The organism is Marivivens marinus, from assembly GCF_035969385.1.
Lineage (GTDB): Bacteria > Pseudomonadota > Alphaproteobacteria > Rhodobacterales > Rhodobacteraceae > SELP01.
On record NZ_JAYKKJ010000006.1, the window covers coordinates 1 to 56642 of the forward strand.

The 56642-nt window shown below is 62.2% G+C and carries 54 protein-coding genes and 2 tRNA genes (1 of these 56 running past the window's edge); 32 read left to right on the forward strand and 24 right to left on the reverse strand.

Annotated elements, in window-relative coordinates; genetic code table 11:
- The first annotated feature begins 283 nt into the window (after positions 1–283).
- Entirely contained in the window at positions 284–604 is a 321-nt protein-coding gene (locus U3648_RS10635) for an OsmC family protein (RefSeq protein ID WP_420859391.1), read from the forward strand.
- A 106-nt stretch (positions 605–710) separates the two neighbouring features.
- Here the strand turns inward: U3648_RS10635 and U3648_RS10640 are convergent, their stop codons facing one another.
- From U3648_RS10640 to U3648_RS10655, 4 genes are all read right to left on the reverse strand, one after another.
- A complete protein-coding gene (locus tag U3648_RS10640; RefSeq protein ID WP_420859213.1) occupies positions 711–1667 on the reverse strand; it encodes a HAMP domain-containing sensor histidine kinase in 957 nt (318 codons plus the stop codon).
- Complete coding sequence (locus U3648_RS10645; protein WP_420859214.1) at positions 1652–2341, reverse strand: response regulator transcription factor; 690 nt, start codon at positions 2339–2341, stop codon at positions 1652–1654. The genes U3648_RS10640 and U3648_RS10645 overlap by 16 nt, the downstream gene beginning before the upstream one ends.
- The gene (locus tag U3648_RS10650; protein WP_420859215.1) at positions 2338–3861 is read right to left on the reverse strand and encodes a DUF4153 domain-containing protein; all 1524 of its coding nucleotides are present in this window, start codon (positions 3859–3861) and stop codon (positions 2338–2340) included. Before U3648_RS10650 ends, U3648_RS10645 begins: the two co-directional genes overlap by 4 nt.
- 196 nt (positions 3862–4057) lie before the next feature.
- Positions 4058–4134, reverse strand: a tRNA-Arg gene (locus U3648_RS10655).
- A gap of 129 nt (positions 4135–4263) precedes the next feature.
- On the opposite strand from U3648_RS10655, the gene U3648_RS10660 reads away from it, so the two are divergent.
- The gene (locus tag U3648_RS10660; RefSeq protein ID WP_420859216.1) at positions 4264–5775 is read left to right on the forward strand and encodes a fused MFS/spermidine synthase; all 1512 of its coding nucleotides are present in this window, start codon (positions 4264–4266) and stop codon (positions 5773–5775) included.
- Between the two features lie 216 nt (positions 5776–5991).
- On the opposite strand, the gene U3648_RS10665 is transcribed toward U3648_RS10660, so the two are convergent.
- From U3648_RS10665 to iscR, 11 genes are all read right to left on the reverse strand, one after another.
- Positions 5992–7212, reverse strand: coding sequence for a cysteine desulfurase (locus U3648_RS10665; RefSeq protein WP_420859217.1), 1221 nt, complete (start codon positions 7210–7212; stop codon positions 5992–5994).
- A 9-nt stretch (positions 7213–7221) separates the two neighbouring features.
- Positions 7222–7701 carry a hypothetical protein gene (locus tag U3648_RS10670; RefSeq protein WP_420859218.1) on the reverse strand — a complete coding sequence of 160 codons (480 nt, stop codon included), beginning with the start codon at positions 7699–7701 and terminating at the stop codon, positions 7222–7224.
- Between the two features lies 1 nt (position 7702).
- Complete coding sequence (locus U3648_RS10675) at positions 7703–9001, reverse strand: SufB/SufD family protein (RefSeq protein ID WP_420859219.1); 1299 nt, start codon at positions 8999–9001, stop codon at positions 7703–7705.
- Positions 9001–9756 carry a Fe-S cluster assembly ATPase SufC gene (sufC, locus tag U3648_RS10680; RefSeq protein WP_420859220.1) on the reverse strand — a complete coding sequence of 252 codons (756 nt, stop codon included), beginning with the start codon at positions 9754–9756 and terminating at the stop codon, positions 9001–9003. The genes U3648_RS10675 and sufC overlap by 1 nt, the downstream gene beginning before the upstream one ends.
- A 123-nt stretch (positions 9757–9879) precedes the next feature.
- Positions 9880–10401, reverse strand: a complete 522-nt coding sequence (locus tag U3648_RS10685) for a hypothetical protein (RefSeq protein WP_420859221.1) — start codon at positions 10399–10401, stop codon at positions 9880–9882.
- A gap of 140 nt (positions 10402–10541) precedes the next feature.
- The gene (locus U3648_RS10690) at positions 10542–10853 is read right to left on the reverse strand and encodes a heavy metal-binding domain-containing protein (protein ID WP_420859222.1); all 312 of its coding nucleotides are present in this window, start codon (positions 10851–10853) and stop codon (positions 10542–10544) included.
- Positions 10850–11665 carry an FkbM family methyltransferase gene (locus U3648_RS10695; RefSeq protein ID WP_420859223.1) on the reverse strand — a complete coding sequence of 272 codons (816 nt, stop codon included), beginning with the start codon at positions 11663–11665 and terminating at the stop codon, positions 10850–10852. Before U3648_RS10695 ends, U3648_RS10690 begins: the two co-directional genes overlap by 4 nt.
- 4 nt (positions 11666–11669) lie before the next feature.
- Entirely contained in the window at positions 11670–11888 is a 219-nt protein-coding gene (locus tag U3648_RS10700) for a hypothetical protein (protein ID WP_420859224.1), read from the reverse strand.
- A gap of 4 nt (positions 11889–11892) precedes the next feature.
- Entirely contained in the window at positions 11893–13416 is a 1524-nt protein-coding gene (sufB, locus tag U3648_RS10705; protein ID WP_420859225.1) for a Fe-S cluster assembly protein SufB, read from the reverse strand.
- A gap of 12 nt (positions 13417–13428) precedes the next feature.
- Complete coding sequence (locus U3648_RS10710; protein ID WP_420859226.1) at positions 13429–14472, reverse strand: cysteine desulfurase family protein; 1044 nt, start codon at positions 14470–14472, stop codon at positions 13429–13431.
- On the reverse strand, positions 14469–14927 hold the full coding sequence (gene iscR, locus U3648_RS10715) for a Fe-S cluster assembly transcriptional regulator IscR (RefSeq protein WP_129683630.1): 459 nt from the start codon (positions 14925–14927) through the stop codon (positions 14469–14471). Before iscR ends, U3648_RS10710 begins: the two co-directional genes overlap by 4 nt.
- A gap of 212 nt (positions 14928–15139) precedes the next feature.
- Between iscR and U3648_RS10720 the strand changes: the two genes are divergently transcribed.
- From U3648_RS10720 to U3648_RS10750, 7 genes are read left to right on the forward strand one after another with little or no spacing between them, the layout of a single operon-like run.
- Complete coding sequence (locus tag U3648_RS10720; RefSeq protein WP_420859227.1) at positions 15140–15793, forward strand: alpha/beta hydrolase; 654 nt, start codon at positions 15140–15142, stop codon at positions 15791–15793.
- A gap of 9 nt (positions 15794–15802) precedes the next feature.
- On the forward strand, positions 15803–16042 hold the full coding sequence (locus U3648_RS10725; RefSeq protein WP_420859228.1) for a hypothetical protein: 240 nt from the start codon (positions 15803–15805) through the stop codon (positions 16040–16042).
- Entirely contained in the window at positions 16035–17216 is a 1182-nt protein-coding gene (locus tag U3648_RS10730; protein WP_420859229.1) for an HD domain-containing protein, read from the forward strand. Before U3648_RS10725 ends, U3648_RS10730 begins: the two co-directional genes overlap by 8 nt.
- 2 nt (positions 17217–17218) lie before the next feature.
- On the forward strand, positions 17219–18025 hold the full coding sequence (locus U3648_RS10735; RefSeq protein ID WP_420859230.1) for a class I SAM-dependent methyltransferase: 807 nt from the start codon (positions 17219–17221) through the stop codon (positions 18023–18025).
- A 43-nt stretch (positions 18026–18068) separates the two neighbouring features.
- A complete protein-coding gene (locus U3648_RS10740) occupies positions 18069–18809 on the forward strand; it encodes a glucose 1-dehydrogenase (protein ID WP_420859231.1) in 741 nt (246 codons plus the stop codon).
- Positions 18806–19225, forward strand: a complete 420-nt coding sequence (locus tag U3648_RS10745; RefSeq protein ID WP_420859232.1) for a hypothetical protein — start codon at positions 18806–18808, stop codon at positions 19223–19225. Before U3648_RS10740 ends, U3648_RS10745 begins: the two co-directional genes overlap by 4 nt.
- Positions 19222–20217, forward strand: coding sequence for a P1 family peptidase (locus U3648_RS10750; protein ID WP_420859233.1), 996 nt, complete (start codon positions 19222–19224; stop codon positions 20215–20217). Before U3648_RS10745 ends, U3648_RS10750 begins: the two co-directional genes overlap by 4 nt.
- 78 nt (positions 20218–20295) lie before the next feature.
- Here the strand turns inward: U3648_RS10750 and U3648_RS10755 are convergent, their stop codons facing one another.
- Positions 20296–21069 carry an alpha/beta hydrolase gene (locus U3648_RS10755; RefSeq protein WP_420859234.1) on the reverse strand — a complete coding sequence of 258 codons (774 nt, stop codon included), beginning with the start codon at positions 21067–21069 and terminating at the stop codon, positions 20296–20298.
- A 95-nt stretch (positions 21070–21164) separates the two neighbouring features.
- Between U3648_RS10755 and U3648_RS10760 the strand changes: the two genes are divergently transcribed.
- The 6 genes from U3648_RS10760 (at position 21165) to U3648_RS10785 (ending at position 29847) form a co-directional block, all read left to right on the forward strand.
- Positions 21165–22643: an NAD-dependent succinate-semialdehyde dehydrogenase gene (locus U3648_RS10760; RefSeq protein WP_420859235.1), complete on the forward strand. Its 1479-nt coding sequence runs from the start codon at positions 21165–21167 to the stop codon at positions 22641–22643.
- Positions 22644–22799: 156 nt separating this feature from the next.
- Entirely contained in the window at positions 22800–23627 is an 828-nt protein-coding gene (locus U3648_RS10765; protein WP_420859236.1) for an arginyltransferase, read from the forward strand.
- An 821-nt stretch (positions 23628–24448) separates the two neighbouring features.
- Complete coding sequence (locus tag U3648_RS10770; RefSeq protein ID WP_420859237.1) at positions 24449–26893, forward strand: Hint domain-containing protein; 2445 nt, start codon at positions 24449–24451, stop codon at positions 26891–26893.
- Positions 26894–26922: 29 nt separating this feature from the next.
- The gene (locus U3648_RS10775) at positions 26923–27363 is read left to right on the forward strand and encodes a hypothetical protein (RefSeq protein WP_420859238.1); all 441 of its coding nucleotides are present in this window, start codon (positions 26923–26925) and stop codon (positions 27361–27363) included.
- Positions 27364–27411: 48 nt separating this feature from the next.
- Positions 27412–27936, forward strand: a complete 525-nt coding sequence (locus U3648_RS10780) for a Hint domain-containing protein (protein WP_420859239.1) — start codon at positions 27412–27414, stop codon at positions 27934–27936.
- A gap of 159 nt (positions 27937–28095) precedes the next feature.
- Positions 28096–29847 (forward strand): LytTR family DNA-binding domain-containing protein, encoded by a 1752-nt coding sequence (locus U3648_RS10785; protein WP_420859240.1) that lies wholly within the window; start codon positions 28096–28098, stop codon positions 29845–29847.
- 141 nt (positions 29848–29988) lie between these two features.
- Here the strand turns inward: U3648_RS10785 and U3648_RS10790 are convergent, their stop codons facing one another.
- From U3648_RS10790 to U3648_RS10800, 3 genes are all read right to left on the reverse strand, one after another.
- Positions 29989–32040 (reverse strand): Ig-like domain-containing protein, encoded by a 2052-nt coding sequence (locus U3648_RS10790; protein WP_420859241.1) that lies wholly within the window; start codon positions 32038–32040, stop codon positions 29989–29991.
- Positions 32041–32121: 81 nt separating this feature from the next.
- On the reverse strand, positions 32122–33837 hold the full coding sequence (locus tag U3648_RS10795; protein ID WP_420859242.1) for a bifunctional helix-turn-helix transcriptional regulator/alpha/beta hydrolase: 1716 nt from the start codon (positions 33835–33837) through the stop codon (positions 32122–32124).
- A gap of 323 nt (positions 33838–34160) precedes the next feature.
- A complete protein-coding gene (locus U3648_RS10800; protein ID WP_420859243.1) occupies positions 34161–34802 on the reverse strand; it encodes a TetR/AcrR family transcriptional regulator in 642 nt (213 codons plus the stop codon).
- A gap of 137 nt (positions 34803–34939) precedes the next feature.
- On the opposite strand from U3648_RS10800, the gene dctP reads away from it, so the two are divergent.
- From dctP to U3648_RS10830, 6 genes are all read left to right on the forward strand, one after another.
- Complete coding sequence (gene dctP, locus U3648_RS10805; protein ID WP_420859244.1) at positions 34940–35926, forward strand: TRAP transporter substrate-binding protein DctP; 987 nt, start codon at positions 34940–34942, stop codon at positions 35924–35926.
- A gap of 74 nt (positions 35927–36000) precedes the next feature.
- Positions 36001–36519, forward strand: a complete 519-nt coding sequence (locus U3648_RS10810) for a TRAP transporter small permease (protein ID WP_420859245.1) — start codon at positions 36001–36003, stop codon at positions 36517–36519.
- Between the two features lie 3 nt (positions 36520–36522).
- Entirely contained in the window at positions 36523–37827 is a 1305-nt protein-coding gene (locus U3648_RS10815) for a TRAP transporter large permease (protein WP_420859246.1), read from the forward strand.
- A gap of 15 nt (positions 37828–37842) precedes the next feature.
- Positions 37843–38652 (forward strand): nitrilase-related carbon-nitrogen hydrolase, encoded by an 810-nt coding sequence (locus U3648_RS10820; protein WP_420859247.1) that lies wholly within the window; start codon positions 37843–37845, stop codon positions 38650–38652.
- Positions 38653–38679: 27 nt separating this feature from the next.
- On the forward strand, positions 38680–40023 hold the full coding sequence (locus U3648_RS10825) for an NAD(P)/FAD-dependent oxidoreductase (protein ID WP_420859248.1): 1344 nt from the start codon (positions 38680–38682) through the stop codon (positions 40021–40023).
- Between the two features lie 22 nt (positions 40024–40045).
- Entirely contained in the window at positions 40046–40399 is a 354-nt protein-coding gene (locus U3648_RS10830) for a RidA family protein (protein ID WP_420859249.1), read from the forward strand.
- On the opposite strand, the gene U3648_RS10835 is transcribed toward U3648_RS10830, so the two are convergent.
- Together U3648_RS10835 and U3648_RS10840 are read right to left on the reverse strand one after the other, a co-directional pair.
- Positions 40390–40545 (reverse strand): hypothetical protein, encoded by a 156-nt coding sequence (locus U3648_RS10835; protein WP_420859250.1) that lies wholly within the window; start codon positions 40543–40545, stop codon positions 40390–40392. The two genes, U3648_RS10830 and U3648_RS10835, sit on opposite strands and share 10 nt — an antisense overlap.
- Positions 40546–40617: 72 nt before the next feature.
- Positions 40618–40707: transfer RNA gene (locus U3648_RS10840), tRNA-Ser, on the reverse strand.
- A 124-nt stretch (positions 40708–40831) separates the two neighbouring features.
- Between U3648_RS10840 and U3648_RS10845 the strand changes: the two genes are divergently transcribed.
- Positions 40832–41971 (forward strand): AI-2E family transporter, encoded by a 1140-nt coding sequence (locus tag U3648_RS10845; RefSeq protein ID WP_420859251.1) that lies wholly within the window; start codon positions 40832–40834, stop codon positions 41969–41971.
- Here the strand turns inward: U3648_RS10845 and U3648_RS10850 are convergent.
- Positions 41968–42672, reverse strand: a complete 705-nt coding sequence (locus U3648_RS10850) for a response regulator transcription factor (protein WP_420859252.1) — start codon at positions 42670–42672, stop codon at positions 41968–41970. The genes U3648_RS10845 and U3648_RS10850 overlap by 4 nt on opposite strands.
- The gene (locus U3648_RS10855; protein ID WP_420859253.1) at positions 42669–44606 is read right to left on the reverse strand and encodes a PAS-domain containing protein; all 1938 of its coding nucleotides are present in this window, start codon (positions 44604–44606) and stop codon (positions 42669–42671) included. The genes U3648_RS10850 and U3648_RS10855 overlap by 4 nt, the downstream gene beginning before the upstream one ends.
- 187 nt (positions 44607–44793) lie before the next feature.
- Between U3648_RS10855 and U3648_RS10860 the strand changes: the two genes are divergently transcribed.
- The 10 genes from U3648_RS10860 to U3648_RS10905 all read left to right on the forward strand — a co-directional run bounded on the left by U3648_RS10860 (position 44794) and on the right by U3648_RS10905 (position 54861).
- Entirely contained in the window at positions 44794–46764 is a 1971-nt protein-coding gene (locus tag U3648_RS10860) for an AMP-binding protein (RefSeq protein WP_420859254.1), read from the forward strand.
- A 522-nt stretch (positions 46765–47286) separates the two neighbouring features.
- Positions 47287–48042 carry an ABC transporter ATP-binding protein gene (locus U3648_RS10865; RefSeq protein WP_420859392.1) on the forward strand — a complete coding sequence of 252 codons (756 nt, stop codon included), beginning with the start codon at positions 47287–47289 and terminating at the stop codon, positions 48040–48042.
- Between the two features lie 10 nt (positions 48043–48052).
- The gene (locus tag U3648_RS10870) at positions 48053–49012 is read left to right on the forward strand and encodes a branched-chain amino acid ABC transporter permease (protein WP_420859255.1); all 960 of its coding nucleotides are present in this window, start codon (positions 48053–48055) and stop codon (positions 49010–49012) included.
- A gap of 4 nt (positions 49013–49016) precedes the next feature.
- Positions 49017–49268 (forward strand): hypothetical protein, encoded by a 252-nt coding sequence (locus tag U3648_RS10875; RefSeq protein WP_420859256.1) that lies wholly within the window; start codon positions 49017–49019, stop codon positions 49266–49268.
- Positions 49268–50344, forward strand: coding sequence for a branched-chain amino acid ABC transporter permease (locus U3648_RS10880; RefSeq protein WP_420859257.1), 1077 nt, complete (start codon positions 49268–49270; stop codon positions 50342–50344). Before U3648_RS10875 ends, U3648_RS10880 begins: the two co-directional genes overlap by 1 nt.
- 68 nt (positions 50345–50412) lie before the next feature.
- Positions 50413–51711, forward strand: coding sequence for an ABC transporter substrate-binding protein (locus U3648_RS10885; RefSeq protein WP_129681371.1), 1299 nt, complete (start codon positions 50413–50415; stop codon positions 51709–51711).
- 76 nt (positions 51712–51787) lie between these two features.
- On the forward strand, positions 51788–52618 hold the full coding sequence (locus U3648_RS10890; RefSeq protein WP_420859258.1) for an ABC transporter ATP-binding protein: 831 nt from the start codon (positions 51788–51790) through the stop codon (positions 52616–52618).
- A complete protein-coding gene (locus tag U3648_RS10895; RefSeq protein ID WP_420859259.1) occupies positions 52618–53802 on the forward strand; it encodes a phenylacetate--CoA ligase family protein in 1185 nt (394 codons plus the stop codon). Before U3648_RS10890 ends, U3648_RS10895 begins: the two co-directional genes overlap by 1 nt.
- A gap of 12 nt (positions 53803–53814) precedes the next feature.
- Positions 53815–54543 (forward strand): SDR family oxidoreductase, encoded by a 729-nt coding sequence (locus U3648_RS10900; protein ID WP_420859260.1) that lies wholly within the window; start codon positions 53815–53817, stop codon positions 54541–54543.
- Positions 54544–54690: 147 nt separating this feature from the next.
- The gene (locus U3648_RS10905; protein ID WP_420859261.1) at positions 54691–54861 is read left to right on the forward strand and encodes a hypothetical protein; all 171 of its coding nucleotides are present in this window, start codon (positions 54691–54693) and stop codon (positions 54859–54861) included.
- On the opposite strand, the gene U3648_RS10910 is transcribed toward U3648_RS10905, so the two are convergent.
- On the reverse strand, positions 54862–56642 hold the 3' portion of the coding sequence (locus tag U3648_RS10910) for an ABC-F family ATP-binding cassette domain-containing protein (RefSeq protein ID WP_420859262.1). Its footprint extends 31 nt past the window's final position; 1781 of the gene's 1812 nt are visible here — the last part of the coding sequence; its start codon lies beyond the right edge, outside the window; it ends in the stop codon at positions 54862–54864.

The following is a 56642-nucleotide window of genomic DNA, read 5'->3' on the forward strand; positions in this document are numbered from 1 at the left end:
AGAAAGCATCGTTCCGATGGACCAGAGGCCCACGATGCACTAACAATCAAACCGGACCACCCGATGGGGGCACGCCAAGACCGCTTGGGGCCTTTTCGCAAACATGGGCGAAGACACTGGAAAGACAGGGATAATCGCAATGCCACTTCACGAAGCCACCGTATCGTGGCGCCAGACCTCGGGCGACTTCGCCAAAGGCACCTACAACCGCGCCCACCAATGGGCCTTCGATGGGGGCGCAACATGCCCGGCGTCCGCCTCTCCGCATGTGGTCCCGCCGCCAATGTCAGACCCGTTGGGCATTGACCCGGAAGAGGCATTCATCGCCGCAATCGCCGCGTGCCATATGTTATGGTTTCTGGATATCGCGCGGCGTTCTGGGTATGCGGCCGCGACCTACCACGACCGCGCCCAAGGGCAACTGACCGCAAACGACGCTGGCAAGCTTTGGCTGTCGCACGTCGATCTGAGACCCCGCACAACCTGGGCCGACAAGGTCCCATCTCGGCAGGTCTTGGAAAGACTCCATCACGAGGCGCACGAGAATTGCTATATCGCGAATTCGGTCACAACGAGGATAGACGTCTGGCCAGAGTCAAAGTGATGTCGGCCATGGATGCAGCAGGTTTCCACCCAACACAAAGCAGATTCCGCGCAACGAACAGATCCTTTTCCGACGACCGTTCAATTGCACGGCCCGCCCCCGCCGGTCAGAACCGGATTTCAAACGCGGCGCCGCCGGGTTGATCAAGCAGGCGAATGGTGCCGCCCTGCGCTGCGACCAGCCGCTGAACAATCGCCAGCCCCATCCCGGTGCCCCCGTGATCTCGCCGGGTCGTGAAGAACGGATCGAAGATCCGAACCCGGTTTCCCGGCGAAACTCCGGGCCCGTCATCAAGGATCGTGATCCCGCCTGCGGTCGCGGCAAGCCGGACACACCCGGCCCCCTGTTCGGCAGCGTTGGCCAATAGCTGGTCGAGAATAAGTTGAATGCAATCCTGTGGCATCGGGAGCGTTGAATCGGCATCGAGCACGATCTCCAGGTCCGGGAACCGCTCTTGCAGCCGGGGCAGCGCCGGGGCCAGCTGGCCGGTTCCCTGTCCAATCTGACGCTCGGCCATGGCATGACGGCGGAGCGCATCCAGAAGAGTCGTCATTCGTTCTGTTGCGGTGTTGATCTGGTCGATCAGGGTATCGCGTTCGTCCTGCCGCAGGCCGTCGTCCTGCAACAACTCTGCCGCGCCGCGCAGGGTGGTCAGGGGCGATTTCAATTCATGAGTGACATGGTCGGCATAGGCGCGAAGCATATCGGCCCGCCGTTGCAAGCTGTCGCCCATGTCGAAAACGCTTTGCCCAAGGGTCGAAAACTCAGGCGTACCAAAGTGGGTTGGCGGGGCCGCGTCCAGTCCCTTTGCGACGGACCGGGCATAGTCGGTCAGGTCACGGGCCGGGCGGAGGACAAGCCGCCAGAGCAGGTAGCCAAGGATACTGGTCGCGATCACCGCGAGCCAACCGATCATCCAGGATGTTTCACCCCAGCCAAGCACCGACCCCGCGACCCGGAAATAGGCAATCCCGGCCAGCGGCACTGCCAGCACCGCCGTCAGCGTTCCGCCCAATACCAGCGCCAGCGGTGGCCGCCATTTGCGTGTCACGCGCCCCTGCATTGCCCCATCCGGATACCAACCCCATGAACCGTTTCAATCGCGTCTTCGCACCCGGCCTTGGCCAGCTTTGCCCGCAGGTTGCGCAAATGGCTGTCCAGCGTCCGGTCGGACACATCCACATTCACCCCATAGACCTTATCCACCAACCTAGGCCGAGGCGTCACCCTGTCCGGGCTGGACATCAAGAGCGCCAAAAGCTCCATCTCGCGCGCGGTCAATGGAACCGAGGCATCGCCCACAAGGGCAAGGTGGCGATCCGGATCGACGGCCAGAACCCCGTGCCGCAGGCCCGAAGTTCCGGACTGTGCCGGACCGCTGCGTTTCAGGATCGCCTTGATCCGCGCAACCAGTTCGCGGGGCGAAAACGGTTTGGCGACATAATCGTCCGCCCCCATTTCCAGCCCGACGATCCTGTCCACCTCATCGGCATGGGCCGTCAGAAACAGCACCGGGACATCGGAGGTCTTTCGCAGGGCCCGGCACAGGTCCAGACCGTCCATCTCGGGCAGGCCGATATCAAGCACGACAAGATCGGGACCGCGCGTCAGGGCCAGGTCCAGCCCGGTCCGGCCATCTGATGCTTCCTCCACCGCCATCCCGGCCTTGGTCAACGCGATCCGGACAATGTCGCGGATTTGTTTGTCATCTTCGACGATCAGGATCGTACTGGTCATCTTTCGCCCTGCCCCCGCGTTTCGATCCCTGCCAAGGTAGTCCGCAACCTCCAGTTCCGGTAGCCCCATTCCCGCCAGTCCTGCGGGACCGGGGCCGTCTCCCGGATCATCCGATCGCCGTAACAAAAGGCGCGCCCGGTCGTCGCCTCCCACCGACGAATGGCCGGGAGCGCATCGGGGCCAAGGCCGCAAACATAATAGCGGTCGATCTTGTGGGCGGGCTGATGGCGCAGGTTGTGATCCGCCACGACGCCGGCAAAGCTGACAAAACAGCAGGCGTAAAGCGTACCCAGCGATGCTGCGCCCGACCAGCCCACAAGCCACCCCGCCGAATACCCTTTCCACAGCTGCCAGAACATCAGAGACAACCCGACGACAACCAGCGCCATCCAGATCGCCGCCGCGACTCGCCACAGGGTCAGCCCATAGGCGTCAACGTAGAGATCCAGCCGAAGAAGCGACGACACGACAAGCACCACCGTTTGGCCCAGCCAAAGGTAGAGCAAGGGACGCAACCCCCGCCGCCCGTCAAGGTGCCGCTGCGCAAGCAACGCGAACCCGCCGGCCAGAAGGGCAACCCCCAGCAGCGGATAGGCCCCGCGATGCGCATAGGCGGCATAGCTGATCCCGTCGGGCAAACCGACCCCGCCCCACAGGTAGGCGCTATCGGTCAGGGTTTGCGCCGCGAAAAGGATGTTGAACACAACCAGCCCCCGCAAAAGCGACCGGCTGTTCAGGCCCGGAACGCGTAGGATCGGCCAATCCTTCCCCGGAAGGGTCAGGCGTTCGCGAAAAACGGCGATGCGCAACGCGGGCCACATGATCCAGAACAGGCCAAGCCACAAGAACACCCGCTCTGCGCCGATGGCCGGTAGGCTCCAATCCGTCACCCGGATGACCCAGCCGTCAATCAAGGGATTGGCGAGGGCGAACAGAGCAAGGAAAACCGCCCCCAATCCCAACGGGATCAACCAATCCCCCATGACGCCCCTGATCCGCGCTGACAGACCCCTTTTTCGGTCCAGCACGTTTGGTAATTTGATGATGTCGTCGACATTCCGATCAAGTCCCAGATAGGGCAGCCGTAGCCCGGACCGCAAAAGGGCTGGAATATCGGGGTGTCGGGTCCCAAAGGCCAATCGGACAATGAAATGGACGCACCCGAAGATCAGGAAACTGATGGACAGGGCATTTGCCTGAACGATCACCGGCAGGATCGCGACCAAAAGCAAGCCCCATCCCCAGATCAGGTTTTGAGCAGAGACAGGACGCCGGAAGGAGAATTGCGCCGCCGCCGCGATGGAGAGTGCCAGCGGAACAAGCGAAAGCCCCGGCAGGATACCCCAGACCAACCGGTCGGCCAGGATGATCAGCCCGCACAGGATCGCAACTTGCATGCCCCCGTCGGATTGCCGGTCTTCATCCCGCGGCGCCCCGCCTCCGCGCGACACATCGGCAGCCATCCACCAAGCATCCTTTGCCAACCCCGGAGGCAGGCCGCGAACCAGAAAAATCTTCATCGTCAACTCCATATCATTCCTGCCCCGATGTTTAGGACCAGGACGTGCATCTATTGGTGCTGGAGTTGTGCAGATCCCGTGCAAGAGCCTTCTGTCACCACGCTCAGAAGGTGTAACCGCTGGACAGACCTGGAATCCCCGGCTCCCCGGGAAGGGGACGGATCTCAAGCCGACCTTCTACAGATTTCTTTGGAGATGGCGGACCCAAGAGGATTCGAACCTCTGGCCTCTGCCTTCGGAGGGCAGCGCTCTATCCAGCTGAGCTATGGGTCCGCGTGGGCTGTCGTATAGGACAAGCCGCGGCAGGCCGCAATCGCAAAAACAAGGACGAGGCGCGGCAAATTCCTGTTGCCTGTTTCAGCGCCTGCCCCACTATATCCCTAACTCTGCAATGAGGTTTCAATGTCGTTATCGTCTACGGCCCGGCCCGTGCCCCTGTGGCTTCTGGTGGGCCTCCAAACAGCGGTCTCCGCCGCCTCTCTTACGGTCGAGATCGTGGCGGGCCGAGTCCTCGCCCCGCATGTGGGCATGTCGCTCTATACCTGGACAAGTGTGATCGCGGTGGTCCTGGCCGGGTTTTCGGCCGGTCACTGGTGGGGCGGACGGCTGGCGGAACGCCCCGCGCCGGATGCGCTGCGGGCGACGGGCTGGGCGCTCATCTGGGCAGCGCTGACGACGGCCGTGTCGATCAGCCTGCTGCACCTTGTGGCTACCCCGGTTCTTGATGCGGTGGGGCACCCGGTCTGGGGGATTGCGATCCTTTGCGCCCTGGTGTTCTTCCTCCCGTCCTATTTCGCCGGGGTCCCTGCCCCGGTGCTGGCGCAGATTGCCGTGACCGATAACGCCCGGTCCGGTCAGGCGCTTGGGGCGATCTTCGCGGCGGGCGCGATCGGGGCCATCGCCGGCACGCTGCTGGCCGGGTTCCTGTTCATCAGCTGGCTGGGGTCCGCCGGAACGCTGGCTGCCGTCACCGTCACCTATCTTGTCACGGCAGCCCTATGTTTCCGGCTGGCCGGGCGCGGGGCATGGACCTTACCCGCGCTGGCGGGCATCGGCGCGGTGGTGCTGGCCGGAGTTGCGCTGGCGGCCCCTGCCCCCTGCGACCGGGAAAGCCGGTATTTCTGCATTCGGGTTCTGGACATGTCGGCCAGCCCGGACCACCCCGTGAACCTGATGGTGATCGACCATCTGGGGCACGGAATGGGCGCGCGTGATCTGCCGCAGGTGATGTTCACCGAACACGCCGCCATGCTGAAGGCGCTTGCCACCCTGCGCGCCCCACATGATGCCTTCACCAGCTACCACATTGGCGGGGGCAGCTATTCCGTCCCCCGTGCCCTGGCCGACATGGGCACCGGAGAGATCACCGTGGCCGAGATCGACCCCGAGGTGACCGAGGTCGCCGCCGAGGACTTCTGGTTCGATCCCGCCAGCGCCACCATCTTTCACGAAGACGCCCGACGCGCGCTTCTGACCCGGCCGGACCGGCACTACGACGTGATCCTTGGCGATGCCTTCACCGATGTGGCCGTCCCGGCCCATCTGGTTACGCGCGAATTCTTTGAACTGGTGCGGGACCGGCTGACCCCGGACGGGACCTACTTGATGAATGTCATAGACTACGAGGACCGGCTGGATGCGCTCGCCAGTATCGTCGCCACCCTTCGGGAGGTGTTCCCGGTGGTCGAGGTTTGGACCCATGCCGCCCAACCCGATCCCGGCGCCCGGATGGTCTTTGTGGTCGTGGCGGGCCAAACCCCGACCGAGGCTGGCAGCCTCCGCGCCCCGGCCCCGGACCAGATGGTTTTCGCTGCGCTTGATCCCGCGTTCCTGACCGAGATTCTGTCCGGCAAGGGGTTGGTCCTTACCGATGACTACGCGCCGATAGATCGCCTAGTTGGCCGGCCCGACTGATCCGGAATGGGGGTCAAGTCCCACCTTACCCGGGGGCGCTTCGCCCCCCCACCAGATAGTTCATGGCCCCCAGAGGATATTTGAGATCCAAAGAAGGATGGACGCTCAGTCCAGCCCCCTTCTTTGGGTCGATAAATATCCCGGGGTGAATGGCCCGGAACGGGCCAGAGGGGCCGCGCCCCTGTAACGTAAGGTGGGTTTTAACCCACCACCCCCTTAGCCGAACAGCTCGTGGCACAGCTCCAGCGCATCGATCAGCGCATCCACCTCGGCCCGCGTGTTATAGAGCCCGAAGGACGCCCGGCAGGTCGCCCCGACCCCAAGGTGATCCATCAGCGGCATGGCGCAATGGGTTCCGGCCCGGACCGCGACCCCCTTCTTGTCCAGCACGGTCGAGATGTCATGCGCATGCGCCGCCCCTTCCAGCGTAAAGGAAAAGATCGCGGCCTTGTCTTCGGCCTGCCCCTGTATGTTCAGCCAGTTCAGCCCCTTGAAGCGCTCTTCGGCATAGGCGCGCAGATCGGCCTCGTGCCGGGCGATGTTGTCCATCCCCAGCCCCATCAGGTAATCCAGCGCCACGCCAAAGCCGATCTGGTTGACGATCGACGGGGTCCCGGCCTCGAACTTCATCGGCGGATCGTTGTAGCTGACCGCATCGCGGCTGACCTCGCGGATCATGTCGCCGCCGCCAAGGAAGGGGCGCATTTCGGCCATCCGGTCGGGATGGACCCAGATCGCGCCGGAGCCAGAGGGGCCATAGAGCTTGTGCCCGGTGATCGGGTAGAAATCGCAGCCGATATCCTGCACATCCACCGGCCCGTGCACCGCGCCCTGCGACCCGTCCACCAGAACCGGCACGCCCTTGGCCCGCGCGCCCGCGCAAATGCTCTTCACATCGACGATGGTGCCCAGAACGTTGGAGCACTGGGTCACCGCGATCAGTCGGGTTTTCGGCCCGATCGCGTCCAGCACCTTTTGCGGGTCAAGGCTCCCGTCAGGCTCGGTCTCGACCCACTTGAGAACCACCCCCTGCCGTTCCCGCAGGAAATGCCAGGGCACGATATTGGCGTGGTGTTCCATCACCGACAGGATGATCTCGTCCCCGGCCTGAAGGCGCGGCGCGGCCCAGCTGTAGGCCACCATGTTGATGCCTTCGGTGGTGCCGGAGTTGAGGATGATCTCGTCCTCGGACCGCGCGTTCAGGAATTTGGCGATCACCCCCCGGACACTTTCGTATTTGTCGGTCGCAAGGTTCGACAGGAAATGCAGGCCCCGGTGGACGTTGGAATATTCCGCCTCGTAGGCATGGCGCACCGCGTCGATCACCACCTGCGGTTTCTGGGCCGAGGCGCCGTTGTCGAGGTAGACAAGCGGCTTGCCGTTCACCTGCCGCGACAGGATCGGAAAATCGGCGCGGATCTTTGCGACGTCATACATGGGAAGTGCCTATTGGGTCGCCGCTTCGCGCAGAGACTGGATGAGAATGAAAAGAAAGCCCACGGCCCAAACGACGCCGACCAACGTGGCCTCGGGCCCCTGCCCGATAAACCCGCGCGTCAACCCGTAAAGCAGCATCGCGGGCGCGCTGGCCAGGATCGCCCAGAACAGTGCCAACCGGACCCGGTATGCCGCGATTTGCGACCCGAATACCCGCAGTCCGCCCCAGACCACGATCGACACAAGGTAATAGAACAACGGCCCGACGATCATTGTGCCCACCAGCAGCGGCCCAACCGCTTCGCCCATGTCGGTGCCTGCCAGATGGGCCTCGCGCGACAGGCGCGGCCATTGCGACACGAAGGCGATGAACGACCCGGCCATCAGGAAGGCCAGCGCCCGGTCTTCCCGCTGCCCCATATCCAGAAGCCGGCGCATGACCACGCGGGGTCTGCGCCAGCTTTGGAAGATGTCGGTGGAAACCGCCATCCTAACGCCGCCGCGACAGCCAGCCGGACAGCCGGTCCAGCATGTCTTCGGCCAGCCGTTCGTCCTCGATCTCCTCCAGCGCCTCGCCAAGGAACGAAAGGGTCAGAAGGTCAGTCGCCTCGTCCACCGGCACCCCGCGCGACCGCAGGTAGAACAGCGCCTCTTCGTCGATCGCACCGCTGGTGGACCCGTGCGAACAGGCCACGTCATCGGCATAGATTTCCAGCTCCGGCTTGGCGAGGAACTGGCTGTCCTCGTCCAGAAGCAGGGATTGCGAAATCTGGTAGCCGTCGGTCTTCTGCGCGCCGGGCTGGACAAGAATCTTGCCCTGGAACACGCCGGTCGCACCGTTGCGCAGCACCTTCTTGAAAACCTGGCGGCTTTCGCAGTTCACCGCGTCGTGGGTGATGAACACCGTGTCGTCGTGATGGAAATCGCGCCCGTCGCCGACGCAGGCCCCGGCCACATGGGCCACGGCATCATCGCCAGTCAATTCAACGATGGTTTCGTTGCGGGTCAGGACGCCGTTGAAGGTCATGGTGAAGGACTTGAACGTGCTTTCCGCGCCCAGCCGGGCATATGTGCCGGTCACGGCGCGGCGTTCATGGTCCCGCCCCTGTGCGCGGACGTGGTGGAAGGCGCCGCCGTCGGCCACATCGACCTCCATCACCTTGGAAAACCGTGCCGCTGCCGGGCCGGTTTCCAGCAGGGTCAGATCGGCCCCTGCCTCGACGCGGACCAGATGGTGCAGCATCGCGTCCGAGGTCTCGGACTGATGCAGGTAGATCAGGTTGATCGGTTTTGACGCCTTGCCGGTGGCCCGGATCACCACGCCATCCGCCGCAAAGGCCGTGTTCAGCGCGGCCAGCGGACGGTCGACCTTGGATTGGGCATTGCGGGCTTCCAGCACGCCGTAGATATCCTTGGCCCAGTGAATGTCCTTGGTGCAGGCATCCGACAGACGTTCAATCTCGACCCCGGCCAGCGACAGATCATCCGAGGCGGCGGGGTCGAACACGCCATCGACAAAGACAATCTTCACCCGGTCGATCGCATCGAACAGCGGGCCTTCGTCGTTGTGAAACAGCGCGGCCTTGGGGGCCTCGGCCGCGACCAGCGATGCCGGGTCGGTGTATTTCCAGTATTCGTCACGCCGATGCGGCAGGCCCATGGCGGTGACGCGGGACAGCGCGGCCTTGCGCGCCTCGGTCGCCCAGCCTGCCCCCTCGGGCAGGGTCAGGGCGGCCAGCCGTGCCTCGGCCGCTTCGACCTTCAGCGGTTGCAGCTTGGTGGCGGCCATCACGCCACCTCCGACAGGATATCGGCATAACCGTTGTTTTCGACCTCAAGCGCCAGCTCGGGCCCGCCGGTTTTCACGATCCGGCCATTGGCCATGATGTGCACCACATCCGGTTTGATGTGGTCCAGAAGACGCTGGTAGTGGGTGATGACAAGGAACCCCCGGCCTTCGTCCCGCAGCGCGTTGACGCCATCGGCCACCAGTTTCATCGCGTCCACGTCAAGGCCCGAGTCGGTTTCGTCCAGAATGCACATCTTCGGCTGAAGCATGGCCATTTGAAGGATCTCGTTGCGCTTCTTCTCGCCGCCCGAAAAGCCGACGTTGACCGGACGCTTCAGCATCTCGGCGTCGATCTTCAGGGTCTTGGCGGTTTCGCGCACGAGCTTGAGGAAGTCAGCGGCGCTGATCTCGTCCTCGCCACGGGCCTTGCGCTGCGCGTTCACGGCGGTGCGCAGGAAGGTCATGTTACCGACGCCGGGGATTTCGACAGGATACTGGAAGGCCAGGAACAGGCCAGCGGCGGCGCGTTCTTCTGGTTCCTGTTCCAGCAGGTCTTCGCCGTCGAGCGTGGCCGATCCTTCGGTCACCTCATAGCCGTCCTTGCCGGACAGGACGTAGGACAGGGTCGATTTGCCCGACCCGTTCGGCCCCATGATCGCGTGCACCTTGCCCGCCTCGACGGTCAGGTCCACACCCTTGAGGATCTGCTTGTCCTCTTCCTCAAGCTTGACGTGCAGGTTCTTGATTTGCAGCATTTTATTCTCCAGCAACTGGACGAAGGGCCGCGGCGCGGCCCGGGGTTTCGGAAAACGCCAAAAGGCCCGCCCGGGCGATCCGGGCAGGCGCAGAAGGCAAAGGACGAGTGGCGACGGGTGCCGTCAGAAGACGAAGTAGTCGCCGCGATAGTGGAAGGAATTCGGTTCGGCCGTGGCCCAGATCTGGCGCACGTAGTCCTTGTCGAACAGGATTTCCAGCTGGTCCGGGAACCAGAAGAAGAAATTGTGATAGAAGGTGTACATCGCGAAGATGCCGATGCCCTGCGCGATGGTGAGTTCCTTGCTGTCGAGGCTGAACAGCATCCGCAGCGCAAAGACCACGACCCCGGCGATCAAGAGGTCGTAGATGACGCTGGTCAGGTCCATGTCGGTAAAGCCCATGGTCCCGATTTGAAAGGTGGCGTAGCGGGCGAAGGCATAGGCGAAGACGCCAAGCGCGAAGGCCCAGACAAAGCTCATCGGATAGGCGAGCCGTTCGCCGAAGCTGTCCTTCGGGATCGCGCTCGTGACCTGCTTGCGCGCCTGTTTCGGTGTCGCAAGCCCGCCGCCGGGAATGGTCATGGTGCTGGTCTTGCCGGAATTGATCCGCGCCAGCCGGTCGTTGAAGGTGTCCTGCCCAGCCATTGGCATACCCCGCATGTTGTTCGCTACTACTCGCCCATAGCGGTAGCGGTCGAACCGGGCGGGAATGCGGCGAGAACCGGGAGATTTCCGGTGCAGCCCGTTCCGGCCCAAGGGGATATGCGGCGGCGCGGGTCACGAGATCAGGACAGGCGCACGGCGGTGCCCGAGGCGGACACCATCAGCATGTTGTTGATCACCTCATAGTCGAGGTCCACACCGACAACGGCATCAGCCCCAAGGCGGCGGGCTTCTTCCTCCATTTCGGCCAACGCGGTTTTCCGGGCCTTGCCCAGTTCCTGTTCATAGGCGGCAGAACGTCCACCGACGATGTCGCGCACCTGCGCAAAGAGATCGCGGAAGATGTTCGCGCCCAGAATGGCCTCGCCCGTGACGATGCCAAGGTATTCACGGGCCGGGCGGCCTTCGACGGTGGATGTGGTGGTGATGATCATCGTGGGTCTCCTTCCGAGAGGATCAGGAACGTCTCATTACGCGGATTGCGGCGCCAGCTGCCCGCCTCGCGGTAGGTCCGTGCCCTGCACCAGTCCTGAAACGCCGGCAGGTGTTCGTTGTCCACCTCGATCATCAGGGCCGGACGGCAGCGCGCGATGGTGCGGTCCAGACCGGCAAGCACCTTCATCTCCATCCCTTCCACGTCGATCTTGATCAGGTCAAAATCGGTGTCGGGGAAAAGATCATCCCCTGCGCGGACCTCAAGGTCGCCGGTGCCCTCTTCCATCTTGGTGCCCCCAAGGTTGCGGACGTGGCGACGCATGCCCAGACCACCATGGGCGCGGTCGGACAGCCCTATACCAAGGAACCCGGTATCCAGTTTGTCGGCCATCCGGTTCAATTCGATGTTTCCGATCAGCGGGGCCAGTGCAAGCGGGTTGGGTTCAATCAGGATCACACGGGCCGCGCCGCACTGGTCCGCGAAAAAGATCGCGTGATTACCAACATTTGCGCCCACATCCAGAACCGTAGCCCCCGCCGGAACATGGGGCGCGACGGCCTCAAGCTCGGCGGTTTCGAAGAACCGGCCAAGACGGTGCCGCCGCTGAACCGCATCCTTTTCGAAGTTGCAGCAGAAGAAATAGGCCTTGCCGTTGATGACACTGCGGGCAATTTCGAACGGCGGAAAGGTAAAGGGCTTTCCGTCCCTGAACGCCGCCAGCGCCGCATCAAGGTCGAAATAGTCCTCTTTGGTCCGTTCGGGCCGGGGCACAGTGACCATTCCCGCGGCTTGTTCTGCAGTCGCGTTCATGGTGTCACTCCAGCCAATAATAGAAGATGCCGGCCGCGATCCCGGCCCAGACGATGCAAAACCCCAGCCCGTAGACCTCGATCTCGCCCGGCGCGTAGCGGTCCCTTGGCGCATTCGGAAAGAACACGCGCAAGACGACGATCCGGCCCATATAGAACAGGGCAATGAACGGGGCCAAGATCATGCCCAGAACGAAGAGGATGATGCCGCCCTCGCTGTCCATCAGATCACCCGACGGAGCCTTCCAGCGAAATCGCCACCAGTTGCTGTGCCTCCAGCGCGAATTCCATGGGCAGCGCCTGCAGCACTTCCTTGGCGAAGCCGTTGACGATCAGGGCCACGGCCTCTTCCTCGTCCATGCCCCGCTGGCGGCAATAGAACATCTGTTCGTCATCCACCTTGGACGTGGTCGCCTCGTGTTCGACGCGGGAGGAGTTGTTCTTGACCTCGATATAGGGGACCGTATGCGCCCCGCACTTGTCGCCGATCAGCAGGCTGTCGCATTGGGTATAGTTGCGGCTGTTCTTGGCCTTCGGGTGCATCGACACGAGGCCCCGATAGGTGTTCTGCGCCACGCCCGCGCTGATCCCCTTGGACACGATCCGCGACTTGGTGTTGCGGCCCAGGTGGATCATCTTGGTGCCGGTATCGGCCTGCTGGTGGTTGTTGGCGATGGCGATCGAGTAGAATTCGCCCTGGCTGTCATTGCCGCGCAGGATGCAGGAGGGGTATTTCCACGTCACGGCAGAGCCGGTTTCAACCTGCGTCCACATCACCTTGGCCCGGTCGCCCCGGCAATCGGCGCGCTTGGTGACGAAGTTGTAGATCCCGCCCTTGCCGTTTTCATCCCCGGGGAACCAGTTCTGAACGGTGGAATATTTCACCTCGGCGTCTTCTTCGACGATGATCTCGACCACAGCGGCGTGCAGTTGGGCCGTGTCGCGCTGCGGCGCAGTGCAGCCTTCAAGGTAGGACACATAGGACCCCTTGTCGGCGATGATCAGCGTACGTTCGAACTGGCCGGTGTTTTCCGCATTGATCCGGAAATAGGTGGACAGTTCCATCGGGCATCGGACGCCCGGCGGAACATAGACGAACGACCCGTCCGAAAACACAGCGCTGTTCAGCGTGGCATAGAAGTTGTCCGACGGCGGCACGACCGAGCCGAGGTATTTCTTCACCAGTTCGGGATGTTCGCGGATCGCCTCGGAGATCGAACAGAAGATCACCCCGGCCTTCTTCAGTTCGGCCTGAAAGGTGGTGCCGACCGACACAGAGTCGAACACCGCATCAACAGCGACCTTGCGGCCCTCGACCGGCGCGTTTTCGGCCCCTTCGACGCCTGCTAGGATCATCTGCTCCTTCAGCGGGATACCCAGCTTTTCATAGGTGGCCAAGAGCTTGGGATCGACCTCGTCCAGCGACTTCGGCTTTTCGGCCATGCTTTTCGGACGGGCGTAGTAATACTGTTCCTGAAAGTCGATCTCGGGATAGTTGACCATCGCCCATATGGGCTCTTCCATGCCGGTCCAGCGTTCAAAGGCCGACAGCCGCCATTCGGTCATCCATTCGGGCTCTTCGTTTTTGCCCGAAATCAGCCGGACGATATCGGGGTTCACGCCCTTGGGGGCGTAGTCCATCTCGATCTCGGTTTCCCAGCCGTACTTGTATTTGCCGGATAGTTTGGCAACCGCATCGACCGTTTCCTGATCGACGCCTTCCTTGACCTGGGTTTCGTCCATTGCAGCCATGTCGTCCCCTATTCACGCGGCGCGGGCGCGCCACTTTCCATATGCTTTTGTCCAAGCGTCGGCGAAACGCAGGACGTCTTCCTGTTTCGTGTCGATCCCAAGCGACAGGCGCAGGGCGCTGGCCGCTTCGGTCTCATCGTATCCGAGGGTGCGCAACACCCGGCTTTCCTTCACCTTGCCGCTGGAACAGGCCGACCCCGCCGAAACGGCAAAGCCCGCAAGGTCCATCGACATGACCTGCGTTTCGCCCTTCCAACCCGGGGTGATCGCACAAGTCGTGTTGGGAAGGCGGCTCGCGCCTTTCCCGACAAAAATAGTCTGTTTCGCGGCAGCCTCAATGGCCAATTCTAGAATATTTCTAAGTTCGGCGATTTCATCCCAGCGTCCCGCCGCCAGATCGGCTTGCGCAGCTTTAGCTGCGGCGGCCATCCCGATGATTCCAATCAGGTTTTCGGTTCCGGCCCGGCGGCCCATTTCCTGCCCGCCCCCCTTCAGATGGGCGGCAAGATCGTGCCCGCGCGGAATAACCAACGCACCCACACCCTTTGGGCCACCGAATTTATGGGCCGAAAGGAACACCATCTGCACCCCGGCCCAGCTGTAGGAAAACGGCACACGGCCAAAGCCCTGGGTGATGTCGGACACCGCCAGCCCCTGCGGCAAGTCCTGCAAGACCCCAGTTTCGGAATTCGCCAGTTGCAACGCCGCGCCACCGGGGTCGGCCACGTCCACCTTGCCGCTGCGCTCCACCTTCAGCGTCGGGTCGATCCAGCTATAGACCGCGTCATGTTCGACGCCCGCGCCCTTCAGCCCCCGGCCCGCGCAGGCCAGTGCCGCCGCCTCGGTCGCGCCCGAGGTAAAGACGATATCAGCCTCTCCTGCCCCCAACGCCTCGGCCAGATCGCCGCGCGCCTTTTCCAGCGCGCCCTTGGCAGCCCGGCCTTCGGCATGGACGGACGACGGGTTCCCGACGATATCCATCGCCGCGATCATCGCTGTCCGCGCCTCCGTCCGCAGAGGGGCCGTTGCATTATGGTCCAGATAGACCCGGGTCATTCGTCCACCACTTCGAACAGGGCGGGCACGGCGGGACAGGGGGCCAGCTGATTGCTGATCACGTCAGACAGGCGGGCCTGATGCAGGAACACATAGACATGGGCCGACAGCCCTTCCCACAGGCGGTTAGTCAGCGACTGCGCCCGGCTTCCGGATGCCGCCCCGGACGCGCCCGCGCCCTTGTGCATGGCGCTGACGGTTTCATCGACCGCGCCCAGAATTTCGGACACGCGGATGTCAGAGGCAGGCCGCGCCAGTTTGTAGCCACCACCCGGACCGCGCACGCTGTCAACCAGCCCTTCCCGGCGCAGTTTGACGAACAACTGCTCCAGATAAGGCAGCGAAATGTCCTGCCGCTTTGAAATTTCGGCAAGGGTGACAAGCGACCCATCCGGCTGCAACGCAAGATCGGCCAGCGCAACCATGGCATAGCGCCCCTTGGTACTTAGCTTCATTCCGACATCCCCCAGAGGGCCGAACCGGGCCCAAACCTTTGCAAAACGGCCCAAACCGGGCCAATTCCATTGACCTTCGGGCCGGGGCTGATTAACTCCGGTCGCAGACAGGGCGAGCTTCCGCCCACGCCATAAATTAGAATCTTTCTAAGGTATCCGAGGATTTCCGTCAAGAATTCCCGGCCACCTGGAACCGCAAAGCAGGGACGCCCATGCCCGAAGTTATCTTCCCCGGCCCCGAAGGCCGGCTTGAAGGCCGCTACCATCCGCGAAAAGACCGCGACGCCCCAATCGCCATCGTGCTGCACCCGCACCCACAATTCGGCGGCACGATGAACAACCGCGTGGTCTACAACCTGCATTACGCCTTTCACAAAATGGGCTTTACCGTGCTGCGGTTCAACTTCCGTGGGGTCGGGCGCAGCCAGGGCGAATACGATCAGGGGATCGGCGAATTGTCCGATGCGGCCTCGGCGCTCGACTACCTGCAGTCGATGAACACCAATTCCAAGCATTGCTGGGTAGCGGGATTCTCGTTCGGGGCATGGATCGGGATGCAGCTTCTGATGCGCCGCCCCGAGATCACCGGCTTCATTTCGGTCGCACCGCCGGCCAACATGTATGACTTCAGCTTCCTTGCCCCCTGCCCGGCGTCCGGCCTGATCATCAACGGAACCGCCGACCGGGTCGCGCCGCCTGCCGACACCGAAAGCCTTGTCAGCAAGCTGCACGAACAGAAGGGCATCACCATCACCCATGAACAGATCGATGGGGCGGGCCATTTCTTTGAAGACCCGCACATGGACACCATGATCGATCACGTTCAGGGCTACGTGCGCCGCCGCCTGACCGAAAACACACGCTAGGGGGCCGCGATGGGGCTTCTTGACGATATGGCCGACGACATCGCCCAGCTTGCGCTGGCCGATGAGGCAAAGACCGGCGACGACAAGATCGTTGACGAAATCGCGGCGATCCTCGGCACCTCGTCCCAGACCCTGGAAGAGGCCTACAAGACAGCAATCCGGGTGCGCCGCGCCGAAAAACGTGCGCGGGCACTGCTTGCGGACCGGGCCCGCAAACGCAAGGCCGCGGAGCCAAAGGCCGATGGCTGACCGGGGCCGGATCGACGCACAGCTGGCCTTCCTGACCGAGGCGGACCTGCTGAAAAGCGTCGACCGGGCCAATATGCTGACCTGCGGCACGCGGTTGGAAAACACTGCCGAACACAGCTGGCATCTGGCACTTTGGGCGCTGGTCTTTGGGGCCGATGCCCCGGCCGGCGTCGACGTGACCCGTTCGATCCTCATGCTCTTGCTGCACGATCTGGTCGAGATCGACGCGGGCGACCATCCGATCAACATCGCCTTCGACCCGGCAGAGGTCGCCGCAAAGGAACAGGCCGCCGCCGACAGGCTGTTCGGCCTTCTGCCCGCCGATCAGGGCGCTGACCTGCGCGGCGCATGGGACGAATTCGAGGCGGCCCAGACCCCGACGGCCCAATTCGCCAAGGCGCTGGACCTGTCACAACCGATCTTCCAGATCATCCACGGCGTCAACGCCCCCGCCGACCACCCGCAGATCGCGCGGGACAACCTTGCCACCGGTCGTGCCGCGATCCTGCGCGATCGCTGGCCCGAGATGTACGCCCATGCCAGCGGCCTTCTGTCCGGCGCGGGCAGCCCGCTGCCGGACGACCACCCCCTGCCCGCCCGCCTGCGCTTTCTGATCGAGGCGGACCGGCTGAAAACCGTCATCCGCGCGACCCGAAACTATCGCGGCGGACGGCACGAGAATTCCGGCGAACACAGCTGGCATGTGGCGCTGTTCGCGCATGTGCTGGCCGAACATGCCGCCCACCCCGTCGATCCGGGCCGGGTGGTGGCGATGATGCTGATCCACGATCTGGTCGAGATCGACACGGGCGACGTCCCGATCCATTCGGCAAACGGCAATGCCCACGGCGGGGCGGATGTGCTGGCCGCCGAACAGGCCGCCGCCGACCGTATCTTCGGCCTCCTGCCCGAGAGGGAAGGCGCGGCCCTGCGCGCGCTTTGGGATGAATTCGAAGCGGCAGAGAGCCCCGACGCCATCTTTGCCAAGGCCATCGACCGGGTGCAGCCCGTCATCGCCAACCTTGAAACCGGCGGCGGCACCTGGCCCGAATACAACGTCACCCCGGCGCAGTTGCAGTCCCGCGTCGGAGTCAAGGTGGACCGGGGCGCGCCCGCCATCTGGGCCGCCCTGCGCGACCGGATCGACGCGTGGTTTTCCATGGCGGCGGAATAGACATGTCCCCCAGTTCCTTTGATCGTGCGGTCACGGCCCAGCTTCGCGCCCTTTTGGAGGGCGCGCCGGACAAGGATCACCTGAATGCGGCGCTGCGTCTTCTGGCGAAGTGGCGGGCGCAGCTTGTGTCGAACACGATCATCGGGCGCGATGGGCGCACCGTCCAGACCGGCCCGTTCAAGGGGATGGATTATGCCGTTGCCGCCTCAGAGGGCGGATTGGCCCCCCGGATGATCGGTTGCTACGAGGCCGGGATCGCCCCGGTTCTGGAACAGATCATCGCCGCCGCACCCGCCCGGATCATCGACGTCGGCAGCGCCGAAGGCTATTACGCCGTGGGCCTTGCCCGCCGCCTGCCCGACACCGAAATCTGGGCCCGCGATGCCGACCCGAAAGCACGCGAGAAATGCGCTGCACTGGCACAGGCGAACGGGGTGGCCGACAGGGTTCTGATCGGCGCGGAAATCGGCGGTGCAGAGTTCGACATCTGCGCCATGGCCCCCACGGTCGTCATCTGCGATATCGAAGGGGCCGAGGATCAGGTGCTCGACCCCACCAAGGCCCCGGGCCTTCTGGGCGCCGATATTCTGGTCGAAGTGCACGAGGGCATGAAACCGGGCCTTCTGGACCGGATCGCCGCCCGGTTCCGGGAGACCCATTCGATCACCCGGCTGGACCGGGCCGAAGATGCCGCCGCCCTGCCCGACTGGATGCAGGCCCTGTCCGATATGGACCGGCTGATCGCGCTGTGGGAATGGCGGGCTGGGCCGACCCCCTGGCTTTGGATGCAGGCGAAGGCCCGCGCCTGAAACAGGCTTGCCAAAGTCGCCCCGCTGGCCGACCCTGCGGGGCATGAGACTTCAGGGAAAAACAGCGATTGTTACCGGGGGCGGGTCGGGCTTTGGCGCCGGGATCGCCCGGAAATTCGCCGCCGAAGGCGCGCGGGTCATGGTGGCCGACATCAACCTGGATGCGGCCCGCGCCGTCGCCACTGAGATCGGCGGGCTGGCACAGGCGGCGGACGTGGCCGACAATGCCTCGGTCGCGATGTTGGCCTATGCGGCGGCGGACCATCTGGGCGATCTCGATATCCTTGTGAACAATGCAGGCGTTACCCATCTGCCGCAGCCGATGGAGGCGGTCAGCGAGGCAGAGTTTGACCGGGTGCTGGCCGTGAACGCCAAATCAGTCTACCTGACCGCCCGCCATTTTGTTCCGGCAATGAAGGCGCGCAATGCCGGGGCGATCCTGAACGTCGCCTCGACCGCCGGGGTCAGCCCCCGGCCCAACCTGAACTGGTACAACGCCTCCAAGGGCTGGATGATCACCGCGACCAAGGCGATGGCCGTGGAACTTGCCCCCCATGGGGTGCGGGTCAACGCGATCAATCCGGTGGCGGGCGAAACCCCGCTGCTGCCCTCCTTCATGGGGGGCGACACGCCCGAGCTGCGGGCCAAATTCCTGTCGACCATTCCGCTGGGCCGGTTTTCCACGCCCGAGGATATGGGCAGCGCCGCCGCCTTCCTGTGTTCGGACGAGGCCAGCATGATCACCGGCGTCGCGCTCGAGGTGGACGGGGGCCGCTGCATATGAGCCTTTGGTCTCGGCTGCGTGATATCTTTGCCCCGATTGGCGACGACCCCGAACTGCCCCCGGCCCCGGCGCCGGGCATGACCCGGCTGCACCTGTTCGCGGGCGATTTCGAAAGCGGCGATGCCGCCCGTGCCTATTGCTTCATGGCCCCCGACAAGGATCATCCCGAACCGCTGACCAATGACTTGCCGGGCGCCTTCGTCGATATCCGCTTCGTGACTGTTGCCCATGGCCCGGCGGCGCGGGACTTCATCCGGCACAAGTGCCCGACCGACACAGCTGCCGAGGTGCGCGACAGGCTGGGCGCGGCGCGGACGTTGGTGGTTCTGGAAGAGGCGGCCTTTGGCGGCTTCCCCTATACGCTGAACGACACGCCCAAACTGGCCTATCTCGGTGCGTGGGAGGTGCCGGAATGATCCCCGGCCCCCGCAACCTGATCACCGATGTGGCGGGCCTGCGGGTCGGCAATGCGCAGGACATGGACCTGCGATCCGGGGTCACGGTCCTGACATCAGATGCGCCCTTCACCGCCGGGGTCTGTATCATGGGGGGCGCGCCGGGCACCCGCGAAACGGATCTTCTGGCCCCGGACAAGACTGTCGAACAGGTGGATGCGCTGGTCCTGTCGGGCGGGTCCGCCTTTGGGCTGGCCGCCGCCGACGGGGTGATGGGTGCGCTCAAGGCGCAGGGGCGCGGCTTTGCCGTCGGGCCGCACCGGGTGCCCATCGTTCCCGCGGCGATCCTGTTCGACCTGATGGGCGGCGGCGACCATGGCTGGTCAACATCGCCCTACCCCGCATTGGGGGCCACGGCCCTTGCCAATGCCGGGTCGGAGTTCGGCCTGGGCACCGAGGGCGCGGGCACGGGCTGTACCACCGCGACTCTCAAAGGGGGGCTTGGGTCCGCCTCGGCCATCGGCCCCGGCGGGGTTATGGTCGGAGCACTTGTGGCCGTCAATGCGCTGGGGTCAGCCACCGTGGGCGACGGGCGGCATTTCTGGGCCGCGCCCTTCGAACAAGGGGGTGAATTCGGCGGGCTTGGTCCGGCGGCAACCTATCCGGACGAGGTGCGCACCAAACTGGGCAGCCACCGCAACACCACCATCGCCATCGTCGCGACCGATGCGGCGCTGACACAGGCGCAATGCACCCGGATGGCGACCGCCGCCCATGATGGGATGGCGCGGGCGCTGGTGCCCAGTCACACGCCGATGGACGGCGACCTTGTCTTCGCGGTCTCCACCGGGGCGCAGGAGTTGTCCGACCCGGTGACTGATCCGCTGATGCTCGGGCACCTCGCCGCGACCTGCCTTGCGCGGGCCATTGCGCGCGGGGTGCATGCGGCCCGGCCCCTGCCCGGCGATCCGCTGCCCACTTGGTCCAGCCTGTCCCCTTCTTTGGGTCAATAAATATCCCGGGGTGAATGGCCCGGAACGGGCCAGAGGGGCAGCGCCCCTTGACCCGTCACCATGGGTCTTGACCCATGGCTACCCGAGGATTGCCCGGGTCAAGGGGCTGTCGGGGTCGGCCAAAGGTTCGATCACGTCGAAATGATGCCGTCCGGGGTCGATCACACAGTCGCAGCCCCAGTGCGCCGCCAACCCTTGGGCCTGTTCGATGAACACCGGGCGTTCGTCCGCGCCGACCCAGACCGTCGCCCGGACATCTACCCGACCATGTCGGGTCAGGCTTTCGGGGTCCGCCGGTTCAATCCGCAGCTCCGCGTTCATCGAGGTCCGCCGCAGCGGGTCAAGGTCCGCCACCGGCGAAATCGGAACCACCTGTTCCACCCGGTCGCGCCAGACCGGCGCGCGGTCATCGCAGATCATCCGACCGACAAGGTGCCCGCCCGCCGAATGCCCGGCCAGTCGGATCGGGCCGTCCACCCGCGCGGCCACCACCCCGATCCCCGCCTCGACATCCTGTGTGATCTGTCCGATGCGCACCTCGGGCGCCAGCCGGTAGGACGGCATCGCCACGACCCAGCCCCGTGCCAGCGCCCCCACCGCCAGATGCGACCAGAAACTCTTGTCGAACCGCAGCCAGTAGCCACCGTGGACAAAGACCATCAGCCCCTTTGCCGGGCCATCCGGATGGAAGAGATCAACCCGCTGGCGCGGATGATCGCCATATGTCAGGTCCAGTTCGGACCGCGCATGGCTGGCCCGGAACTCCGCTGCCAGTCCCGCCCATTTGTCGGGATAGTCCATGCCGCCCGGAATATAGGTCGCGTTTGCATATGCATCGTCCAGCTCTGCCATTAGTCTTCGTCCCCGTAATCCTCTGCGCGCCCGAATCTCTGGACCTCGGCCCAGCGACGTGCAAGAGATATGATCAAATTTTCCCGGAGGACAGAATGCTTGACCAGAAGACCGACCTCTCGTCGCTATTGAAGAACCCCGGCCTCCTGCGTGACAAGGCCTATTTGGGCGGTGAATGGGTTTCCGCTGCATCCGGCAAGACCTTTGGCGTCACCAACCCGGCCCGTGGCGATGTGATCGCCGAGGTGGCCGACCTGTCGCGGGACGAGGTGGCGCAGGCTATCGACGCGGCCTATGTCGCGCAAAAGGACTGGGCCAAGCGGACGGGCAAGGAACGTGCCCAGATCCTGCGCCGCTGGTTCGACCTGATGATGGCCAATCAGGACGACCTTGCCACGATCATGACCGCCGAACAGGGCAAGCCGCTGGCCGAAGCCAAGGGCGAGATCGCCTATGCCGCGTCTTTCGTGGAATGGTTCGGGGAAGAGGCAAAACGGATCTACGGCGAAACCATCCCCGGCCATATGGCCGACAAGCGGATCACCGTCATCAAGCAGCCCATTGGGGTTGCCGCCGGGATCACGCCGTGGAACTTCCCCTCGGCCATGATCACCCGCAAGGCGGCGCCCGCGCTGGCCGCCGGCTGCGCCTTCGTGCTGCGCCCCGCGTCCCAGACACCGCTGTCGGCGCTGGCGCTGGCGGTTCTGGCCGAGGAAGCGGGCCTGCCGAAGGGCCTCTTGTCCATCGTCACCTCGAACGACGCTTCGGGCACCGGCAAGGAATTCTGCGAAAACCACAAGGTGCGCAAGCTGACCTTCACCGGGTCCACCGAAGTGGGCCGCATCCTGCTGCGTCAGGCCGCCGATCAGGTGATGAAATGTTCGATGGAACTGGGCGGCAACGCGCCGTTCATCGTGTTTGACGATGCCGACATCGACGAAGCGGTGGCCGGGGCCATCGCCTGCAAGTTCCGCAACAACGGCCAGACCTGCGTCTGCGCCAACCGGATCTACGTGCAGAAGGGCGTCTATGACGCATTCGCGGCCAAGCTGAAGGTCGCGGTCGAGGCGCTGAAGGTTGGCGACGGCCTGACAGAGGGCACCGCCCTTGGCCCGCTGATCGAAGCCGCGGCCGTGGAAAAGGTGCGCCAGCACCTGAAGGACGCGCTGGACAAGGGCGGCCAGATCCTGACCGGCGGCAAGGAACACGAACTGGGCGGGCAATTCTTTGAACCGACCATCGTGACCAACGCCACCAAGGACATGATGGTTGCCAATGACGAAACCTTTGGCCCCTTCGCGCCCTTGTTCATGTTCGAGGACGAAGATGACGTGATCGCGCAGGCCAATGACACGATCTTTGGCCTTGCGTCCTATTTCTACGCCAAGGACATCAGCCGTGTGACCAAGGTGTCCGAGGCGCTGGAATACGGGATTGTCGGCGTCAATACCGGCATCATCTCGACCGAGGTCGCGCCCTTTGGCGGCGTCAAACAATCCGGTCTTGGCCGCGAAGGCAGCCACCACGGGATCGAGGATTACCTTGAAATGAAATACATCTGCACAGGCATCTAGGCCCAGGCAGACCGATCCACGCGGGCGCGCCTTCGGGGGCGCCCGTTTTCGTTTCAGGCGGCGGGCCGTTGCCCCTGTTTACCGAATAGTAACCAAGTGCTTGGCCTGTGGCAGATGCGTTGCTAACCTGCCCCCTGGAACACCTGTCGGAAGCCGATGCGCCATACCCTGCCTCTTGCGCCCCAGTTCTATGTGACGGCGCCGCAGCCCTGCCCCTACCTTGAGGGCCGGATGGAGCGGAAGTTGTTTACCGCGTTGCAGGGAGAACAGGCCGAACGGCTGAACGATCATTTGTCGAAACAGGGGTTTCGCCGGTCGCAGAACGTTCTGTATCGCCCGTCCTGCGCGGATTGCGCCGCTTGCATGTCGGCCCGGATCAGGGTCGCGGATTTTGCGCCCTCCAAGGGGCAGCGACGGGTCATGCGCCGCAACGCCAACCTGACGCGGCAGGCCCGGTCGCCATGGGCCTCGGACGAACAATATGACCTGTTCCGCCGCTATCTGGACAGCCGCCACGCAGAAGGCGGGATGGCCGATATGGACATGTTCGAATTCGCCGCGATGGTCGAAGAAACCCCGATCCGGTCCCGGTTGATCGAATATTCGGACCCTAACGCCCCCCGCCGCGATGACCTAACGGCCGTGTGCCTGACCGATATACTCGATGACGGGCTAAGCATGGTCTATTCCTTCTTCGATCCCGAGAAGGACAAGGACAGCCTTGGAACCTTCGTGATCCTTGATCACGTCCAGATCGCGCACGACCTGGGCCTGCCCTACGTCTACCTTGGCTACTGGGTGCCGGGCAGCCCCAAGATGGGTTACAAGGCAAACTTCTCGGCGCTTGAGGTGTTCCAGCGCGGAGAGTGGCGGCGGATGACCGACCCGGCGGAATTCGCCGATGAAACCCACCCGCTTTCGGTCGATCCCATCGCGGAACAGGTGGCAAAGATCACCCTGCCCGACACGCGAACCGTCCGCTAACTGCACCACGGTTCTGTCTCGCGCGTTCCGGCGTCTGGCCGGGAGTGAAGGCGTCCAATGTGAACAGCGCCCGGATCATGCGGCGGTTTACGCAGTCTGCTCCAACCTTGACCTAGACCGATTGCCGACACGGTTGCACCGCTGTCCTCACACTTGGCGAGGACGCAACATCGCGCGACGGTGTCAAAGCACCGCCCGGCAGCAATTCGAATGTCGAGAAAGCGATTCCACTACCGCTGCATTTGTTTGCTTCGACCCTCCTGATCGGGATTTTCGTGCCCCCGCACAACGGCAGCAACACATCGACAGAAGCCGGCACAACGCTTGATAGTATCCGGCCCTTGTCGCGGACGACCGGGACATAAACCCCGCTCAAACCAAAGGTATACGCCCCCTTTCGGCGACATCCGGAATTGCCCCCTTACAGAACCGGGCCGGAAATTCATGTCCCTTTTTCGAGTTTCACGAATATTTGGTGCAGCATCAGGCGTTCTTAAGACTCTCCCAAATCTACTCACTCTCGGCGGTGTTATCGTTGCCGCTGTCGCATCTGATCCGTTCGGTCTGGTTGACGCGGCACGTTGGGTTCGGGGGTGAACCAGGCGAAAGCCAAGAGCATGGGGATGCTTGAAGATGAGATTTGTAATGTTGACCGACCGTCGGGTGGGTGACCCGAGAGTTACGTCTGTTGCTGCCCGCAATATGACGGCCGCCACGGCCACGATGCCTGTGCCGACCTCCGTCTGGTCGTCCGATGACGGCTTGGAAAAGTGGTCGGTGTGGGCCTTTCAACCCCTAATCGACGCGTTGGAGAGATAACAATGGCTACCTACAACGTTGTCCTCGACGCCAGCAACAGCAATAACTTCACGTTCAGCACGCTGGGAAATGGGACCGCTGACACCATCAATATCTATATCACTGAAGGATATGCTGGCGAGGGTGGGATCGCCGCAAACTTTCTGGCCGATGATATTGATACAATCAATTTCATCATCGATCCAGCCTATCGCCCCGCAGGCAACGCCAGCTTGTTCTATTCGGGTTCCAGCGATCCCGCTTATCTGGTGCTCAGCGGATCGCCCACGTACTATGTGGAATTGAACTCGGGGAACACTGGCCCTTATGGAGGGTATTTTACCGGGACGACTAACATCTCGTCAGGACCGCCGCCGTCTTGGTACGTGCCGCCGAAAGACTACACCGTCGAAGGCACGGGGGGGTATGATGTCATCACGACGTCCTACACAGGTGACCCTGAAGGGGATCGGGTTGACAACTCGGACGCCGCAAACGGGTCGCAGGACGATCTAATCTACGCCTACGGTGGCAACGACTACATCGACTCCCAGCTTGGCAGAGACACTGTCTATGGCGGCACCGGAAACGACATTATCCATTCGGGAGCCGGAAGTGACAGGGTCTTTGGCGACTCCGGCAACGACACTATCTATTCCGGGGCCGATAGCGATACCGTCTATGGCGGCACCGGAAACGACACGATGGACGGCGGTACCGGCACTGACCGGCTGTATGGCGACAGCGGGGATGACCGGTTTCTGCTGAACAACAGTTTTGGTGCGGATACCATCGTCGGTGGCGAAACTTCGGAGAGCACGGGCGATGTGCTGGACATGTCCGGCCTGACCGTTGGTGTCACCGTTGATCTGACGTCCAGCAACCCGGAATCAGGGACGATCAGTGACGGGGCGTCCACGGCAACATTCTCTCAGATTGAGAACATCATTCTGGGCGGCGGACGTGATACAGTCGTGTTGGCAGACGGATCGGGGGCGGATTCCGTCCTGTCCTTTGACATGACCGACAGTGGCGATGGCACCACCAACGACCAGTTGGATGTGTCCGGCTTGACGTCGGATGGTGGCACGACGCCCGTGAACACCAGTGACGTGGTCGTGACCGACACCAATGGAGACGGCACCGGCGACGCGATCCTGACCTTCCCTGGCGGCGAAAGCATAACCTTGGTCGGCGTGAGCCCCTCTCAGCTTGACACTACGGAAAGCCTGGTAGCCATCGGCATTCCGGCCGGGCAAGACTATACGGTTTCCGGCACTGCAGGCGACGATCTTATCGACGGCGCCTATACCGGTGACCCCGAAGGCGACATGGTCGATGCCAATGATGCCGCTGACGGATCGAATAACGATGTGATCGAAGCAGGCGCCGGGAACGACACGGTTCTTGCGGGTGCGGGCGACGATACCATCGACGGCGGCGCGGGCAACGACACGCTGACCGGCGGTGCTGGCGATGATGTGTTCGTCTATCAGCCCGGCGATGGGGCGGATGTCATCACGGACTTCGGTGCTGGTAACACCGGCGCGATCAATGATGGGGATCAGCAGAACAACGATCTCGTCGACCTGTCGGCCTTCTACAATTCCACGACGCTTGCCGATGTGAACGCGAATGGGGGCAACTTCGCGACCGAATTGGGAATGCTGCGTGCGGATGCTGCAGACGGAACCCTTGACGGGATCATCGACGGCGTCGACTATTCTGCCCAGATCGGCGACATCAATCTGACGCTCGAAAATGCCGGGGTTGCCTTCACCGGAACGGATCTGACGTTCGACAATACGAATGTGGTCTGCTTCACCAGCGGCACCTTGATCGAAACCGACCGCGGGCCGGTCCCGATCGAGGATATCAGCGTTGGCGATCTGGTTCTGACAAAGGACGATGGGTTGCAGCCGGTCCGCTGGATCGGATCAAGAAAAGTTGGGGAGGACGTGCTCTGCCAACACCCCAACCTGCGCCCGATCCGCATTGCCGCGCGGTCACTGGGCTGCGGGCTACCAAAGCGCGACCTGCTTGTGTCGCCACAGCACCGGATGCTGATCCGATCCCAAATTGCAGACAGGATGTTCGGCGAAAACGAAGTCCTGGTCGCAGCGAAACATCTCACCGCATTTGACGGCATCGAAATCGCCGAAGACCAACCCACGGTCACCTACTGGCATTTCATGTTCGATCGACATCAGGTCGTCTTTGCCGAAGGTGCGGAATCTGAGAGCCTCTATGCCGGCAAGGAAGCCTTGTCCTCCATCCCCATCGAGTCGCTTCGGGAGATTCACACACTCTTTCCCGAAGTCTCGGAGGGCAAGGTCCCTTCACCAGCCCGCAAACTGGTGAAGGGTCGGCAAGGACGTCGGTTGGCAGAACGTCACCACACCAACCGACGTCCGCTTTTTCAATCAACCTTGCCCAAACCAGGCGACAGTCACGAGGTCCGGATATGATCACCTCATGCCTGTTTGGGGTTGGAGCGATGATTGGAACCATCGCCCCGGCCAATCAGACCCGGATCGAAGATCTGTCTGTTGGTGACCATATCTATGATCATCTGTCCGGTCGGGACTCTCCGATCCTGGACATGACGGTGCGCACCTACAGCGCAGAAGAATTCGCAGAGCACGGTTCTTATCAGGTCTGGGATTGCCCAAATCCCGATGGCAGCTGGTTCTTGATGGCCGTTCCAAGGTTTCCCGACGGACCCAGCCGTGGCCCCGATGGTGCACTTCCCGTGCCCGCCGGGTCGCCACGGCTGGCCGATGGGCTGATCTTCTATCGATTCAGCACTCACCGGACGCTCACCTGTGCGGTTGGAACAGGTTATCAGATCGTTCCGTTCCATCGCCCCAACACATGGGGAGACTACCCGACGGCGCGTTCGGACGTGGCAATGCAGGCCGGATCAGGGCGACGCTAAGACAGCCTGGCCGAGACGAAGCCGGCGGATCACATCAACGAGGATGGCATGTTTGTAAAGGGATCCTTCGTTCAGACGAAGTCTGACGGAACCAGAAAGCCTGTCGAATTGCTAAGGGCCGGAGACACTGTCTTTGATCCGATCTCATGGCAGTCAACCCGTGTTGTCAGGGTCTTGTCACGGGCAATTGCGCTTTCGCGATCCGAGAAATGGCGCGGCGGCGAGCTGTTTCCCGTCGAATTCGAAGTCGGCGACCTGGGTCCGGGATTGCCGGACCGCAGAATGCTTGTATCTCCTCAACAGCCAATCGTTGGCCGTGTCGATGTGACGCCCAAAGGCAGGCAGCTGGTTTGCAGGAGGGCAGCCGACATCACGAACCGACGGGCGACGAAAGAGGGGACCGTCACCTACTATGCTATCTTTCTTGCCGATAACCGGCCGTTCATTGTCGATGGACTAACCTGTATGGGGCTTACGGACGCCGAACTTGCATCAACCGATGAGATAGAGGCAAATCAGGGGTGTGAGGTATCGTTTTCCGCTGCTACGGCGGAACTGGGTTGGAAGTGTTAGGGCATCAGACCTACATGGGGTTTCAGGCTGGAACCTGACATTTATCGCGAATGGGGGTCATCTTGGCCCGATGGCAAATCTTGCGGAATCTCTCCGACCACCTGAACAACAATGAAGAAAAAGAAGACACCGATTGGCAGGAACAGCAGGTGACACCAGATGAAGATACTGCAGGCAATCGAAGATTCCGCGGCGATCCGGTTTCGGCGTCGATATCTTGAAGCCCAGAAGGCCTCTGAAGGCGGGTTCGGTGTCCTGATCGACCTGTCGTTTCGGCTTAGTGTCACTGTCGCAACATCACGCTATCTTATCGCGGGCGCATTGGCCTGTGTGGTTTCGCTATTGTCTACATCCCCTCTGGGACTACACGGCAAACCGTTTCTTGTCGGGTTCCTGTATCTTTTCTCTGCCATTCTTGTTGCGGTGGTGTTGTCATGGGCTCTGATGATCCCGGTCTATATGATCCGGATTCGTCGTTGGATCGGCGACACCACGACACTCGGTTTCAATATTGTGGTTGTGTCCTGTGCGGCATCGTTCGGCCTGTACTATCTGGGCCCATTCTTCGATTCAGGTTTGAATTTCCGGTTTTGGGAGCTTCTGATTAGGGTCGGACCGATGATCACCCTCATCCTTTGGCTGGGGTTCTACTTCATGCGGTTTCCGATCGAACTTCTCTTGTCCCAAAGGGATGGCAAGAAGGGGATATTGGGCGCGTCAGGTGTCATTTCCGACGACAGCCTGGTTTCGATGTCAGCGCAGGAACACTATGTCGAGGTCATGACAAACGCCGGGCCGGAGCTAATCCGGATGACGTTGTCAGAGGCGCTGAACAAGATCGATCCGAAGCTGGGCGTCCAGATCCACAGGTCGCATTGGGTGGCCTTATCCGCGATTGCAACAATCGAATCCAAAGCCAAAAGGTTGATCCTGACGGATGGGCGGAGCCTGCCCATTTCACCCAAGCGCCTATCCGAACTTGAACTCGCAATTTCTCAAAGTGACGACAAACGCGCGAACGCAAAGCTCTTTGCAGGGGATTATGCGGGCTCGGTTCTGCTGCAAGAGCTGGAGAGAAGAAACACAACGCTTCGCAAGACCCTGGATCTGATGATGATCGACATCTACCGGGGAAAACCACCCGACCGGCGGACAGCGCTCAAGATCAGCAAACTGCAGATGCAAATCTGCGCGAGCGAACCTCTCTACATCGTATTGGCGTCGGTCGCGACGCTCTTCCCGATCTTCCTGGGATCATACGGGACATTCTCTATTCCGTTCTATCAGGCATTGGTGTTCTGGTTGGTCTATCTGGTTGTCGCAGCGCCAATCACGCAGGGCCTGAACTTTGCGGTCTATTACATTGGCGTCCGACGCCGGATGACCGGGCTTGCTGTCTCTGCCCTCTTGTTTCTTATTGAAGGGCTGGCATCGACGTTCCTTCTCTATGGGCTGCTCGACTTTGCTTTTGACGGGCAATTGGCATCCTTGGGACTGGTCGCGACAGGGGTTTTTGCCAACTGCCTTGCAATCTACACCTATGTTCATTTCGAAGTGGCGGCGCATCGCTCGATGACGAGTTGGCAATCAAAGCTAAGCTACCCGCCACTGGTTATCTTGCTTCCCTACGAATTGCGGGGAGAACTCGTGTCGGTCTCCGCAAATGGCCGATATGTCGAGGTTACAACGACAGCGGGGACAGGATCATTGCGCATGCGCTTCGGGGATGCCCTTAAAAAGCTCGGCCCGACGAAGGGCATACAGCTTCACCGCTCCCATTGGGTCGCTGCCGACCATATCACTTCGGTGCAAAGGCAGGAAGGCGGCACTGTGGTAGTCACCTCGACGAACCAATCGCTGCCGATTGCGTCAGCGCGGATTGCCGAGGTCGAAGGGCTCTTGGGTGCCTGACCCAACTGGCGGCGACACCTCATCATGTGGACCGCAACAATAGCCCTTCCTGATCAAGCGGTTAGAAGGTAGGAACGGATCGTCGCCACGACACTTCGCTAAACGGGTAAAGAGTTTGGATCGCGTCCTGGGGTTCTGACCCTAGAGTAGACCGGTCGCGGCCAGTTCGGTTTCAAGTGTCACATCAGCGATACCATCGAAATCCAGATCGACGGATACCACGGCTTGAACGGTGTAGTCCGTGTTCGTGTCGGCATCGACGCCGGTCAGCCCCTCAAACCCGATGGCGATCCCTGCGGTCGTCACATCGAATTCAGCGGGATCAAGCGATTGCTGGTTCACCAGATCGCCAAGGTCGTTGAACACGAAGATATCGGCGCCCAGAATATCCATGTCGGGCGCGCCCGCGCTGGACATCTGGTCCGCAAGACTCAGGATATCTGCGACGGTTTCGACCCCGCCGGTATTGTCCAGCGCATCAAGGTAGGTCGTGTCGACCGTCGTTCCGACGGCAAAGGCATGAATTTCGTCGCCTTCGGCCGCGTATTCGGCGGCAATCCCCTGAAGCTGGGCCACATCTTCGAATAGCGTGTCGACGAACCCGTCGGACAGGAAATAGATGATGTTCTCTGCGTCCCCGTTCTGTGCTTCCCAATTCGCGATCTCCGCCTGAAGATCCCAAAGGGGCGGGGCAAAGGCCGTGGTTCCCTGCGCCTCCAACCCGGTGATCGAAAAGCTGATCCGGGTCACGTCATCCGCACCGATCCCATCATCTGATGGATCAATGGTGATCGGCACAAAGTTGTTCAACCCGTTGTTGAACGGGGCCAGCGTAATCGTCAGGTCACCGGGGGCAAACCCCATGTCCAGATAGGATTGCATAACGTCGAGCATCGCGCTGATTTCATAATCCAGCACCGTGTCCGACAGCCCGTCACCGTTTACGTCGCCGACGCTGGGCTGTCCGGCTACCGGTTCAAGGACACTGCCCGAAACGTCTACTGCGAAAATCAGGTTCACCTGCTCTTTCGGCATCTCGCCCAGGGTCAGACGAATTTGCCCATCCAGCAGTCCGTCGTCGGTCAACATGGCCGTGGTCAGCGCCGCGTTCACGACCGTCCCGTCGGCGGCAATCTCGGTATCGGTTGCGGTTTGATACATCGGGTCGAACTGTCCTTCACCCTGAACTTCGACCGAAACCGTGGCAGTCGATGTGTTGATGCCATCCGAAACGGTGTATTCGAAGGTCACAACCTCGACCTGCCCGTCGATCAGGTAGTCAAAGTCCGATCCCGGCTCAAATCGAATCGTGCCGAAGGCGCCGATCGAAACGCTGCCCAACTCGGGCTGGGTGACCGAGATGATCTCGAGCCCGGTCGGGTCGCTGTCGTTGCGCAAGACCCGCAGTGTCGATCCAAAGCTTTCAAACCCCCAGAAGAAGTCGTCGACCGCCACGGGACCGGATGACACGCCTTCAACGGTGATATCGACGGTGGCTGTGCCCGTGTCGCCATCCGCGTCGGTGACCGAATATTCAAAGCTCACGATCTGGGTTTCGCCCGCGCCCAGCCCTTCAAAATCCGATCCTGGATCAAAGGTGAAGGTGCCGTCAGCATTCATGACAACGGTTCCCGCATCAGGTTGGCCTGTCACCTCGACCGAGGACACAAGATCCGGCACGCTGTCGTTTTCAAGCACGGACGCCCCGTTCAAAACCGCATCACTGGACGTGGCATAGCGGTCGTCCACCACCGTCACCGCGTCATCTTCGGGGCTGATTTCGACCCCATCGACAAGGATCACGAGGTTCTCGAATTGCTTGACGACCAGATTAAGCGTTTCAAAGCTGAACCATTCGCCTGTCGCTTCGCCCTTGGCGTTCAACCCGACGGCCCGCGCCGCAAGATAGGCGTCAATCTCGGCCTGAAGCGTCGCGGCGACCGAGGCCCAGTCCGATCCGGAAAAGGACAGGACAAGCGTATCTTGGCCACTGCCCCCCATATAGGTCTTTTCGCCCTCCTGATCGGTGGAATAGTTATAAACGACCGTGTCGTCGCCGACCCCGCCTTTGATCAGGATCTCCCCGTCGCTGGTGTCGATGATGGTGTCGTCACCGGTCTTTCCATCAACCAGCTTTTCGTCATCTTCGATCAGGATGAAATCGTCGGCTAGAAGGTCGAGGTTAAGGGACATGGGGCAGCTCCGGGCTATTGGCGGCAGGTCGATTCCAACCTTGCTAGCCAGCCGCGCGAACGCGGACATCATCAATATTGATTATGCAGGCCGGTCTTTCTGCGAAAAAAACAGCTCTGCGATATGCACCATCACGTCGTCCGGGCGAGTTTCCAACAAGAAATACCCCGCCCCCGAAACAGATGTCAGCCGGATCCGCTTCGGGTCCACACTGGCGAACGCCTCGATCGCGGCAATAGGGTGAATCTGGTCCGCGTCCCCGTGGATCAGGTGAACCGAAAGATCGTGCGCAAAGGCATCGTCGCGCCAGTCCTGGAACAGGGTTTCCATATCTTCCGTCAACGCGCCAAGCCCCAACAGAGAGGCGTTGCGCAAGCTGGCGTCGAACTCTGTCAAGATCTCGGGGTCGCTTTCCGCCTCTTTCAGATCGGAAGTCCCGCGCATCTGTAGACAGATGAAACGCCGCGCGCCAAGGGACACCATCGCCCGGATGCCCGACACCGTCAGGAACCGCGCCATCGACCGGGACACGGTGAGCGTCTTGAGGATCGAGGCGATCCAACCGGCCGATACCCCGTTCGGTTGGGCCATGCCCGGTGGTGGGCTGGCGGATACGAAGGCCAGTGCCGATACCCTGTTGCCCAGCCGGGCGGCCAGCCGGTGGGTCACCGGGGCTGCCGCGCCGACCCCGACCAATGGCGCGTTTGACAGGCCAAGATGGTCCATCGTCATCGCGAAATCAGCTGCGGTCGCGTCCAGCCGCGTTGTATCAGGCGAGGCAGGCGGGTCCGTTCGCCCATATCCCGCCCTGCAAACGACAACGAACCGCAACCCGGCGGAGTCCGCCGCGCGCTCAACGGCAGAAGTGAAGGTGTATCTATAGGGGTCGTGCACCAGTAATACGGTCCGACCGGATGTGGCGCCAAAGGTCGTCACCTCCACCCCGCTGCCATCGGGGCGCAACAGGTTCAACGTGCGGCGCGTGGGATGCCGCAAGCGCAGGTCCATCGCAACAAGGCCACTGTTGAACCGGGCCAGCGAAATGACCGTGTTGAGAAGATCAACCTGCGTGTCGACTCCAACCTTGGCAAATATCGCTCGGAACTGGGCCCGGACTGTCGCCTCGCTTCGGCCCCGGCTTGCAGCAATCTGGGTCACCGACGAGCCGTCGACGAATTGGTTCAGCACCTCGCATTCCGCCGCGCTTAGCCCAAAGGTGGCGCCGATCCGGGCCACAATTTCCACCGAAAACTCTGGCCGGATCACGAACAAAAGCGCGACCGGCGCCCCGTCACCGGGGCGAACAAAGGGCGACAGGGCAAGGGTTACCGTTCGGTCCGTTTCCGCCTCGACTGCACGCAGGTGATGTGGGTCCTGCGAGTTCCGGGTCAGGTTCCGTTCGACCTCTCGCAGAAGGCTGTTGCCGCTTGCCGGTTCGAACGGCAGGTCCGACACGACATTTGCCGCTTCCGCCCCCGGAATGCGCCGCGCGGCAACGTTCCCTTCCAGGATCGCGCCGTCGGACCGGACAAGATAGGCCGCCACCTCCATTTCGTTGATCATGCGGGTGATTTCCGGGGCGACTCGCGAATGGGTTCTACCTTGGGTCATGCCCGCGACGGCCGACATTGCGCGCTGGTCGATCTCGGCCCGATCGGTCAGGTTTTCAAGCGGCCCGCCCTTCAGAAACCTGCTCCACAGGTCTATGAATTCATCAAACTCGACCGATCCGGAACGCGCTCCGTCCAATTGGCGCAGTATGTTCTGCAACGCTTCCTTGGAGTTTTGATCGGGCATTTTCAGATGATCCGGGTCGCATTGCCCCCGGTCTTGCCAAGGGCCGACCCATGCAAACAGAGCGCCCCATGTTTGGCAATGACAATTACCGGGCGGGAAAGTTCGGAACGGTTCTGCACGGGATCGACCCCTTACAGAAGTGCCCTCGCGCGGATCCAGAAGAGATGCGCAGTCGAGATTTGCGGCCGATCAGGGGATCTTTCCACGGCCTCCAAGATCTTTACCTTACTCCGACCGTCGGCACAGGCGACATGTGACAAGACATAGACCAAGCGACAGTCCGGCAAATGCACCATAGAGGTTCGGAGCATCTTACCCGGCTCTCAGGTTTCCATGTCCTTTGCCGCGAAATGGTCGGATATGTCTTGTGCGGACTTCAATCCGAGCAAGTCCGTCCTGTTCGTTAGGACCTCGGCGTAGAACGGAATGTTCAAGAGACGCTCTTCCCGTGGTTCGGACACCTGCATCGCGTTGTAGCCTGTCTGGTGGAAATAGGTGACGTAGGCGCGAACCTGCGCGGCCCGACCGGAGAAGCCCAATGCCAGAAATACCTGATGCAGTTGCTGAATCCGGAACCCCTCGATTTCCTTCAACACCTCGGCCGTGCGCTTTGAACTGTGCGCCCAGTCGCGGATCGCGTTGTCGTATTGCGGTATGTATTGGTCCTCTTTCAGCAGCACGCCGACGTAGGCGAGGTATTGGTCCCAACCGTCAGCGCCCGCAGCTTCGATCGCCTCGGTGAAGGGCGCGGTATTGCGCTGCGCCCAGTCCTGGCGCACCCCTTCCAGCAACTCTTCAAGGTTGGAGAACTGCCAGTAGAACGCACCGGTTGTCGCGCCTAGTTCTTCTGCCAATTGGCGCAGGCTGATGCCGGTGATGCCCTTCTCGATCAGCGCTTTTCGGGCAGCCGCGATCCAGCTTGCCTTGTCCAGGTTCCGATCTTTCTTCGATTTTCGTTCTGCCATGCCTGCTCCAGTTGCCGGACAGGGGCACGTCCGGAAAAAATCATTGACTCACCTAAAGGACATAACGCATGTTACGCAACATACGTAACACTTGTTATGTTAAACTGCCAAAGAACAACCCAACTAGGAGGATGGAGATGTTTCGAAGCTTTTTTTCGGCTGTCGTGTTCGGAACCGCGCTCGCCGCTACAGCCGCTTCGGCGGAGATTGAACTGAAATTCGCCACTGATTCCGGGGACCGCGAGTCGCCCTCTGGCATCGCGCTTGCGGCTTGGGCAAATGCCGTGATGGAAGGCTCAAACGGTGAGATCGACGTCAAGATCTTCTACCAGAACGAACTCGGCGGTCAGCTCGAGGTCTTCGACCTGTTCGTCGCCGGTGAGGTCGATGCCATGATCTCTTGGCCATCGACCTCGTATGACAAGCGGATCGGGATTCTGAATACGCCCTATATGGTCACCTCGTGGGAAGAGGCGCTGGACGCCTACAAGCCGGGCGGCTGGGCCAATGGCGTCCTGAACACTGTGTTCAATGACATCGGCCTGAAGTATTTCGGCGCCTGGCCGGAAGGGTTCAGCGGCGTTGCGACCCGTGGCGCCTATGCCACCGACGTGGAAGGTGCCGCGAACATCAAGGTGCGGACACCGCCGCTGTTCCCCTTCCCGCAGATCCTTGAATCGATGGGCTACCAGACCGCTGCGATCGACTGGGGCGAGGTCTATACCTCGATCCAAACTGGCGTGGTCGATGGCGACGCCGGCAATGTGATCTACTGGGATTACGAGTATTTCGGCGACGTTCTGGACTACTATGTTCGCACGAAGCACACCTTCGTGACCGGGAACCTGCTGGTCAACCTCGAGACCTATGAGGGCCTGTCCGACGAACACAAGCAACTGATCGAAGACGCCGCTGTCGCGGTCATGGAGGCCCGTTTCCAGGCCGCCCGTGACGAAGACCAGCACTACGTCGATCTGGCCGTGGAGTCGGGTATGGAATACTTCGAACTGACCGACGAACAGATTGCCCCGCTTGCCGAGAAGGTTCGTGCCGAAGTCTGGCCGCAGATGGAACCCGATGTCGGCAAGGACATCATGGATCTGATCCGCGCACAGGTGAACTAACTTGTTTGCGGCCGGGGCCCGAAGGTTCCGGCCGCCCCCCTTTCATTCATGCTGCGAACCGGGAGTGACGCGACATGGTCGATCTTCTCAGAAAGCTTGATGCCGGGCTGATCGGTATTCTCAACCTCATCGTGATTGTGACAAGCCTTGCGATCACCGGGCTCATCCTGTTCCTCGTTCTGGCCCGTTTCGTATTGGGCTGGTCGGTCGTTGGCGTGCTGGAACTCGCCACGTTGTCGGCGATGTGGCTTTACATGTGTGGCGCCGTCGTCGCCGCCCGCAATCACGAACATCTGGTGGTTGATTTCCTCGCCCTGTCTTTGAAAAACCCAAGGCACAAGGCGCTGCACACCTTGGCCGTCTCTGTGATCATGGTCGTCCTGAGCCTATTCTTTCTGAGCCTGGCAAATGACATGGTCGCCTGGTCGATGAAGCGGCCGCAAACGACCGCCGCGCTCAGCATTCCCCTCATTATTCCGCAATCCGCGGTGGTCCTCGCGGCCGTCCTCTGCGCGGTCTACGCCGTCCGGGACGCCATCACCGCCACTGCGGCGGTGTTTGGCAAAACCGATCAAGACGCAGGAAAGGTCTGACCCATGGAAGCGCTTTTCGGCATCCTTCTTCTCATGGCCCTGATGATTTTCGGGGTTCCAGTCGCATGGTCCTTCGCAGGCGTCCTGATGTTTCTGGTCTGGGCCTATGACGTCAGCACCACGACCTTGCTCTTGCAGGGTTTCCGGTCGCTCGACTCGGTTATTCTGCTGGCACTGCCGCTGTTCGTCCTGGCGGGCTATCTCATGCAAAGTGGCGGGGTTGCCGCACGCCTGATCAGCTTCATGTCCATGGCGATGCGTGGCCGCAAAGGCGGCCTCGGGGCTGCGCTGATCGGCTCCTCCGGGGTCTTCGGCGCGATTTCTGGTACGGCCACCGCCGCCGTAGCCTCGATCGGGACCATCATGGGCGACCCGCTCGCCGCGCGCGGATATCCCCGTGGCTACACCAGCGCCCTTTTAGGGGTGTCATCCCTGCTGGGCATCCTGATCCCGCCGTCGATTACCCTGATCCTTTTCGGGGTGGTCACGCGCCAATCCATTACTGCCCTTTTTGCTGCAACGATCGTCCCGGGCCTGCTGCTGATGATCGGCCTGATGATCTTCAACAAGATCATGACCGCCGGGATGCTGGTCGACACGCCCGAGCGCATGGCCGCGATCTCGGCACAGAAATCCCCCCACGGCCCCATGCGCGCGACACTTCAGGCGCTGCCGGCCCTGATGATGCCGGTCGTCATTCTGGGCGGTATCTATGGGGGTGTCTTCACCCCGACCGAGGCTGCCGCCGTTGCCCTGTTCATGGCGATCCTGATCGGGTTTTTCATTTACCGCGACCTGACCCTGTCCCGGTTCCGTCAGAGCCTGATCGAAGCCGGGGAAACCACCGGTACGATCATCCTGATCCTGCTGTTCTCTTTCATGATTGGGCGCATCATGGTGGCCGAAAGCGTGCCGCAGGAATTGACCGAAGCGGTGACGCACCTCACGGAAAACACGATTCTGATCCTCTTGTTGGTGAACGCGTTCCTGATCTTTGTTGGCATGATCATGGACGACCTTTCGGTAACCGTGGTCATCGCCCCGCTGATGATGCCCTTGATGGTGCACCACGGTGTCGACCCGGTCCACTATGCCTCGATCGTCGCCTGTTCTGTCGTCATCGGCGCCAACAGCCCCCCTGTCGCGCCAATCCTCTATATGGCGTGCCGCATCGGCAAGGTCTCGATCCATGAAGCGATCAAACCTGCCCTGCAGATCATCTTCTACGTGGCACTCCCGGTGATGCTTCTCGTCACCTTTGTTCCAGAGCTGTCGCTTTTCGTCCCGCGCCTGCTCGGCCTTCATTGAGAACAGGGGGCAAGAATGACACTGCTTACTCTCGCTCTATTTCAGGCTCGACCGGCGTTTCATTCCGCTGATGAAGCGCTCGCGACTTTGAATTCGGCGATGTCGCGGGCGGCAGCGGCGGGTGCCGACATGCTTGTCACCCCCGAATTGTACCTGTCCGGTTACGGCTCGGCCGCAGCCGCGCGGGGCGCGGCCCAGGACCTTGGGTCACAAACCCTCCACGCCGCCGCACAGATTGCAGCGGAACATCGCATAGGTATGGTTCTGGGATATCCAGAGAGGTGCGGTCGCGCGCTCTATAACAGCGCCGCCGTCTTTGGCCGGGACGGTCGCCTGATTAGCAACTACCGCAAGGTCGCCTTGCCGAACGACTTTGAAAGGGACTGCTTTGTGCCTGGGATCGGACCGGAAGCGTTCGAATTCGAAGGCGTCCGCTGTTCGGTCCTGATTTGCTATGACATCGAATTCCCCGAGCTCGCGCGCCGGGCCGCTTTGTTGGGAACAGAGCTGTTGTTGGTGCCCACGGCACTGCGTGCAAAGTGGCGGTTTGTCTCGGACGCCATCGTTCCGTCACGGGCCTATGAGAACGCGATGTTCGTCGGCTACTGCGATTTCGCGGCGGAGGCCTCCAATTCGCAGTTCAGCGGCGCCAGTTCGATCTGCGCGCCGGATGGGCAGCACCTGTGTCGTGCGACCGGTCCCGAGGACCTGATCCTGGCGACCATCGACACAACCGCCGTCCAACAGCGCAAGTCCGACTTCGACTTCTTGCAGGACCTCAAAGGGATCGGCTGCGCAACTTCGCCGATCGCGAAAATCGCTTGATACCCCGGTTGCCCAGAAAGCATCACCATGGCCCATGCCCGCCACAAACCCGCGATACCGCCGCTTGACCGACCGACCGGCTGGCGTCCGGCTGATGAAATCATACCGGTCGACGAAACCTCCGCGATCGGGGGCCAGTATGACTGGCTCGTCGTTGGGGCCGGGATCACCGGCCTGTCCGCAGCGCATCGGCTGGGCGAACTGGTGCCGCAGGACCGCGTGCTGCTGGTCGACGCACGCCCCGTCGGCTGGGGGGCGTCAGGGCGAAACTCCGGGTTTCTGATCGACCTGCCGCACAAGTTCGATCTGGATCACCCGGATGCGGCTCGACTGCGCAAGATCATGGACCTGAACCGCAGCGCGATGGCCGTCCTGCAGGAACAGACAGAGGTTTTGGGGATCAACTGCGACTGGTCGCCAGTTGGCAAGCTGCAGGGCGCCGTGCGCCAGCGCGGAACGGGCATGATGCGCAAATTCTGCGAGGCTCTCGACAAGATCGACGAACCCTACGAAGTTCTCGACCGTCAGGGTTGCGCCACGATCATGGGGACCGACTACTATGCCGGTGCCGTCTTCACCCCCGGCGCCGTGCTTGTGGATCCGTTTCTTCTCGTGCGGGGCCTGGCCCGGCGACTGCCGGAAAACGTGACATTGCGCGACGATGCGGCGGTTGTCGCGTTTTCCGAAAGAGCCGAGGGATTTGCCGCAGAGCTGCGACTAGCCGATGGCACCTCGGCATCCATTTCAGCCAGAAAGGTCATCCTGGCGACTGACCCCTACACACCGGAATTCGGCTATATGAAGGATCGGATCCTTCCGACGATCACCTACGCAAGCATCACGCGGGCGCTGACACCCGCCGAACGCAAACGCTACACCGGCAAGATGAACTGGGGGCTGACCCCGGCTGATGCGGGCGGGACGACGCTCAGGATGACATCCGACGGACGGCTCCTGATCCGCAATCACTACGGCTTTGCCCCGAACTACAAGGCGTCGTCCCGCGATCTCGGCAAGGTGGCCGAAGCCCATCGGGAGGGCCTCGACAAACGCTTCCCCGCTTTGGCCAACGTCCCGATCACATCAACCTGGGGTGGGGTTGTCAGCCTGTCGCGAAACCACGCGACCTTCTTCGGCGAGATGGCGCCGGGGGTCTTTTCCGCGAACTGCTACAACGGTGTGGGAATGACACGCGGGACAAGCTCGGGCCGTCTTCTGGTCGACCTCGCGGTCGGCAGACCGTCGCGGGCGCTGGACGACATCCGCGCCGTCAGCGGCCAACCGTCCACGATTCCCCCAGATCCGTTCCGTTCGCTCGGAGTAAGCGGACGCATGAAACTGGTTGAGTGGGAAAGCCGTTCTGAAATCTAGAAGGCCGTGAGGAACAGAACAAATGACCGTGATCCGTCACAATATCGGGGCCCGCATGAGCCAGGCCGTGCGCGCGGGCAATTGCGTCTTTCTCGCCGGACAAATCCCGGATGATCGCACCGCTGACATTGTCGGCCAGACGACCGAGACCCTTGGCAAGATTGACAGGCTCCTTGCCGAGTTGGGAGGCAGCAAGTCAGACCTCGTATCGGTTCAGGTGTGGCTGAGCGACATGAGCGATTTCGCCGGGATGAATACCGCTTGGGAGGCCTGGCTGGATCCGGAAAACCCGCCAGCAAGGGCGACCACAGCCGTGTCGCTGGCCAGTCCGGGTGTGCGTGTGGAGATCATTGCGATCGCCAACATTCAATCATAAGCCCATTGCACGGACATCAACGCGTCGTTCTGTTGACTAGACTTCCAGGTGGGAAGATCACCCAGCGCATTCATCAGGGTCAGAGAAAAATGGGCCGAGTGAGCGAATATCCGAGCACGCACGGCTGAATCGCTGTTCAGCGTCATCGCCAAACCCCTTTGAGAACAAAAAGAAATCCAGCGCGACCAATCCGCAGAGAACGCTTTCGCGGGGGAAAGTGGCGGACAGTGAGGGATTCGAACCCTCGAGACGGTTCCCCGCCTACACACTTTCCAGGCGTGCGCCTTCGACCACTCGGCCAACTGTCCGTGGGCGGGGGTTTATCCGCAACCTGCGTCCCTTTGCAAGGGGGCCCGCCGTGAAATTGTTCCCGTTGTATCCGGGCCCCGAAACGCACATAGTGCAGTGCACTTATCAAATGCCCGGACGACCATGACCCCGCCGCAGGACCATACGACCCAGAACCAGATCCAACGCACCTACTACAGCCGGATTCAGACCGGGGCGCTGCTGATCATCGCCTTTGCCGTTGTCCTCTTTCTGCTGGTTCAGGCACGGTTCATGCTGATCTCCCTGGCGACGGCGATCATCCTGTTTTCGCTGACGTCGGACGTTATCAATTTCATCGCGCGGCTGCGGGTCGGGCCGATCCGGATTCCGAACTGGGTGGCCTCGCTGGCCGCACTTGCGCTGATCTCGACCGCGCTGCTCTTGTTGTCATCGATCCTGCTGGCGCAGTTGAACACTGTATTGATGACCACGCTGTCCTATGCCGAACGGGCGCCTTCGGCCATTGCGTCCCTGTTCCGATGGATGGGCGAGGATGTGGAAACGGCGGTCCTGAACTCCCTCCGGTCGGTCGAGGTGACGGGCTATGTCCGGACCGTCGCGGGTCAGGCCGGGAACCTGATGCAGGGGACGGTTCTGGTCATCCTTTTCGTGGGGTTCCTCTTCGCGGAGCGCATCTGGTTTTCGACCAAGCTGACAAATTTCGTCGGCGATGGGGTACAGGCCGAACGGGTGGGCAAGATCATCGCCTCGATCATCCACCGGGTGAACTATTACCTGTTGGTCAAGTCGGCGGTCAGCATCATCACCGGGGCCATGGTCTTTGCGGTCGCGACGGCCTTTGACCTGGAACTTGCCGTGGCCATCGGCATCTTGACCTTCGTTCTGAATTACATCCCGAACGTCGGGTCGATCGTGGCCACCGGCATGGTGGCACTTGTGGCTTTCGTCCAGACCTCGGACCCGACGATTACCGCCGCGATCTTCGTGATCTGCGGGCTGATCCAGTTCATCAACGGCAATGTCATCGACCCGTGGATGATGGGCCGGGCGCTGCGCCTGTCGTCCTTCGGGATCATCATCAGCCTTGCCTTCTGGGGCGCGGTCTGGGGCATTCCGGGAATGTTCCTGTCGGTGCCGATCATGGTGATGCTGCTGGTGGTGTGCAGCCATGTACCGGCGCTGCGCCCGGTGGCGATCCTGTTGTCGCGCGAAGGTTTGCCCGAACCTGAGGAAGAGCTGAACCGCGTCGCCGAGGAAATGGAACAGCGCCGCGCGTCCTAGGCCCAGGTCACGTCACCAAGGAAGATATAGCCTGCGCCGTAGATCGTCTTGATGAGGGCCGGGTTACGCGGGTCTTCCTTCAGTTTCGCGCGCAGGCGGGAGATCCGCACATCCATTGCCCGGTCGAAACTTTCCCCGGCGGTGCCGCCAAGGGTCTCTTGCATGTTCGCCCGTGAAATTAGCCGTTTTGGGGCATCAAGGAACATCCGCAACACGGCCCCTTCGGCGTGGCTGAAGGGGGTTTCGGCTCCGGTCTCGTCGATCAGGGCGTAGCGGTCGAAATCGGCGGTCCAGCCGTTGAACCGCGCCACGCTCCCTGCCCCGCTGGTCTCTGACGCGCCCTTGCGCAGCCGAGCCCGGACCCGGGCGACAACCTCGGCCGGGTCGAAAGGTTTGATGATGTAGTCGTCTGCGCCCAGTTCCAGCCCGGTGACCCGGTCCTGCACCTGCGCCCGGCCCGAGATGATGATGACGGACGCCCCCTGTTCCAGCGCCAGCCGGTGCACAAGGCTCAGCCCGTCCTTGTCCGGCAGACCAAGATCGACAAGACAGACATCGGGGGCGGCGGTTTTCAACGCTGCTTCAAACTCGGTCGCGCGGCCAAAGGCCAGCGTGCGAAATCCCGCATCCGTCAGCGCATCCGTCAGCATCAGCCGAATGGCCGGTTCATCGTCCAGGATGGTGACAAGCGGGGCGGTCATTGGGCGGCTCCGGCCGGGTGCGGGGTGAGGACTGCGGCAATGTCCTCTGCCCCGACCGGTTTGGCAAGGACCGGGGCCAGCGCGGCGGCAGCCTGTCGCAGCGGGTCCGACGGGGGCAGCGATGTCATGAAGACAACCGGCGGCCGGGCGGGGCCAAGCCGATGGAACAGGTCGACTCCCGTCTGCCCCCCTTTCAGCGACAGGTCCGACAGGATCAGCCCGATCCCCTCGACCCCTTCGGCGATGGCCAGCGCCTCGTCGACCGATGCGGCCTCGGCCACGGCCTGCCCGGCCCCGGTCAGGGATTGGCGAATGGTTTCGCGCAGGTCCGGGCTGTCTTCGACCACAAGGACCAACCCCGCCGCCTGCGGCAGGTCGCGTGCCGGACGCAGCGGCAGCCGGATCACCACCCGCCCGCCGGTCAGCCCGTTGCCCAGATGGACCTCTCCGCCCGCCAACTTGACCGTGTCGTAGACCATGGACAGCCCCAGCCCGGACCCCTCTCCGCCTTTGGTGGTAAAGAACGGGTCCAGCGCGTGATCCAGCGCCTCGTCACTGAACCCCGGCCCGGTGTCCGAAACTGAGAATTCAAGCCATGTATCCTGCACCCGCCGCGCGGTGATGCCGATCCGCCCCTGTGTCGAAGGCCCGATGGCGTCGCGCGCGTTCAGCACAAGGTTCAACAGGGCGTCCTGCACCGTTCCGGGGTCGATCATCCAAGGTCCGGGGCCTGCGTCATTGCGCATGTCGATGCCGATCCCGTCGGGCAGGGACGGACCGGCCAGCGTTTCCATGTCGCGCAGGAACAGGTCCAGATCCGTGGCCTGAAGTTTCAGTTGTCGCCGCCCGGTCATATCCGCGATCCGGTGCAACAGAGTCCCGCCGCGCCGGGCCGCCGACAGGGTGGCCGATACCAGCGCCCCGGCCTCCTCGGGCAGGTCCATTTTCTGCAGTTTTCCCTGCATCCCTAGGATGATCGTCAGAAGGTTTGAAAAATCATGGGCAAGGCCCGATGTCAGCTGCGCCGCCAATTCCCGTTTTCGGGTCTGCTGAAGCGCGACGCGGGCCTGCGTTTCCTCGGTTACATCCATCGACAGGATATAGACCCCGTCGATCCCGCCGTCGCTGTCCGTGTCCGGGGTAAAGGCAACCCTGATCCGACGCGAACTGAGCGCATCGGTAAACTCGAACACGCTCGGGTCGCCTGCGAAGGCCGCCGACAGGTGCGGTTCGATCCGGGTGTAGGCCTGCGCCCCAAGGGTTTCCGCGATATGCCGCCCAAGGATGTCCGAGGGTCGCCCCGGCATCACCGACGACAGACGGCGGTTGGAATAGGTATAACGCCGGTCAAGGTCCACATGGGCGATATGGGCCGGCATCATTTCCGTGGTCAGGCGGGTCCGGGCCTCGATCTCGGTCAGCTCGCGCTTGGCTTCTTCCAGCTGCGCGATCGTGCTTTCCAGCGCCCGGTTGGTCGAAGACAGTTCGGCAGCATAGCTCGAGAGCTGGTCCGACAGTTCCTCGGACCTTGCCTGCAAGAGGGCCTCGTGCCGCCGTGTGTTGGTGATGTCGGTATAGACGGTCACCCAGCCGCCCTGCTGCAACGGCGCGCCTTCGACGCTGATCACCCGGCCATTGGCGCGGGTCCGCTCCATGTAATGCGGCTCGAACGCCTGCGCGAGCTTCACACGATCCGCAACGAAATCGTCGATATCCTCGATCTCGCCATATTCGCCCCGCTCTGCCAGATAACGGATCACCTCGGCAAAGCTGACCCCGTCGCGGGCGAACCGGTCCGGCAGGTCGAACATCTCCAGCATCCGGCGGTTGGCCACCACCAGCCGCAGGTCGCTGTCGAAAATGGAAATGGCCTGCTGAATCAGGTTCAACCCGGACATCATCAGCGCCGATCTGTCTGGCTTGGCTCGCGGCATGGCGGTTCCTTCCCTGCAACATGGCTAGCACCGGGCCCCTGCCCCGCCAAGCCAAAGGTCGGGCTAACCGCCTGCTGTTACAATTCGTTAGGATTGGGAAAACATCGCGCAAGAATCGGGCGTCAGCCTGCACGCTGACCGGACAAGCGGGAAGAGGAGCCCGCCCCGGCAAAGGGAGGATCAAGACTTGGCCGACGCCACTGTCGGCGCGGGAGGCGGGCTTCAGTCCGTTCCGGCGCTTCTGCATCACAACGCCACCCGGCACGGGGACAAAGCCGCCTACCGGGAGAAGGAATACGGGGTCTGGCAGAACTGGACCTGGGCCCAGACCGAGAAAGAGGTCGAGGCGCTGGCGCTTGGCCTGATCAACCTTGGCGTCAACAAGGGCGATTTCATCGCGATCATCGGGCGCAACCGCCCCTACCTGTATTGGGCGATGGTCGCGGCGCAATCGGTGGGCGCGATCCCGGTGCCGCTGTATCAGGACGCGGTCGCGGAAGAGATGGCCTACGTTCTGGACCACTGCGGCGCGCGGTTTGTCGTGGCGGGCGATCAGGAACAGGTCGACAAGGTGCTGGAGATTCAGGACCGGCTGTCAAACCTTGAACACATGATCTACCTCGATCCACGGGGGATGCGGAAATACGACCACAGCCGGCTGCACGAATATTCCCACGTGCAGGAACAGGGGCACGCAGCGCGGGACGAACTGACCCCCGAGTTGGAACGCCGCCGGTCGGCGCTCGGCTACGACGATACCTGCGTGATGCTCTACACCTCGGGGACGACAGGCAAGCCCAAGGGCGTGGTCCTGTCGAACCGCAACATCATCGAAACCGCCAAGGCGAGTTCGGAATTCGACCACCTGCGCGCGGGCGACGAGGTTCTGGCCTATCTGCCGATGGCCTGGGTCGGTGATTTCATCTTTTCCATCGGTCAGGCCTATTGGACCGGGTTCTGCGTGAATTGCCCCGAAAGCGCGGAAACAATGATGACCGACCTCAAGGAGATCGGGCCGACCTATTATTTCGCTCCGCCCCGGATTTTCGAAACCCAGCTGACCAGCGTCATGATCCGGATGGAGGACGCTGGCAAATTCAAACAATGGCTGTTCCGCCACTTCATGGCCCATGCCCGCAAGGTCGGCCCCGCCATTCTGGACGGCAAACCGGTGGGTATCTGGGACCGGATCAAATACGCGCTGGGCGAGGTGGCCATCTACGGCCCGCTGAAGAACACGCTTGGCTTTGGCCGGGTGCGTGTCGGCTATACCGCGGGCGAGGCGATCGGGCCGGAGATTTTCGATTTCTACCGCTCGCTCGGGATCAACCTGAAACAGCTCTACGGCCAGACCGAAGCCTCGGTCTTCATCACCCAGCAACCCGATGGCGAGGTCCGGTCCGATACGGTCGGTGTGCCCTCGCCCGGCGTCGAAATCCGGATCGCCGAGAACGGAGAGGTCTTCTATCGCTCTGCCGGCACCTTCGTGGAATACTACAAGAACCCAGAAAGCACCGCCGACACCAAGGACCCGGAAGGTTGGGTTGCGACGGGCGACGCCGGGTTCATCGAAGAAGGCAGCGGGCATCTGCGCATCATCGACCGGGCCAAGGACGTGGGACAAATGGCCGACGGCCGGTTGTTCGCGCCCAAGTATGTTGAAAACAAGCTGAAATTCTTCCCCAATATCCTCGAGGCCGTGGTCTTCGGCGCGGGACGCGACACCTGCACCGCCTTCATCAACATCGACCTGACCGCCGTCGGCAACTGGGCCGAACGCAACAATATCGCCTATGCGTCCTATCAGGAGCTGGCCGGTCACCCCCGCGTTCTGGAAACCATCCAGGCCCATGTGGAAGAGGTCAACGCCAGCGTGGCCGAAGACGACATGCTGTCGGGTTGCCAGATCCACCGCTTCCTTGTGCTGCACAAGGAACTGGACGCGGACGACGGCGAGTTGACCCGCACCCGCAAGGTGCGCCGCAAGATCATCGCCGAGAAATTCGATGACCTTGTGACCGCGCTCTATGACGGGTCGGACAGCATCTATACCGAAACCGAAGTGACCTATGAAGACGGGCGCAAGGGCAAGATCCGGGCAACGCTGGAAATCCGCGATGCCAAGGTTGTGCCCACCGCCGGAAAGGCCGCCGCATGAGCGCCGTGCGAGAAGTCCGGGCCGCGCCCGACCTGGGGGGCGCTTTGGGTGCGAGCCGCTACGCGACCGCTCTAAAGCATTCCCGCCATATGAGCTGCACAGGACATCGCCAACGCGCCCTCCGGGGGGAGGTCGGGCGCGGCCCGGACTTCGCCGGGCAGTGCAAGCCAAAACTAGCTTTCGTCAATTGCGAAGACAAACCTCAAAGAGCGTTCGAATCTCGGCAACGCCTTCAAGACTTCTTTTTTCCGAAACTCCGGGTTTCTCGCCAACACAAGTCGAACAGCTCCGTCTACGGAACCTACATCGGCATAAGCGTCTTCAAGCTGAGTGATTATTTTGCCGTACTTCTTCATAGGAATCCTCCATCCGGGTTGGAGGCACCAGCGTCGGGCAGCCCTGAAATCCGTCACATGCACAGACATCTCCGCTTGCGCTTTGCTACCAAACTGGGAGTGAATAACCGTGCTTGATCAACAAGTTACTACCACCGCCGACGGCCGCACCATTGGTCCCGTGGTGATGGAGATGAAGAACATCACCCTGCGGTTCGGTGGGGTGGCGGCGATCACCGATATTTCTTTCGACATCCGCGAGGGCGAAATACGCGCCATCATCGGCCCGAACGGGGCCGGGAAATCCTCAATGCTGAACGTCATCTCGGGTTTTTACATCCCGCAGGAAGGCGAGGTCTGGTACAAGGGCGCCCCGCGCCCGCCAATGAAACCCTACGAGGTCGCCCGCCAGGGCATCGCCCGCACCTTCCAGAACATCGCCCTGTTCGAAGGGATGACGGTTCTGGACAACGTGATGACCGGGCGCCTGACCCATATGCACACGCCCATGTGGCGGCAGGCGATCTGGAAAGGCCGGGCCGAGCAAGAGGAGATCGCCAACCGCGAGGTTTGCGAGAAGGTCATCGACTTCCTTGAAATCCAGCACATCCGCAAAACCCCCGTGGCCCGCCTGCCCTACGGGCTGAAGAAACGGGTCGAACTGGCCCGCGCGCTTGCGGCTGAACCGTCGCTTCTGCTGCTGGACGAACCGATGGCGGGGATGAACGTCGAAGAGAAAGAGGACATGAGCCGCTTCATCCTCGACGTGAATGATGAATTCGGCACCACCATCGCCCTGATTGAACATGACATGGGCGTGGTCATGGACCTGTCCGACCGGGTGGTCGTGATGGACTATGGCAAGAAGATCGGGGACGGCACCCCGGACGAGGTGCGCAACAATCAGGACGTGATCGACGCCTATCTCGGCGTGGAGCATTAAGGGGACGGATATGGAGCTACTGCATAAAATCTTCATCGCACCGTTTCAGGACATGGCCGCCGCGCCGGACTTCCTGATGCAGGTGCTGTGGGAGGGGCTGGTCTCTGGCGTCCTTTATGCGCTGATCGCGCTGGGCTTCGTCCTGATCTTCCGGTCGTCCCGCATCTTCAACTTTGCCCAGGGGATCATGGTGGTCTTCGCGGCCCTGACGCTGGTTGGTTTTCACGCCATGGGCATCCCGGCCTATGTCTCGGTCGCGCTAACGCTGGTGGTGATGTTCGGCCTTGCGGTCGGGATCGAACGGGTGGTTCTGCGCCCGCTGGTGGGCCAGCCGGATATCATCCTGTTCATGGCGACGATCGGGATCACCCTGTTCCTGATCGGGTCGGGCGAGCTGATCTTCGGCGGCGAAAACAAGCGGATGATCACCGAAGAACTAGGCATTCCCACCGGGGCCTTCGAATTCAACCCCTTTAACGGGCTGCTGCTTCTGGAACAGAAGGACGTGACCGCCGTGATCGGGGCCGTGGCGCTGGTGATCGGGCTGTTGTTGTTCCTGAACAAGACCCGCATGGGCCGCGCCATCCGCGCGCTGGGCGATGACAGTCAGGCGGCGCTTTCGGTCGGTATCTCGCAGCGCACCGTCTGGGTCATGGTCTGGTTCATCGCCGGGGTGATCGCGCTGGTCACCGGCATCGTCTGGGGGGCCCGCGCAGGTGTGTCCTTCGCGCTTGAGGTTATCGCCTACAAGGCGCTGCCGGTGCTGATGCTGGGCGGTCTGGAATCGATCACCGGGGCCATCGTTGGCGGGCTGATGATCGGGATGATGGAAAAGCTGTTCGAGATTTACTGGGGTCAGCCGCTTTTGGGTGGTGGCACGGAAAGCTGGTTCGCCTTTGTCCTCGCCCTTCTGGTGCTGCTGTTCCGGCCTCAGGGCCTGTTCGGCGAAAAGATCATCGAGCGGGTGTAAGGACATGGCAAAGCTGATCGCAGTCCTTAACGTGGTGGCTTGGTCCGGGTTCTGGGCCTTCGGCTACCTTGCCTTCACCGCCGATCCGTCGGCGCCGGGCACGATGGTCACCGCCGCCGTGCTGGCCTTTGTCGGCGCCGCATTGGGCATCTGGGCTTACTTCTGGCTGATCCGCCATTCCGAGGCGACGGGATACGCCCGTCCCTCGAACCGGGTTCTGCCCGAACACCTGCGCGAAAATGGGGGAGACGCCTGATGCTGTACCGCACGTCCGGCCAGTTCAAGACCACCTACAAGGCCGATCAGGCGCTGTTCCCGGTCCGTCAGGATGCGATCCTTCTGGGGTTCATCCTGATCCTTGCCTGGGCGGTCTTTCCGCTCATGGCCTCCGAATTCACCTTTCAGGCCCTGCTGATCCCGGTGCTGGTCTATGCGCTGGCGGCAATGGGGCTGAACATCCTGACCGGTTATGCCGGGCAACTTAGCCTTGGGACAGCGGCCTTCATGGGAGTAGGCGCCTATGCCTGCTACAAGCTGATCACGATCTTTCCGGGGATGAACATCATCGTCGCGATCCTTCTGTCCGGGGTCTTCTCGGCCGGGGTCGGGGTGCTGTTCGGCCTGCCCTCGCTGCGGATCAAGGGGTTCTATCTGGCCATTGCCACGCTGGCGGCGCAATTCTTCCTTGTCTGGACGTTCGAGGAATGGGCTTGGCTTTACAACTACAACGCCTCGGGCGCGATCCAGGTGCCGAACGTGGAAATGTTCGGGACGATGGTGGCCGGTCCGCTGGCAACCTCGACCACGCAATATTACCTTGTGCTGGCGATCGTGACGGTGATGACCATCGTCTGCATCAACCTGACCCGCGGCACCCAAGGCCGGACATGGAAAGCCACGCGTGACATGGACATTGCGGCGGAACTGATCGGGATCAACCTGCTGAAGTCCAAGCTGACCGCCTTTGCCGTATCGTCCTATATCGTGGGGGTGGCGGGGGCGCTGTTCGTCTTCATGTGGCGCGGCGCGGCAGAGCCGAACCTGTTTTCGATCTCGCTGTCGTTCCGCATCCTGTTTATCGCCATTATCGGCGGGCTGGGATCGATCCTTGGCAACTACCTTGGCGCGATCCTGATCGTGGCCCTGCCGGTGGTGCTCAACACCCTGCCCCATACGCTGGGGATCGAGATCTCCTCGGCCACGGTCGAGCATCTGAATATCATGATCGTGGGGGCGCTGATCGTGTTCTTCCTGATCATCGAACCGCACGGTCTGGCCCGCCTTTGGGCGCTGATCCGCGAGAAACTCATCATCTGGCCGTTCCCGCATTAGGCGGGGGCGACCCACCAAGAAGACCAAGAAACAAACGACAACGTCAGATAATCCATGGGAGGAAACCAATGAAGACGTTTGCGAAATGGACCGCCGCCGCGGCGGTCGCGCTGGGCACCGCCTCTGCCGTCTATGCCGAAGGCCACGGCGCCAGCATGAATGTCCCCAACCTCAGCTACCGGACCGGTCCCTTTGCCGCCACCGGCATCCCGATCATGAACGGTCAGGCCGATTACTTTGCCATGCTGAACGCCCGTGACGGCGGCATCGGCGGCGCGATGATCGACTACGAGGAATGCGAAACCGGCTACAGCACCGAAAAAGGTGTGGAATGCTACGAAGCGACCAAGGCCGACGCCATCGTGACACAGCCGTGGTCGACCGGGATCACCCTTCAGGTTCTGCCCAAGACCAACGTCGATGAAATGCCGCTTCTGGCCCCCGGCTACGGCTTCTCGCCCATGGCGGACGGCGAGGTGTTCCAATGGGCGTTCAACATGCCCGGGTCCTACTGGGATGCGGCCTCGATGATCCTTCAGGAAATTTCCGGCGGCGACCTGTCGTCCTTGTCGGGTCAGAAGATCGTCCTGCTGCACCTTGACCACCCCTATGGCAAGGAACCCATCCCCTTCTACGAGGCGATGGCCGCTGAACACGGGTTCGAATTCCTGCCGATCCCGGTTGGCCTATCGGAGATGCAGAACCAGTCGGCCCAGTGGCTTCAGATCCGCCGCGAACGTCCCGACTATGTGATCATGTGGGGCTGGGGCGCGATGAACGCGGGTGCCCTGACCGAGGCGATCAAGACCCGCTATCCCATGGATCAGTTCATCGGCGTCTGGTGGTCCGGCCACAATGGCGACCTTGAGGCACTGGGTGAAGACGCCGCCGGCTACCGCGCGATTTCCTACAACGCGCCGAACCCGGACGCGCCCGTTCTGGCCGCGATCCGTGAACACGTTTCCGATAGCCAGGCCGGCGAAGGCGAAATGGACTGGGTGTTCTACCAGCGCGGTCTGGTGATCTCGATGCTTCTGGCCGAAGGGATCACCGCGGCGCAGGCGGAATACGACACTGCCGTCGTCAGCCCGCAACAGCTGCGCTGGGGGCTTGAGAACATCAACCTGACGCAGGAGCGGATCGACGAACTGGGTTTCACCGGCATGATCGCCCCGTTCAGCACCTCCTGTGCCGATCACACCGGCCATTCGGGCGGCTGGATGATCCGCTGGGATGGGTCCACCTTCCAGGTCGACAGCGATCACCTGATGGCGGATCAGTCGGCCATCGCCCCGCTGGTCGAGGCTGCGGCTGCGGAATACGCCGAAGCCAACGCGCCCTGGCCGACCCAGGAATGCGACGGCTAAGCGCCTGACGCGACAGGTGTCCGGGCTGCCACTTGCGGCCCGGACACACCCCACCCCATTCAGACGGACCCGACCCATGCTTGACGCAAGCCCAGAGACACGGACCGAGACCCTTCTTGAGGTCAACAACATCGAGGTGATCTACAACCACGTCATCCTTGTGCTGAAGGGCGTGTCGCTTTCGGTGCCCAAGGGCGGGATCACCGCGCTGCTGGGCGGCAACGGGGCGGGCAAGACGACGACCCTCAAGGCCATTTCCAACCTGCTTCACTCCGAACGCGGCGAGGTGACGAAAGGGTCGGTCCTTTACAAGGGCGAGCGGGTGCAGGATCTGGACCCGGCGACCCTTGTCAAACGCGGCGTCATTCAGGTGATGGAAGGCCGCCATTGCTTTGGCCACCTCACCGTCGAAGAAAACCTGCTGACCGGCGCCTATACCCGGCGGGACGGCGCGGGCGCAGTCGCCGCTGACCTTGAAATGGTCTATTCCTATTTCCCCCGGCTGCGCGAACGGCGCAAATCGCTGGCGGGCTATACCTCTGGCGGGGAACAGCAAATGTGCGCCATCGGCCGCGCGCTCATGTCCCGGCCCGAGATGATCCTGCTGGACGAACCCTCGATGGGTCTTGCGCCTCAGTTGGTTGAGCAGATCTTCGAGATCGTGAAATCCCTGAACGAGAACGAAGGGCTGACATTCCTTCTGGCCGAACAGAACACCAATGTCGCGCTGCGCTATGCCCATACCGGATATATTCTGGAAAGCGGGCGGGTGGTGATGGACGGCCCCGCCGCCGACCTGCGCGAAAACCCCGACGTGAAAGAGTTTTACCTCGGCATGTCCGACGAAGGCCGCAAGTCCTTCCGCGACGTGCGCAGCTATCGCCGCCGCAAGCGTTGGCTGAGCTGATGAAGGATAGTGCCGTGACCTATTTCGATGCCCTTGAAACCCGCAGTGCCGACGAACGCGAAGCCGCGCATCTGGCGCAACTGAACGGCCTTCTGGCCGAACAGGGGATGGACCCGCTCGCCGCGCTGGCCGATCTGTCTGCCCTGCCTGTCCTGCGCAAGGCCGACCTGTCGGCCCGGCAGAAGGCGCAGCCGCCCTTTGGCGGGCTGTTGGTACGCAACGCCGCCCATGTGTTTCAATCCCCCGGCCCGATCTATGAACCGGGCGGGGTCAGCCACGACTGGTGGCGGATGGGCCGGTTCCTGCATGCAGCGGGCGTCGGCGCCGGCGACATCGTGCAGAACTGCTTCGGCTACCACCTAACACCCGCGGGCATGATCTTTGAAAACGGCGCGCGGGCCGTGGGGGCCGCGGTGCTGCCCGCCGGGACGGGACAGACCGAATTGCAGGTCCGCGCCGCTGGCGACATCGGGACCACCGCCTATGCGGGCACGCCGGACTACCTCAAGGTCATCCTCGACAAGGCCGACGAGATGGGCGAGCGGCTGAAGATCAGCCGCGCCGTGGTCGGTGGCGGTGCGCTGTTCCCGTCGCTTCGGGCGGAATACGCGGACCGGGGCATCGCTTGTCTGCAATGCTATGCCACTGCCGACCTTGGCAATGTCGCCTATGAAAGCCCGGCAATGGAAGGGATGATCCTTGACGAAGGGGTGATCGTGGAAATCGTCACCCCCGGCACCGGCGATCCCGTCGCCCCCGGCGAGGTGGGCGAGGTCGTGGTAACGACGCTGAACCCCGATTACCCGCTTGTGCGCTTTGCCACCGGCGACCTGTCCGCGATCCTGCCGGGGCAATCGCCCTGTGGCCGCACCAACGCCCGGATCAAGGGCTGGATGGGCCGGGCCGACCAGACCACCAAGATTAAGGGGATGTTCGTGCGCCCCGAACAGGTCGCCGCCCTAGTGGCCAAACACGACAGCATCGACCGCGCCCGCGTTGTGGCCGGACGCTCGGGCGAACAGGATACGATGACGGTCCAGATCGAAACCACCGCGACCGATCCCGCGGCTTTTGCCGCCTCTGTCGCCGAGGTGCTGAAACTGAAAGGCGAGATCGAATTGGTTGCGCCCGGCACCCTGCCCCGCGATGGTCTGGTGATCGAAGACCGGCGCACATACGACTGACAGGAGCCGACGATGGATATCCGTGACGCCAAGGCCGTCATCACCGGCGGCGCCTCTGGCCTTGGGGCCGCGACAGCCCGTGCCTTTTGCGAGGCCGGGGCGGATGTGACGATCCTCGACCGCGACGCGGGCGGGGCCGCCTTTGCCGAAGGAATCGGGGCCGAGTTTGCCCAATGCGACGTCACGGACGAGGATTCGGTCACCGACGCGCTGGACTTTGCGACCGACCGGATGGGTGGGCTGAACGTGGCCGTGACCTGCGCCGGGATCGCCACGGCGGAAAAGACGTTGGGCCGCAACGGACCACATCGGCAATCCAGTTTCGACCGGACCATCGGGATCAACCTGTCGGGCACATTCAACGTGGCCCGCCTTGCCGCCGCGCGGATGTCCGAGGGCGGCGTGCTGGTCTTCACCGCCTCGGTCGCGGCCTTTGACGGGCAAAAGGGACAGGCCGCCTATGCCGCGTCCAAGGCGGGGGTGACCGGCCTGCCCCTGCCCATGGCCCGCGATCTGTCGCGGCAAGGGGTGCGCGTTATGGCCATTGCGCCGGGCATTTTCCGAACCCCGATGCTGGAAGGGTTGGGACAAGAGGTCATGGACGGGCTGGCCAAGGATGTCGTCTATCCCGCGCGGCTGGGCGATCCGGCGGAATTCGCGGCCTTGGCGCGGTTCATCGTCGAATGCGACTATCTGAACGGAACGACAATCCGGTTGGACGGCGCGTTGCGAATGCCGTGAATGTCGCGCGGCAGGCTGCCGCATGGCAACGCCGGAACAGCACCCCATATCAGGGGCATGACCCAAGCTGCATTCAACCTCCCCGCTCAAGCCGGCCCTGTGCGGCCCCTCCTCACCCTTCCCCTATTCGGGGCACTTTTCCGGGCCATGTCCGACAGCGCCGAGGCAGCGATCTTCGTGGCCTTTGCCCTCGCCGTTCTGGCGATTGCCGCCGCGGTGGTGCTTTGGGGTCTGCCCGCGCTGGTCTTGTCGGCCTTGGCCGTTGTGCCGGTGATGTTTGCCTTCTACATCGCGATCAGCTGGCCCTTTGGCCGCTGATCAGCCTTCGGCCTTTTCCATCAACTCCAGCCATTCCTCTTCCGCGGCCGAGAGCGTGTTCTGACGATCCGTCAGCGCCTCGGTCGCCTTGCGGAACTTGACCGGGTTTTCCGTAAACAGCGTCGGGTCGGCCATCAGCTGTTCCAGCTTGGCGATCTCGGCGGTCAGCCGGTCAATCAGGCCCGGTAATTCCTCTAACCGGTGCTTCTCGGTAAAGCTCAGGCCAGACTTCTTTGGTTCAACCTTCTGTTCCGGTTTATCTTTTTGAACCTTTGGCTTATCGGCCACTTCTAAAGTCGGCTGAGCGCCCCTCTGGGCCTGATAATCTGTCCAGCCCCCGGCATAAACCACCGCCCTGCCGTTGCCTTCCATCGCGACGGTCGTGGTCGCCACCCGGTCCAGAAAATCCCGATCGTGGCTGACCAGAAGGACCGTCCCGTCATAGTCGTCTAAGATCTCTTTCAGCAGGTCCAGCGTTTCGATGTCCAGATCGTTGGTCGGTTCGTCCAGCACCAGAAGGTTTGATTCCTTCGCCATCAGCTTGGCCAGCAGCAGCCGCGCCTTTTCGCCCCCCGACAAGGACCGGACCGGGGCTCGCGCCTGCGCCTCGTCAAACAGGAAATCCTTGAGATAGGCGACGACATGTTTCGGCGTCCCGCGCACCATGACCTGATCGGCCCGGCCCCCGACGCGCATGGCCGGATCGCCAGTCAAGCTATCCCAAAGTGACATGTCGGGGTCAAGCTGGGCGCGGGCCTGATCGAACACCGCGATGGCCAGGTTGGTGCCGTGCTTGATGGTTCCGGCGTCGGGTTGAACTTCACCCAACAACATCTTGATAAGGCTTGTTTTCCCAACGCCATTTGGACCCACGAAGGCAACCCTGTCCCCACGCTGAACGGTCAGGCTGAACCCTTTCACGATGGGCTTGCCATCGTAGGATTTCACCAGCCCCTCGGCCTCGATCACCTTCTTGCCAGAGGTCGGCCCGCTGTCGAGGCTAAGCGCGGCAGTGCCCTGCCGCCGGATCATCGCCGCCCGTTCTGCCCGCAGGTCCTGCAAGGCCCGGACCCGGCCCATGTTCCGCTTGCGTCGGGCACTGATGCCTTCGACGGCCCATCGCGCCTCGGCCTTGATCTTGCGATCCATCTTGTGGCGGGCGATGTCCTCTTCTTCCCAGATCTTGTCACGCCAGGCTTCGAACCCTTCGAATCCCACCTCGGCCCGCCGCACCATTCCCCTGTCGATCCAAAGGGTTGCACGGGTAAGTTCGCGCAGAAATGCCCGGTCGTGCGAGATCAGGACGAAGCCGGACTTCGTGGTCTTCAACTCATTTTCCAGCCAGCGCACCGCTTCGATATCGAGGTGGTTGGTCGGTTCGTCCAGAAGCATCAGTTCCGGGGCCTCGGCCATCAGTTTGGCCAGTGCCGCGCGGCGGCGTTCCCCGCCCGAGGCGACGGACACCGCGCGGGTAGGGTCGAATTTCAGCCCTTCGGCCACCATTTCGACCCGATAGGCCTCTGCCTCTCCGACGCCGCTGGCGGCATAGTCGCCCAGGGTCGCGAAACCCTCCATAGTTGGGTCCTGTTCCATATATCCGACCGAGGTCCCCGGCGGGACGACGCGGGTGCCGTTGTCGGGCTCGACGATCCCGGCCATCACCTTCATCAAGGTTGATTTGCCCGACCCGTTGCGCCCCACAAGGGCCACCCGGTCGCCCTGCTGGACAACCAGCGACAGGTCGGAAAACAGAGGATCGCCGCCGAAGGTCAGCGAGATGT

Excerpts from the sequence above, each read along its gene's own strand:
- U3648_RS10875 (WP_420859256.1), top strand. The coding sequence starts at position 49,017 with ATGGCAAAGCTGATCGCAGTCCTTAACGTGGTGGCTTGGTCCGGGTTC.
- U3648_RS10735 (WP_420859230.1), top strand. The coding sequence starts at position 17,219 with ATGTCCCCCAGTTCCTTTGATCGTGCGGTCACGGCCCAGCTTCGCGCC.
- U3648_RS10785 (WP_420859240.1), top strand. The coding sequence starts at position 28,096 with ATGAAGATACTGCAGGCAATCGAAGATTCCGCGGCGATCCGGTTTCGG.
- U3648_RS10835 (WP_420859250.1), bottom strand. The coding sequence starts at position 40,545 with ATGACGCTGAACAGCGATTCAGCCGTGCGTGCTCGGATATTCGCTCAC.
- U3648_RS10770 (WP_420859237.1), top strand. The coding sequence starts at position 24,449 with ATGGCTACCTACAACGTTGTCCTCGACGCCAGCAACAGCAATAACTTC.
- U3648_RS10790 (WP_420859241.1), bottom strand. The coding sequence starts at position 32,040 with ATGTCCCTTAACCTCGACCTTCTAGCCGACGATTTCATCCTGATCGAA.
- U3648_RS10810 (WP_420859245.1), top strand. The coding sequence starts at position 36,001 with ATGGTCGATCTTCTCAGAAAGCTTGATGCCGGGCTGATCGGTATTCTC.
- U3648_RS10780 (WP_420859239.1), top strand. The coding sequence starts at position 27,412 with ATGTTTGTAAAGGGATCCTTCGTTCAGACGAAGTCTGACGGAACCAGA.
- U3648_RS10880 (WP_420859257.1), top strand. The coding sequence starts at position 49,268 with ATGCTGTACCGCACGTCCGGCCAGTTCAAGACCACCTACAAGGCCGAT.
- sufB (WP_420859225.1), bottom strand. The coding sequence starts at position 13,416 with ATGGCTGCAATGGACGAAACCCAGGTCAAGGAAGGCGTCGATCAGGAA.
- U3648_RS10825 (WP_420859248.1), top strand. The coding sequence starts at position 38,680 with ATGGCCCATGCCCGCCACAAACCCGCGATACCGCCGCTTGACCGACCG.
- U3648_RS10760 (WP_420859235.1), top strand. The coding sequence starts at position 21,165 with ATGCTTGACCAGAAGACCGACCTCTCGTCGCTATTGAAGAACCCCGGC.
- U3648_RS10870 (WP_420859255.1), top strand. The coding sequence starts at position 48,053 with ATGGAGCTACTGCATAAAATCTTCATCGCACCGTTTCAGGACATGGCC.
- U3648_RS10765 (WP_420859236.1), top strand. The coding sequence starts at position 22,800 with ATGCGCCATACCCTGCCTCTTGCGCCCCAGTTCTATGTGACGGCGCCG.
- U3648_RS10830 (WP_420859249.1), top strand. The coding sequence starts at position 40,046 with ATGACCGTGATCCGTCACAATATCGGGGCCCGCATGAGCCAGGCCGTG.
- U3648_RS10865 (WP_420859392.1), top strand. The coding sequence starts at position 47,287 with ATGGAGATGAAGAACATCACCCTGCGGTTCGGTGGGGTGGCGGCGATC.
- U3648_RS10905 (WP_420859261.1), top strand. The coding sequence starts at position 54,691 with ATGTCCGACAGCGCCGAGGCAGCGATCTTCGTGGCCTTTGCCCTCGCC.
- U3648_RS10665 (WP_420859217.1), bottom strand. The coding sequence starts at position 7,212 with ATGTATGACGTCGCAAAGATCCGCGCCGATTTTCCGATCCTGTCGCGG.
- U3648_RS10890 (WP_420859258.1), top strand. The coding sequence starts at position 51,788 with ATGCTTGACGCAAGCCCAGAGACACGGACCGAGACCCTTCTTGAGGTC.
- U3648_RS10645 (WP_420859214.1), bottom strand. The coding sequence starts at position 2,341 with ATGACCAGTACGATCCTGATCGTCGAAGATGACAAACAAATCCGCGAC.
- U3648_RS10900 (WP_420859260.1), top strand. The coding sequence starts at position 53,815 with ATGGATATCCGTGACGCCAAGGCCGTCATCACCGGCGGCGCCTCTGGC.
- U3648_RS10795 (WP_420859242.1), bottom strand. The coding sequence starts at position 33,837 with ATGCCCGATCAAAACTCCAAGGAAGCGTTGCAGAACATACTGCGCCAA.
- U3648_RS10750 (WP_420859233.1), top strand. The coding sequence starts at position 19,222 with ATGATCCCCGGCCCCCGCAACCTGATCACCGATGTGGCGGGCCTGCGG.
- U3648_RS10850 (WP_420859252.1), bottom strand. The coding sequence starts at position 42,672 with ATGACCGCCCCGCTTGTCACCATCCTGGACGATGAACCGGCCATTCGG.
- U3648_RS10675 (WP_420859219.1), bottom strand. The coding sequence starts at position 9,001 with ATGGCCGCCACCAAGCTGCAACCGCTGAAGGTCGAAGCGGCCGAGGCA.
- U3648_RS10820 (WP_420859247.1), top strand. The coding sequence starts at position 37,843 with ATGACACTGCTTACTCTCGCTCTATTTCAGGCTCGACCGGCGTTTCAT.
- U3648_RS10855 (WP_420859253.1), bottom strand. The coding sequence starts at position 44,606 with ATGCCGCGAGCCAAGCCAGACAGATCGGCGCTGATGATGTCCGGGTTG.
- U3648_RS10670 (WP_420859218.1), bottom strand. The coding sequence starts at position 7,701 with ATGGCGGTTTCCACCGACATCTTCCAAAGCTGGCGCAGACCCCGCGTG.
- U3648_RS10710 (WP_420859226.1), bottom strand. The coding sequence starts at position 14,472 with ATGACCCGGGTCTATCTGGACCATAATGCAACGGCCCCTCTGCGGACG.
- U3648_RS10845 (WP_420859251.1), top strand. The coding sequence starts at position 40,832 with ATGACCCCGCCGCAGGACCATACGACCCAGAACCAGATCCAACGCACC.
- U3648_RS10815 (WP_420859246.1), top strand. The coding sequence starts at position 36,523 with ATGGAAGCGCTTTTCGGCATCCTTCTTCTCATGGCCCTGATGATTTTC.
- U3648_RS10690 (WP_420859222.1), bottom strand. The coding sequence starts at position 10,853 with ATGATCATCACCACCACATCCACCGTCGAAGGCCGCCCGGCCCGTGAA.
- U3648_RS10885 (WP_129681371.1), top strand. The coding sequence starts at position 50,413 with ATGAAGACGTTTGCGAAATGGACCGCCGCCGCGGCGGTCGCGCTGGGC.
- sufC (WP_420859220.1), bottom strand. The coding sequence starts at position 9,756 with ATGCTGCAAATCAAGAACCTGCACGTCAAGCTTGAGGAAGAGGACAAG.
- U3648_RS10745 (WP_420859232.1), top strand. The coding sequence starts at position 18,806 with ATGAGCCTTTGGTCTCGGCTGCGTGATATCTTTGCCCCGATTGGCGAC.
- U3648_RS10635 (WP_420859391.1), top strand. The coding sequence starts at position 284 with ATGTCAGACCCGTTGGGCATTGACCCGGAAGAGGCATTCATCGCCGCA.
- U3648_RS10650 (WP_420859215.1), bottom strand. The coding sequence starts at position 3,861 with ATGAAGATTTTTCTGGTTCGCGGCCTGCCTCCGGGGTTGGCAAAGGAT.
- U3648_RS10775 (WP_420859238.1), top strand. The coding sequence starts at position 26,923 with ATGATTGGAACCATCGCCCCGGCCAATCAGACCCGGATCGAAGATCTG.
- U3648_RS10660 (WP_420859216.1), top strand. The coding sequence starts at position 4,264 with ATGTCGTTATCGTCTACGGCCCGGCCCGTGCCCCTGTGGCTTCTGGTG.
- U3648_RS10700 (WP_420859224.1), bottom strand. The coding sequence starts at position 11,888 with ATGGACAGCGAGGGCGGCATCATCCTCTTCGTTCTGGGCATGATCTTG.
- U3648_RS10640 (WP_420859213.1), bottom strand. The coding sequence starts at position 1,667 with ATGCAGGGGCGCGTGACACGCAAATGGCGGCCACCGCTGGCGCTGGTA.
- U3648_RS10755 (WP_420859234.1), bottom strand. The coding sequence starts at position 21,069 with ATGGCAGAGCTGGACGATGCATATGCAAACGCGACCTATATTCCGGGC.
- U3648_RS10695 (WP_420859223.1), bottom strand. The coding sequence starts at position 11,665 with ATGAACGCGACTGCAGAACAAGCCGCGGGAATGGTCACTGTGCCCCGG.
- U3648_RS10740 (WP_420859231.1), top strand. The coding sequence starts at position 18,069 with ATGAGACTTCAGGGAAAAACAGCGATTGTTACCGGGGGCGGGTCGGGC.
- U3648_RS10720 (WP_420859227.1), top strand. The coding sequence starts at position 15,140 with ATGCCCGAAGTTATCTTCCCCGGCCCCGAAGGCCGGCTTGAAGGCCGC.
- dctP (WP_420859244.1), top strand. The coding sequence starts at position 34,940 with ATGTTTCGAAGCTTTTTTTCGGCTGTCGTGTTCGGAACCGCGCTCGCC.
- iscR (WP_129683630.1), bottom strand. The coding sequence starts at position 14,927 with ATGAAGCTAAGTACCAAGGGGCGCTATGCCATGGTTGCGCTGGCCGAT.
- U3648_RS10725 (WP_420859228.1), top strand. The coding sequence starts at position 15,803 with ATGGGGCTTCTTGACGATATGGCCGACGACATCGCCCAGCTTGCGCTG.
- U3648_RS10895 (WP_420859259.1), top strand. The coding sequence starts at position 52,618 with ATGAAGGATAGTGCCGTGACCTATTTCGATGCCCTTGAAACCCGCAGT.
- U3648_RS10800 (WP_420859243.1), bottom strand. The coding sequence starts at position 34,802 with ATGGCAGAACGAAAATCGAAGAAAGATCGGAACCTGGACAAGGCAAGC.
- U3648_RS10730 (WP_420859229.1), top strand. The coding sequence starts at position 16,035 with ATGGCTGACCGGGGCCGGATCGACGCACAGCTGGCCTTCCTGACCGAG.
- U3648_RS10685 (WP_420859221.1), bottom strand. The coding sequence starts at position 10,401 with ATGGCTGGGCAGGACACCTTCAACGACCGGCTGGCGCGGATCAATTCC.